Origin of the sequence: Caballeronia sp. GACF4 (assembly GCF_023631025.1) — a bacterium.
In the GTDB taxonomy this organism is placed as follows: domain Bacteria; phylum Pseudomonadota; class Gammaproteobacteria; order Burkholderiales; family Burkholderiaceae; genus Caballeronia.
Genome location: NZ_JALQDW010000037.1, coordinates 57,054 through 113,835, shown reverse-complemented (window position 1 = coordinate 113,835; position 56,782 = coordinate 57,054). Strand labels below are relative to the sequence as shown.

General features: G+C 57.3%; 56 protein-coding genes and 3 pseudogenes (2 of these 59 only partly in view). 34 read left to right on the top strand and 25 right to left on the bottom strand.

Going from position 1 to position 56,782, the window contains the following annotated elements:
- From NCR40_RS29335 to NCR40_RS29280, 13 genes are all read right to left on the bottom strand, one after another.
- On the bottom strand, positions 1–432 hold the 5' portion of the coding sequence (locus tag NCR40_RS29335; protein ID WP_250511566.1) for an ATPase, T2SS/T4P/T4SS family. 588 nt of this gene lie to the left of the window's left edge; 432 of the gene's 1,020 nt are visible here — the first part of the coding sequence; the start codon lies at positions 430–432; its stop codon lies off the left edge, out of view.
- Positions 419–1,579, bottom strand: coding sequence for a type IV secretion system protein VirB10 (virB10, locus tag NCR40_RS29330; protein ID WP_250511565.1), 1,161 nt, complete (start codon positions 1,577–1,579; stop codon positions 419–421). Before virB10 ends, NCR40_RS29335 begins: the two co-directional genes overlap by 14 nt.
- The gene (locus tag NCR40_RS29325; protein ID WP_250511563.1) at positions 1,576–2,463 is read right to left on the bottom strand and encodes a TrbG/VirB9 family P-type conjugative transfer protein; all 888 of its coding nucleotides are present in this window, start codon (positions 2,461–2,463) and stop codon (positions 1,576–1,578) included. Before NCR40_RS29325 ends, virB10 begins: the two co-directional genes overlap by 4 nt.
- Positions 2,463–3,206, bottom strand: coding sequence for a VirB8 family type IV secretion system protein (locus NCR40_RS29320; RefSeq protein WP_250511561.1), 744 nt, complete (start codon positions 3,204–3,206; stop codon positions 2,463–2,465). Before NCR40_RS29320 ends, NCR40_RS29325 begins: the two co-directional genes overlap by 1 nt.
- A complete protein-coding gene (locus NCR40_RS31555) occupies positions 3,206–3,406 on the bottom strand; it encodes a hypothetical protein (RefSeq protein ID WP_350029338.1) in 201 nt (66 codons plus the stop codon). The genes NCR40_RS29320 and NCR40_RS31555 overlap by 1 nt, the downstream gene beginning before the upstream one ends.
- A 90-nt stretch (positions 3,407–3,496) precedes the next feature.
- Positions 3,497–4,537: a TrbL/VirB6 family protein gene (locus NCR40_RS29315; protein WP_250511560.1), complete on the bottom strand. Its 1,041-nt coding sequence runs from the start codon at positions 4,535–4,537 to the stop codon at positions 3,497–3,499.
- Between the two features lie 10 nt (positions 4,538–4,547).
- On the bottom strand, positions 4,548–4,766 hold the full coding sequence (locus NCR40_RS29310; RefSeq protein WP_250511559.1) for an EexN family lipoprotein: 219 nt from the start codon (positions 4,764–4,766) through the stop codon (positions 4,548–4,550).
- Positions 4,767–4,788: 22 nt separating this feature from the next.
- The gene (locus NCR40_RS29305) at positions 4,789–5,484 is read right to left on the bottom strand and encodes a TrbJ/VirB5 family protein (RefSeq protein WP_250511558.1); all 696 of its coding nucleotides are present in this window, start codon (positions 5,482–5,484) and stop codon (positions 4,789–4,791) included.
- 12 nt (positions 5,485–5,496) lie between these two features.
- Entirely contained in the window at positions 5,497–8,103 is a 2,607-nt protein-coding gene (locus NCR40_RS29300; protein WP_250511557.1) for a VirB4 family type IV secretion/conjugal transfer ATPase, read from the bottom strand.
- A complete protein-coding gene (locus NCR40_RS29295; RefSeq protein WP_250511556.1) occupies positions 8,103–8,414 on the bottom strand; it encodes a VirB3 family type IV secretion system protein in 312 nt (103 codons plus the stop codon). The genes NCR40_RS29300 and NCR40_RS29295 overlap by 1 nt, the downstream gene beginning before the upstream one ends.
- An 88-nt stretch (positions 8,415–8,502) precedes the next feature.
- Positions 8,503–8,856 (bottom strand): TrbC/VirB2 family protein, encoded by a 354-nt coding sequence (locus tag NCR40_RS29290; RefSeq protein ID WP_244832062.1) that lies wholly within the window; start codon positions 8,854–8,856, stop codon positions 8,503–8,505.
- Positions 8,856–9,143 (bottom strand): KorA family transcriptional regulator, encoded by a 288-nt coding sequence (gene korA, locus NCR40_RS29285; protein WP_244832063.1) that lies wholly within the window; start codon positions 9,141–9,143, stop codon positions 8,856–8,858. The genes NCR40_RS29290 and korA overlap by 1 nt, the downstream gene beginning before the upstream one ends.
- 3 nt (positions 9,144–9,146) lie before the next feature.
- Complete coding sequence (locus NCR40_RS29280) at positions 9,147–9,893, bottom strand: lytic transglycosylase domain-containing protein (RefSeq protein WP_250511555.1); 747 nt, start codon at positions 9,891–9,893, stop codon at positions 9,147–9,149.
- Between the two features lie 138 nt (positions 9,894–10,031).
- Between NCR40_RS29280 and NCR40_RS31685 the strand changes: the two genes are divergently transcribed.
- From NCR40_RS31685 to NCR40_RS29230, 10 genes are all read left to right on the top strand, one after another.
- A complete protein-coding gene (locus NCR40_RS31685) occupies positions 10,032–10,196 on the top strand; it encodes an H-NS histone family protein (RefSeq protein ID WP_370652302.1) in 165 nt (54 codons plus the stop codon).
- Between the two features lies 1 nt (position 10,197).
- Positions 10,198–10,581: a hypothetical protein gene (locus NCR40_RS29270; protein ID WP_250511554.1), complete on the top strand. Its 384-nt coding sequence runs from the start codon at positions 10,198–10,200 to the stop codon at positions 10,579–10,581.
- Between the two features lie 23 nt (positions 10,582–10,604).
- Positions 10,605–10,919: a TrbM/KikA/MpfK family conjugal transfer protein gene (locus NCR40_RS29265; protein ID WP_250511553.1), complete on the top strand. Its 315-nt coding sequence runs from the start codon at positions 10,605–10,607 to the stop codon at positions 10,917–10,919.
- 175 nt (positions 10,920–11,094) lie between these two features.
- Positions 11,095–12,447 (top strand): helix-turn-helix transcriptional regulator, encoded by a 1,353-nt coding sequence (locus tag NCR40_RS29260; RefSeq protein WP_250511552.1) that lies wholly within the window; start codon positions 11,095–11,097, stop codon positions 12,445–12,447.
- Between the two features lie 356 nt (positions 12,448–12,803).
- Positions 12,804–14,039 carry a ParA family protein gene (locus NCR40_RS29255; RefSeq protein ID WP_250511551.1) on the top strand — a complete coding sequence of 412 codons (1,236 nt, stop codon included), beginning with the start codon at positions 12,804–12,806 and terminating at the stop codon, positions 14,037–14,039.
- Complete coding sequence (locus tag NCR40_RS29250; protein WP_250511550.1) at positions 14,036–15,109, top strand: ParB/RepB/Spo0J family partition protein; 1,074 nt, start codon at positions 14,036–14,038, stop codon at positions 15,107–15,109. The genes NCR40_RS29255 and NCR40_RS29250 overlap by 4 nt, the downstream gene beginning before the upstream one ends.
- A gap of 243 nt (positions 15,110–15,352) precedes the next feature.
- On the top strand, positions 15,353–16,582 hold the full coding sequence (locus NCR40_RS29245) for a Replication protein O (RefSeq protein ID WP_250511549.1): 1,230 nt from the start codon (positions 15,353–15,355) through the stop codon (positions 16,580–16,582).
- Positions 16,583–18,058: 1,476 nt separating this feature from the next.
- Entirely contained in the window at positions 18,059–18,814 is a 756-nt protein-coding gene (locus NCR40_RS29240) for a hypothetical protein (RefSeq protein WP_250511548.1), read from the top strand.
- The gene (locus NCR40_RS29235; RefSeq protein ID WP_250511547.1) at positions 18,807–20,804 is read left to right on the top strand and encodes a site-specific integrase; all 1,998 of its coding nucleotides are present in this window, start codon (positions 18,807–18,809) and stop codon (positions 20,802–20,804) included. The genes NCR40_RS29240 and NCR40_RS29235 overlap by 8 nt, the downstream gene beginning before the upstream one ends.
- 199 nt (positions 20,805–21,003) lie before the next feature.
- Positions 21,004–21,738 (top strand): TIGR02391 family protein, encoded by a 735-nt coding sequence (locus NCR40_RS29230; RefSeq protein WP_250511546.1) that lies wholly within the window; start codon positions 21,004–21,006, stop codon positions 21,736–21,738.
- A 149-nt stretch (positions 21,739–21,887) separates the two neighbouring features.
- On the opposite strand, the gene NCR40_RS29225 is transcribed toward NCR40_RS29230, so the two are convergent.
- Genes NCR40_RS29225 through NCR40_RS29215 form a run of 3 tightly spaced genes read right to left on the bottom strand, consistent with a single transcriptional unit; the run spans position 21,888 to position 24,711 of the window.
- Positions 21,888–22,217 carry a ubiquitination-like system serine protease family protein gene (locus NCR40_RS29225; RefSeq protein WP_250511545.1) on the bottom strand — a complete coding sequence of 110 codons (330 nt, stop codon included), beginning with the start codon at positions 22,215–22,217 and terminating at the stop codon, positions 21,888–21,890.
- On the bottom strand, positions 22,214–23,611 hold the full coding sequence (locus tag NCR40_RS29220; protein WP_250511544.1) for a ThiF family adenylyltransferase: 1,398 nt from the start codon (positions 23,609–23,611) through the stop codon (positions 22,214–22,216). Before NCR40_RS29220 ends, NCR40_RS29225 begins: the two co-directional genes overlap by 4 nt.
- Entirely contained in the window at positions 23,608–24,711 is a 1,104-nt protein-coding gene (locus NCR40_RS29215; RefSeq protein ID WP_250511543.1) for a multiubiquitin domain-containing protein, read from the bottom strand. The genes NCR40_RS29220 and NCR40_RS29215 overlap by 4 nt, the downstream gene beginning before the upstream one ends.
- 219 nt (positions 24,712–24,930) lie before the next feature.
- Between NCR40_RS29215 and NCR40_RS29210 the strand changes: the two genes are divergently transcribed.
- From NCR40_RS29210 to NCR40_RS29190, 5 genes are all read left to right on the top strand, one after another.
- The gene (locus NCR40_RS29210) at positions 24,931–25,167 is read left to right on the top strand and encodes a transcriptional regulator (protein WP_250511542.1); all 237 of its coding nucleotides are present in this window, start codon (positions 24,931–24,933) and stop codon (positions 25,165–25,167) included.
- 6 nt (positions 25,168–25,173) lie between these two features.
- Complete coding sequence (locus tag NCR40_RS29205; protein ID WP_250511541.1) at positions 25,174–25,791, top strand: hypothetical protein; 618 nt, start codon at positions 25,174–25,176, stop codon at positions 25,789–25,791.
- A gap of 25 nt (positions 25,792–25,816) precedes the next feature.
- On the top strand, positions 25,817–26,296 hold the full coding sequence (locus NCR40_RS29200; protein ID WP_250511540.1) for a helix-turn-helix domain-containing protein: 480 nt from the start codon (positions 25,817–25,819) through the stop codon (positions 26,294–26,296).
- Positions 26,297–26,304: 8 nt separating this feature from the next.
- Positions 26,305–27,204, top strand: a complete 900-nt coding sequence (locus tag NCR40_RS29195; RefSeq protein WP_250511539.1) for an ImmA/IrrE family metallo-endopeptidase — start codon at positions 26,305–26,307, stop codon at positions 27,202–27,204.
- Between the two features lie 115 nt (positions 27,205–27,319).
- Positions 27,320–28,477 carry a PIN domain-containing protein gene (locus NCR40_RS29190; RefSeq protein ID WP_250511538.1) on the top strand — a complete coding sequence of 386 codons (1,158 nt, stop codon included), beginning with the start codon at positions 27,320–27,322 and terminating at the stop codon, positions 28,475–28,477.
- Between the two features lie 32 nt (positions 28,478–28,509).
- On the opposite strand, the pseudogene NCR40_RS29185 reads toward NCR40_RS29190, so the two are convergent.
- Positions 28,510–30,491: pseudogene (locus NCR40_RS29185) on the bottom strand (error-prone DNA polymerase); the annotation flags it as partial.
- Positions 30,492–30,913: 422 nt separating this feature from the next.
- Here NCR40_RS29185 and NCR40_RS29180 point away from each other — a divergent pair.
- The 4 genes from NCR40_RS29180 to NCR40_RS29165 all read left to right on the top strand — a co-directional run bounded on the left by NCR40_RS29180 (position 30,914) and on the right by NCR40_RS29165 (position 33,738).
- Positions 30,914–31,186, top strand: coding sequence for a hypothetical protein (locus NCR40_RS29180; protein WP_250511537.1), 273 nt, complete (start codon positions 30,914–30,916; stop codon positions 31,184–31,186).
- Between the two features lie 811 nt (positions 31,187–31,997).
- On the top strand, positions 31,998–32,825 hold the full coding sequence (locus tag NCR40_RS29175) for a DUF932 domain-containing protein (RefSeq protein ID WP_250511536.1): 828 nt from the start codon (positions 31,998–32,000) through the stop codon (positions 32,823–32,825).
- Between the two features lie 65 nt (positions 32,826–32,890).
- A complete protein-coding gene (locus tag NCR40_RS29170) occupies positions 32,891–33,310 on the top strand; it encodes a glycosyltransferase family protein (RefSeq protein WP_250511535.1) in 420 nt (139 codons plus the stop codon).
- A gap of 137 nt (positions 33,311–33,447) precedes the next feature.
- Positions 33,448–33,738 (top strand): TrfB-related DNA-binding protein, encoded by a 291-nt coding sequence (locus NCR40_RS29165; RefSeq protein ID WP_250511534.1) that lies wholly within the window; start codon positions 33,448–33,450, stop codon positions 33,736–33,738.
- Positions 33,739–33,831: 93 nt separating this feature from the next.
- Here NCR40_RS29165 and stbC read toward each other — a convergent pair whose 3' ends face one another.
- The 3 genes from stbC to NCR40_RS29150 are packed head-to-tail and all read right to left on the bottom strand — an operon-like array spanning position 33,832 to position 35,344.
- Positions 33,832–34,221, bottom strand: coding sequence for a plasmid stabilization protein StbC (stbC, locus tag NCR40_RS29160; RefSeq protein ID WP_250511533.1), 390 nt, complete (start codon positions 34,219–34,221; stop codon positions 33,832–33,834).
- Complete coding sequence (gene stbB / locus NCR40_RS29155; RefSeq protein WP_250511532.1) at positions 34,221–34,925, bottom strand: StbB family protein; 705 nt, start codon at positions 34,923–34,925, stop codon at positions 34,221–34,223. The genes stbC and stbB overlap by 1 nt, the downstream gene beginning before the upstream one ends.
- An 8-nt stretch (positions 34,926–34,933) precedes the next feature.
- Positions 34,934–35,344, bottom strand: coding sequence for a hypothetical protein (locus NCR40_RS29150; RefSeq protein WP_250511531.1), 411 nt, complete (start codon positions 35,342–35,344; stop codon positions 34,934–34,936).
- Positions 35,345–35,792: 448 nt separating this feature from the next.
- On the opposite strand from NCR40_RS29150, the gene NCR40_RS29145 reads away from it, so the two are divergent.
- The 6 genes and pseudogenes from NCR40_RS29145 to NCR40_RS29120 all read left to right on the top strand — a co-directional run.
- Complete coding sequence (locus NCR40_RS29145; RefSeq protein ID WP_250511530.1) at positions 35,793–36,155, top strand: hypothetical protein; 363 nt, start codon at positions 35,793–35,795, stop codon at positions 36,153–36,155.
- Entirely contained in the window at positions 36,148–37,704 is a 1,557-nt protein-coding gene (locus NCR40_RS29140; RefSeq protein WP_250511529.1) for a type IV secretion system DNA-binding domain-containing protein, read from the top strand. Before NCR40_RS29145 ends, NCR40_RS29140 begins: the two co-directional genes overlap by 8 nt.
- A complete protein-coding gene (gene mobF / locus NCR40_RS29135; RefSeq protein ID WP_250511528.1) occupies positions 37,704–40,721 on the top strand; it encodes a MobF family relaxase in 3,018 nt (1,005 codons plus the stop codon). The genes NCR40_RS29140 and mobF overlap by 1 nt, the downstream gene beginning before the upstream one ends.
- Before the next feature lie 36 nt (positions 40,722–40,757).
- Positions 40,758–41,018 carry a hypothetical protein gene (locus NCR40_RS29130; RefSeq protein ID WP_250511527.1) on the top strand — a complete coding sequence of 87 codons (261 nt, stop codon included), beginning with the start codon at positions 40,758–40,760 and terminating at the stop codon, positions 41,016–41,018.
- Between the two features lie 581 nt (positions 41,019–41,599).
- Entirely contained in the window at positions 41,600–41,878 is a 279-nt protein-coding gene (locus NCR40_RS29125; protein WP_250511526.1) for an HU family DNA-binding protein, read from the top strand.
- Between the two features lie 169 nt (positions 41,879–42,047).
- Positions 42,048–42,371: pseudogene (locus tag NCR40_RS29120) on the top strand (IS66 family transposase); the annotation flags it as partial.
- A gap of 301 nt (positions 42,372–42,672) precedes the next feature.
- On the opposite strand, the gene NCR40_RS29115 reads toward NCR40_RS29120, so the two are convergent.
- From NCR40_RS29115 to NCR40_RS29105, 3 genes are all read right to left on the bottom strand, one after another.
- Positions 42,673–42,894, bottom strand: a complete 222-nt coding sequence (locus NCR40_RS29115; protein ID WP_250511525.1) for a hypothetical protein — start codon at positions 42,892–42,894, stop codon at positions 42,673–42,675.
- A gap of 447 nt (positions 42,895–43,341) precedes the next feature.
- Complete coding sequence (locus NCR40_RS29110; protein WP_250511524.1) at positions 43,342–44,676, bottom strand: hypothetical protein; 1,335 nt, start codon at positions 44,674–44,676, stop codon at positions 43,342–43,344.
- 96 nt (positions 44,677–44,772) lie between these two features.
- Entirely contained in the window at positions 44,773–44,976 is a 204-nt protein-coding gene (locus NCR40_RS29105) for an SDR family NAD(P)-dependent oxidoreductase (protein ID WP_250511523.1), read from the bottom strand.
- 165 nt (positions 44,977–45,141) lie between these two features.
- Between NCR40_RS29105 and NCR40_RS29100 the strand changes: the two genes are divergently transcribed.
- The 6 genes from NCR40_RS29100 (at position 45,142) to NCR40_RS29075 (ending at position 52,163) form a co-directional block, all read left to right on the top strand.
- A complete protein-coding gene (locus NCR40_RS29100; RefSeq protein ID WP_250511522.1) occupies positions 45,142–45,738 on the top strand; it encodes a ParB-like protein in 597 nt (198 codons plus the stop codon).
- Positions 45,739–45,814: 76 nt separating this feature from the next.
- The gene (locus tag NCR40_RS29095) at positions 45,815–46,312 is read left to right on the top strand and encodes a DUF421 domain-containing protein (protein WP_250511521.1); all 498 of its coding nucleotides are present in this window, start codon (positions 45,815–45,817) and stop codon (positions 46,310–46,312) included.
- A gap of 420 nt (positions 46,313–46,732) precedes the next feature.
- Positions 46,733–47,740: a cytochrome c oxidase subunit II gene (coxB, locus tag NCR40_RS29090; RefSeq protein ID WP_250511520.1), complete on the top strand. Its 1,008-nt coding sequence runs from the start codon at positions 46,733–46,735 to the stop codon at positions 47,738–47,740.
- 10 nt (positions 47,741–47,750) lie between these two features.
- Entirely contained in the window at positions 47,751–50,351 is a 2,601-nt protein-coding gene (gene ctaD, locus NCR40_RS29085) for a cytochrome c oxidase subunit I (protein ID WP_250511519.1), read from the top strand.
- 2 nt (positions 50,352–50,353) lie between these two features.
- Positions 50,354–50,827 carry a hypothetical protein gene (locus tag NCR40_RS29080; RefSeq protein ID WP_250511582.1) on the top strand — a complete coding sequence of 158 codons (474 nt, stop codon included), beginning with the start codon at positions 50,354–50,356 and terminating at the stop codon, positions 50,825–50,827.
- Between the two features lie 142 nt (positions 50,828–50,969).
- The gene (locus NCR40_RS29075; RefSeq protein ID WP_502801045.1) at positions 50,970–52,163 is read left to right on the top strand and encodes a c-type cytochrome; all 1,194 of its coding nucleotides are present in this window, start codon (positions 50,970–50,972) and stop codon (positions 52,161–52,163) included.
- A gap of 37 nt (positions 52,164–52,200) precedes the next feature.
- On the opposite strand, the pseudogene NCR40_RS29070 reads toward NCR40_RS29075, so the two are convergent.
- Positions 52,201–52,521: pseudogene (locus NCR40_RS29070) on the bottom strand (FdhF/YdeP family oxidoreductase); the annotation flags it as partial.
- A 441-nt stretch (positions 52,522–52,962) separates the two neighbouring features.
- On the opposite strand from NCR40_RS29070, the gene NCR40_RS29065 reads away from it, so the two are divergent.
- From NCR40_RS29065 to NCR40_RS29055, 3 genes are all read left to right on the top strand, one after another.
- Entirely contained in the window at positions 52,963–53,988 is a 1,026-nt protein-coding gene (locus NCR40_RS29065; protein WP_250511517.1) for an SDR family oxidoreductase, read from the top strand.
- An 18-nt stretch (positions 53,989–54,006) separates the two neighbouring features.
- Positions 54,007–55,143 (top strand): L-dopachrome tautomerase-related protein, encoded by a 1,137-nt coding sequence (locus NCR40_RS29060; protein WP_250511516.1) that lies wholly within the window; start codon positions 54,007–54,009, stop codon positions 55,141–55,143.
- 334 nt (positions 55,144–55,477) lie between these two features.
- A complete protein-coding gene (locus NCR40_RS29055; protein WP_250511515.1) occupies positions 55,478–55,963 on the top strand; it encodes a DUF2721 domain-containing protein in 486 nt (161 codons plus the stop codon).
- A gap of 247 nt (positions 55,964–56,210) precedes the next feature.
- Here the strand turns inward: NCR40_RS29055 and NCR40_RS29050 are convergent, their stop codons facing one another.
- A protein-coding gene (locus NCR40_RS29050; protein ID WP_250511514.1) for a phosphatidylserine decarboxylase family protein crosses the window boundary here: on the bottom strand, positions 56,211–56,782 show its 3' end. Its footprint extends 691 nt past the window's final position; the window shows 572 of its 1,263 coding nt (coding positions 692–1,263); its start codon lies off the right edge, out of view; the stop codon is at positions 56,211–56,213.

The window sequence follows — 56,782 nt, the reverse complement described above, 5'->3', positions numbered from 1 at the left end:
ATCAAGCTTCAGCATGTCCTCGATGGTGCGTCGCCTTACGTTTGAAAAGCGACCTTCGTCCTGCAGCTCTTCAAGCCCCTTTCGGAGCTGAAGGTGCTTTCGGAAGCAAATCAGCACGGTACCCTCAAGGACAGCCGGCGGCCGCACGATCACACCGCGGGTGCCGTTGGGCAACATCACATCCATGATCGGCGAAGGACCCAGGCCGTTATACGACAGAAGCGTGTTCGTCAGATTGTTGACGTAGGCGGGGGTGATTGCCGGCTCGTGGAGGATTTCACGGCCGTCGGTCCGAGCAGCGACGACCTGCCCGAATCTGTTTATTCGAACCTCGAAAACCGCTGGATCGTCAAGATAAGGGAGCAGCGGGGCCAACGTCATGTTCACCGCATGGTCCGAGGCAATAAACGACTGTGCTTTATGGAGTGGCATCGCTGTTCAACTCGTACACATTGCTGAAATCAAGGTCTTGACGCACGAAGATGGCGACGTGATCGCCCTGCTGGTCGTACAGCGTTGGCGGGATGTTAATCGTCGCGGCAAGCGCTTCTCGCGCGAGAGAGTCTGAAGTCTGCGATGAATTGTCGAAGTTGAGGTTTGTGCCACCGTTGCTGGCTTTGTTCGCTGCGTACTGAACGCCTGCGTTGCCAAAATCCGAGATCACTGAGATCAGGATTGCTGGACCGAATCGCTCCCAAAAATGCGAGTCGACCTGCCCAGGAATGCCAGCGCTACCGAGGGCGTTGGTTCCGGGACTATTCAGATTGATGACCGCCCCGTCTGGATTCACCAGGCGCGTCCATAATGCAAACACACGCGCCTGGCCGCTCTTGATCCCCCCACTCGCCTCTCCAATGACGGTCGCACCTTTGTCGATCAGACGCACTTTGTGGTTGAAGGAGTACACATCCTGACTGACATGGCACTTGATCTGCCCGGGAACAGTTGTATCCAGCTCGGTCGCAGTCCCACACTGGATCATCGTGCCTGCCGGCACGGTCATGCTCGGGTGCTCGAAGGTGCTCGCCATGACTCGTCCGATAGTGACCCCGTTCATTCTTGATGCGAGGGCTGAGCTGTCGGCGCTTACAGGAGTGGAACCCGTTACTGCCGACGTCTTTTGCAGAGGGCTTCCTGAGCTCTGTGCAGCGTCCTGAACTCCGGCAGTGTTCGCATCGAGACGACGCTGATACGCCTTTTCTTCTGGCGTCAACTCGCGCTTGGCACCTGTCTGACGCGCCGGTAGTGAATGCTGCGGCAGTGGGTCGGATGCGGCGGCTGGACTCGCGGCTATGGGCGCCGAGGCAGCGCCGCTCGGATCGGTCGAGAAGCTGTACTGCGGCAGCATGCCCGAAGTTTGCTGCTTCGCCTGACCATCCGGTGCCGGGGACGGATGAAGCTTTCGAAAAATGATCCAGCCGACAAGGACGATCCCGATGATGACCATCAGCGCAACGAACGCACGCATGCCCTGTACGCGATTCCGCGACGATACAACCCGGCTGAAGGACTCCCGACCGCCATCAATCTGTTCGCTCGGATCGACGAGCTCGTCAATGTTTTGCTCTCGTCGGCTCATTCGCTCTCCCCTTTCATGGTCCGCGTGTAGCCTGGCACAGTCGTCCCGCTGGAGGTGCCTCCACGTGCTTGATCAAATCCGCCGTTGACGATGCCAACTACCTTCTGCTGCCCGTAGCGCACGCGCCATTGCTTGGCGGTGGCCTCGGCGACGATGATGTTGTGGTCGACACCCTCAACGTGCGTGTTGACTGTGCTTTCTTTGCCATCCGAACTCATGACAAAGATCTCGGGAAGCTCAGCGTTAACCGGAAATTTGAAGTAGGTGAACCGAAAATTGTCCCATGCGTTCACCGGCGCGATCGACGACGACGCAGGATCGGCAGACATCTGATAGTCGACGTTGTACCTTGCGTTCGGGTCATCCCGGTTCATCGCCTGTGATCGTTCGGCCCGTGCGACTGCTGCTTTCGCTTTCGCAAGCTCCTGATCGGGATACAGGTAATTCAACTCGATGGTCGCCTGCTTCATGGACCACGGGTTGTTGATGAACGCCTGAACGGGTTGCCCGGCCGCGCCCTTCCTCGACGCATGGCCGATGAAATGGAGCAGGATGTTATAGGCGCGCTTGTCAGTGATGATGGTCAGGTTGGTATCACTGAGATCCGCGGTTGGGCGCACAAAGAAGTTATTGCCGCTGTGCGTGAACTGCCATGCCTTCGTGTCGCCAAAAGCATGCGTCACGTATTTCTCATCACGGCCAACCGTGATGTGGATTTGCAGGCCCAGCACGGCGTTCAATTGAACCGTATCCTGAGCGTTGTAGACCACGGACTTGATGCGATAGTCGTCGGGCGAGTTTTTCGTCGGTGCGACCGCAAAGGCCGACGAAGATGCGAGCACAGCAGCGGACGCAAGGGCAGTCAGCGCGTATTGAAACATCATCAGCCCCCTACTCTTCCTACGTTGGCGGGATTCTCCAGATTCGGTCTGAAACTGGTGACCTGAAAACCGGCCGGGTTTATAAATCGTTCTGCAGCGGTCATCGGACGATGCACGTAGTCGTAGGCCAGCGTCGCGATCCAATACTGCGGCGGCTCAGCGAGTGGCCGATCCCGTACACGCTTCGTCGTCGTGTACCGAACCGTAGCGACACGATGTTTAGTGTCGACGATCACGGAGTTGATATGCACCGACGTGCTCTCTGAGTCGCCAAGCACCTTGTCTTTAGGTTTGGAACCGCGATATTGCTGCATATAGTCGTCGGCAACCTGACCCGCGGCTGTGAGTCGCATGAAGTCGAAATCGGTTTGCCCCGCATAGAAGTCGTAGGCTTCGCGATGAATCACAAACTGCGACACCCAATATTGATCCGTTGCTTCATCCATTCCGATGTTCTGCGTGACGATCGACACCTGCGACAGCTCACCGGTCGATTTGTTCAGCGTCAGCAGGTATTGCGGCAACGGTTGTGCGTAGCGAAGCATGGTCCCGCCGGCCACAATCCACGCCATCAGCGCAAATGCCGCGAAGCCGGACGCGACTTGCCAGGCACGCTTACGCGACATCAAGACTTCGTCGAGCAGATCGATCTCTACACTTCCGCGCTCTTTTCGATAAATGTCCATATCAGCGCGGGTGATCGCCTTACGTTCGGCCCGCGTAATTTTTTGATCTGCGGCTTTCATCAGTTCGAGTCCCCGGCCTTCCATTGCTGAACCGCTGTTTTAGGCGGAAGAATCACCTTGCCTTCGAGTTCAGCAGGCGTCGCCTTATTGACCGGAACAAGATGGGTCATATCTGGCTCGGGCGGCGGCTTCGGCTTACTCGCGCAAGCGCATAGCGTTAGGAGTCCAAAAAAAAATATGGAAGATGCGAGTGGCTTCATAGTCGCGCTCTTGGTGGTTATCTTGCAAACCATAGTAAATCATTGAAATTATAATTTCAATGATTTACTACTGGATATGAACGTAGTTGGCTAGGCGGATCGCCGAGAACCGTGGGCTAGACCGTTAGTAGCAGATGGGGTTGCTGAGGACGCCGTCGACCGAGTTGCGGGCGAGTTAGAGGAGCCAGCGCCGCCGTTGCCGGATTGACCTGACGCAACGGCACTGCCTCCGCGACTAGCGCCCCCGCCGGTGCCAAGTCCATCTTTACTTTGGCGTGTATGCCGAAAGATGTCTGCCGATACGCCCTGCCCCCAGGACGAAGCCATATGCGGGATCTCTTTCAGCACAAACCACGTAATGACCAACAGAAGGACGCATGTGACGATGGAAACCATAATAGGTGCATCGGGGTTATCTGCAGACGCAGCACTTATTGCGGCTTTGAAGAAGTAAAGCAACAACCCGAATACTGCGGAGAAAAGCACGGTTACCAAACCATAGTTGACGACTGATCCCATCCATCGCGTGAACAGCGATTTAGTGCTTTCGAAGAGAAGCAAGAAGATAAAGATCGGCCCGAAGCAAATCGTAATACCAAGCATCACTTTGGACATCAGGATAAGGCCAGCTCCAATCCCACACATGATCGCTGTGACAAATAGGACCGTCACACCGAGTATCAAGTTGGCGAGGCTGGGACCGCTCATAACCCCTGCTCCCTCGAACGCCTTCCGGGCCACATTCAATCCCTTGTCCATTGCTTGATCGATCGAGTTGGAGATCGTAGTTTGCGCATGCGCGCCGGATTGACCGTCCAAGACAAACACTGAGGCTAACTCATCAGGAATATGCATCGCCACGTTGGCGAGCTTAGTCTGATACCACCCGCCGGCACTTGCTATCCCGATGACGATCGCATATCTGACGAACCTATTGACGAGCGAACTTAAAGGCTCACCGTTCGGCCGTCCGATGAGAAACAATCCTTCGATCATCAATGCCATCGTTAGGCCCAGCGCTACGATCGGAGCCGCAAAGCTGATCACATTAGAGAGATTCGTTGCCACGAACTGGGATACCACCGTATCCATGTAAGTGAAGATTTGCGACGTTGCATTGTAGGCGGCCATCCAACCTCTCCTATTTTCCAAATGCGGTGATCTGAGCCTGCGCGTCAAGAGCATTCTGACAATCGGGCAATACTTTCTGTGCTGCGTCGTTCTTGCATTCAGCCACTCTTGCATGACGCTCGGCGTCGTGTTGCATGTACCAATCTTTGGTCTGCGATGGATGATCGGCGTCCTTGCCGCAGGCCGAAAGAATCAAAAGCGAGGCAAGTACAACGACTGCTTTGTTCATGGAAGTTAGGTCCGGTTGTCGGTCAAGGTGTGAGGTTCGGCGTGGTGTTTCCATCCGAGGCGGTCCCAATCCCGTACCGCCGGGCCGCCTGAATTTGTTGCTGCTGCAGAATCTTGTCCTGCGATCTTTGCAACGACGACATGAGGTTCAGCTTGGTCTGCTCGGCTTCGATCGCGCCCCGTGCCGTCGAAATGCGCGCCTGGAGATCTGCGATCTCCTTCGGCGTGCTGGTCGCGTCGATCTGATTCGTCAACAATTGGATATTGCTAAGCTCGGCCATCTCATTGTTGTAGGCCTGTTCTCCCACTGCTCTATCGGTTGCACCTTTTGATTCGACTTGGCTGTTCGCATAGTCAAGCGCGTCACCGCGCCCCATACCATCCATCTTGGATCTAGCGGCGTTCAGAATCTGTGTTGTGCGAGTGTTGTAGCCCGAGCTACCTCCACTGAGCGCATCGCCATAAACCTGAGACCAGTTCGAGGGAAGGTTCGTGCGCAAAAGCGAAGCGTCGCCCGGCACAAGGTTCCCTAGACCGGTACTACCGGTAAGCGCCCGATATTGGGCGACCTGTTGGTCGAGCTGGCTTTTCAGTGTTGTCACTTGATTGACGAGCTGCACGATAGCCATTCGATCTTCGACGATGACCTGGGAGCGCGCCATCATCGGCATGCAGATCGCGGCCAATGCGAGCGCGACGCCAGTTAGAGAGCGTTTCATGAATCACCTCCTTTATGCTCTGCGGCGAACCGCGTCGAAATACGCCGGCAACCACGCCTCGGGATCGCGCGAACCGAGTCGATCGATCACTTGATCGAGTCGCTCGGCGTTATCCGGTGTCCCAGAAAGGACCGCGATTTCATCGTCCATGCCGGAGAGATCCATGACAGCGACCGCCGACTGGTTGCCTTGCTTGACGAGAAATTGCCGACTGTCCTCGGGGATCGACAGCATCGCGTCCAGTTCTGCCGGCGTGAGCCTGAGATACTCGAGATAGTCCGATGGAGTGGCTTCGGGGTTGTACAGCATCACTTTGGTCACGCACGCCTGAGTGATCGTCTTGCCGATTGCGCTATCGAGCGCATCGTTCGCCTCTTGCGTGGCGAAAACGTAAATGCAGTCCTTTTTGCGATCTGTCTTGAGTCCACGCTTTACCTCGAGCGTGATGGTCGGATCGTCAAGATATTGCGCAAACTCGTCAAACGTTTGAATGACACGCCGCGTTCCGTCAATCGAGGAGCGCACCCGATACAGGAGGTACATCAGCAGTGGCGTGCGAGCGACGGGCGCCTTTTGCCCCGGTCCGACGATGAAATCAGTGAGGTCGAATCCGAACACGTCGCGCTGGCTCAAATCCAGCTCGTCAGCATCGTTATCAAACAGCCATCCGTGCTCTCCCCCACGGCACCACGGCTCGAGCAGCGACGCGAGGGACGGCCGCTCGCCTGCACCTATCTGATAGGGTCGCGGAAGATGTTGCACGATAGCAGTGAAGGTGCGAGTCTCCGGTGGCAGGAGAGAACTCGACCCCATGACCGCATCGACTGCCTCGTTGACTTGTTTCACCTCATCATGGGTAATTGGGCTTTCCAACGAGGTTTCGGCGCACAACCTGATAAGCCGCTTGACCAGTCTGATGTTTGCTTCGGTCGCTGCAAGCTGCGCCGGTTGCCATCCTGTGGGGTGACCGTCTCGCAGCACGGTGTACAGTCCGCCAAGGGCCGCAACCAAGGGATACATGCCTTGCCCCACGTCATAGACAAATTGGCGAGGCCGAAACTTCGTCGAGAAAGACAAGAGCGCGCTTAGCAAGGTAGTCTTTCCCGAGCCGGTCTTGCCCAGCATGATCGCGTGGCCGGGTGGACGTTTGCCGAGAGAGCTTTCGCTGAGTGGCGACGAGTGCCAATTGAAGAATAGTGGCGTGCCCGTGACGGTCTTGAACAATGCGACGGCGGGACCCCACGGATTACCGTCTGGCTTTCCAACCATGAAATTGTGGAACGGCGAGAACGACAGGAAATTCATGCTGTTGATTGGCACGGGGCGCGGCGCCAGCGCGTGATTGGCCGGCAGCCGGGACCACCATGCTGCGTCCGAAGCGAGGCCAATTGATCCTGCGACGACCGAGCACGAGTTCAGCATCACTCGCGCGGAGCGCGCCCGCCGTTGCGCCTCCTTCGGCGTATCGGCAGTGACATGCAGACAACCGTAGTACCACCCCATCGTCACACGACGCGAGACAACATCGTCCGCGGCATCGGCCATCTGAGCGATTTGAGACCGGCTCTTGTCCTTCGTTTCGAGCATCGCCTTTTCTTGGTTCGACAGGAACACACCCGCCGCAATGCTCGACATGCAGCAATACTGCTGCGACAGCACGAACTCGAAGTCCGCCTCCATCAGAACGTTGAGCTGCCCCGGCTCGGTCGCCTCCGGAAAGTCCACAATCTCTACGCCCGCGACATATTTGTCGGAATCTATTCGGCGGCTTTGCATCACGTCACCGAATACTGAACTCACGATGCGGTTGTAAAGCATCGACTCACGTGCTCGGTCCCGCGTGACCGGAACCGGCTGCCATTCGTCGTTAGCCAAAAAAGAGAAGAACTCCAACGTGCTCGAGAACGCAAGCTGGCGCTCTGCCGAGACGACGAGTTGCAACGTGGGAGCGGGCGCGCTTGAAGGATCTACGCTCTCACTTAGAATGTCGTCCGGATCTGCCGCGTCATCAGTCTCCGTTGCTTCGCGGTCCTCGATGCGATTCCCTCTGGCATCGCGGTAGTAGATGCCGAGCGCTTTAATGCCGTAAGCGCGCATCGCGCCTGTGATCTGCGACGCAATATCTTCGAGGCTCGCGATCGCCTCCGCCTGGATCTCGAGCAGCTCGTCGCGCGACGGGCGTTCGAACCGAGCCAGAAACTTTTGAGTAAGGTCACCGACGGAGTTGTACACGATCGTTAGATACCAATCGTTCGTCATCAACGGCACATCTTCGAAACGTTCTCGATACTTGCGATCCAGCCCGCGAGGGAATGTCGCGTCGAAAACGGTCTCGGGATAACGATCGGTCTGGTGATGATGCAAATGCGTCCAGAACCGGACGTGTTCATTACCTACTGTCTTGAACAGCTGATTCAAGTCGCGACGCCAGTTGATGTGCTCCGCGTCGGACGCGCACTCGTGCGAGCGTCCCCGAATGCGGAACGTCATTAGGTATTCGTTCGAGACGGTGCTCACGATCGAGTCGGTGACATGATAGGAGTACGGCAAGAATTTCACCGCCGACGGTTCCTTCCTGTACCCGGCATCGGCTTGCAATCGACGCATGAAGACGGCCATTACATCTTCTCCTTGTAGCTCACCGGGGCATAGCTCGATCCGCCCCATCGACTTGAAAACGGCGAGTCCACGAGATTCACGATCTTTGTTTTGAACGCCAGGCCGATCACGCGAAACATGCGGTCATCGTGCTTGGTGATGCAGAAGCAAACAAACCAGAGAAATGCGAAGAGGAGGACCGTCCAGAAGTGAATCACCATGAACAGCGCGCCGCACACCATGAAAACGAGCAAGAACGGTGTGCGCGGAATGCCCATGTAGGTGGGTAGGCGCGTTGCGCCTTTGAACAGGGGAAACTCGCCTGTTTTCATTGATGGCACCTCTCAGGTGGGGAATCGATTGCCGTGGCGTCGTCGACACAACTTCGAGAAGTTCGCTCTCGATCTCGACCGATAAGCCTTAGCTGATTCCGAAAAGTGCGACCAGATAAGACGCAGAGCCCACGACGATCAGTCCGACCACGCAGCGCACGGCGAAGTCAGCTCGAACAAGGTGCGCGATCCAGCCAAGAGCGCATGCGATGATCAGCAGTGCGGCGCCGATGGGAATCCAGGTCATCATCCACGCCTGCAACGAACTCATGGCGGATGATCCAGTGTCGGTGCCTGCAGCATAGGCACCTGACGAGAAGAAGGAAGTGATGGCAAGCGTCCATGCAAAAAGCAGGACGCGCCGGGAGCGATAAAGGTGGTCGGTTATAGAACGGAAGGTAGCGGCGGGACGACCGATTTTTCGGGAAGCGACGAGTGTCATCAAGGTTCTCCGGGTTTCGGGTTGAATTCGGACAGCAGCAACACACAACTTTCGACGCCACATCGCTCGCGAAGCCATTCCACTAGCAATCTGAGGTCGGCCCAATAGCGCACCTCTTCTTTCGCTTGAACGCGAATCGAACAGACGACGACGTTCGCTGCGTCATCGCCCACTTCAAACAGTGGAAACCACTGTTTGGTCGCCACTCTCTGAATCTTCACGGCCTGTAGTCGGCCGCGCCTGATTTCTTCCTCGATCTGCTTTTGCGGGATCAAGAACACTTGCATGGGTTAGGGCTCCGGCTTCACCGAGCCGAACGCACCGGGGTCGTCTCGCGAGAACGCACCTTGGTTTTCCAGATCATGGGGATCCCGCATCGCCGCCGCGGTGGCTTTCACGGGAAGCTTTTCGGCGGCTGCCCTGCCCTGCTGCGTGGAACTGGAAATGGATTGCGCTCCACGCGTCACACCGCCAGCGTCATCCGTCAGGGCAGGGATTTGTAGGGCTCGCACCTGCGCAACCACCTTGGAGACGTATCCGTTGGCGATGCCGCGCGACTGCGAACCCGTGTTGTAGCAGGAAAGCGCGTGCAGCAGTGCCGTCTGGCCTTCGCCGTAGGTTTGCACCGCGCGTGAATAACACCCCGTCAAGACTGCCGCCGAAGCGCGTAGGTTGACGCATGGATCTAGTAAGTCGCTTCCGCTAACGCCGAGCTTTAAAAAATTCGCTGAATTGACCTGCCCGTATCCGACGTCGAAGTTCGCGCCGCTTGCCTCCAACGTCGCGATGGTCTGGTTCGCCTCCGCTTCCGAGTCGGGCTGCGAAGACAGGCGATAATTTCCGTTCACGTTGATCGCGATCGGATTGTTCTTCGATTCGTGGGCAACCAGGGAGCCCATGGTGATAGGACTAACATTGGGCGCGCACTGCTTCGCTATCTCCATCACGTCGGCCGACGTTCCGGCGTAGGCATTAGCCTGCCCTGCCACGGCAACCATGGCAGCAGACAACGCAGCGAGCAGAATGATGCGGCTCATTTTTAGTCCTTGAAATTGCATTTTCAATGATTAACGTCTATCTTAGTGAGTAACGAGGCTGTGTCAAGCGACAAGAGCAAACCGAAAAAACGCACTGCAAACAATCCGACCGCACCGGCTGAACAGATTCAGTTCGTAATGGTTGGAGGAGAGAAAGCTCCGAAGGGGCCAGCGCGGTATCGCGACCCGGCCAATCCCTTCAACACGTGGAGTGGTCGCGGCAAGCGGCCGCATTGGTTGAGGGACTACCTGGATCAGGGACGTCTCTTGACCGACTTTGAGGTACGCGATCCGGAGGACTGAAATGGGCAAGGTGATACGACTCGATGCACCCAGAGCGAAACGATCTGCTTCCACGCGCTCGCGCGCTCCGCGAACCTTCGCCGGATTCGCCCAGGAAGCACTGAGAGCAACGTGCCACATCGCACGGCGCTGTGCTGCGTTCATCGGTCGTATCGCTTTGCTCACATCGATTGACATACTGATCACCTTGCTTGCGTTATTCGTCAAACCGCTTCGCATACTGACGAAGCTAATTGCTATCGCCGTGCTTTTCGCGGCCCTGTTCGCATTTCTCGATCATGGGAAGCATTTACAGTTTCTTCTTTCATCCCTCGGTGAGCTTGCATTTATCTCGGCTCTAAATGCATGCTTTAAGCACGCGCTCACGAATTCGAATCGTGCGTAATTCCACTCGAGAGGACTGTGAAAATGAAACTCCATCGCGCTATTGGCCTGTTCGTTTCGATTGCCGCTTCAGTTGCAACACCGCCCGTTCTCGCGAAAGACGCGTGCGCCTCGCTGCTGTGCATGGCAGGCGAGGCCGCTGGTGCGGGCGGCGGATCGAGCTGCGACAAGCCAATCGAAGATTTCCTGTCGATTGTTGAATACCGGCATGGACACGTCGACTTGAATGCCACGCCGAATGCCCGAAGGAATTATTTGAACTCGTGTCCCGGATCCAATCAGGACACGTCGAGCATCGACTCTATTATCTCGGCATTCGGATCGGTGACTCATCTCTAAAGCCTTCAGCGATTTACGTCTTGCCGTCCATCTTATAAAAATTAAGCAGCATGTTCACCGTATTGACTATGCTGCCGGTTTGATGTTAAGGCCGCAGATAATGTGAATATTTGTAACGAAGCGTGATTGAATCGCGTTCGTACAGTTCAATCCAATTTTTTGGTCGGACAAAACCATGGCAGCTCTGCAACCAATCTCGCTAAATCTTGGGCATGAGACTGTGCGGCTGAATGTGACACCGGCTGCAGCTGGCATTCTCATCGAGCGTGAATCGTTTTCGACCGCGCCTGTGGGGAAGGTCGGCCCAAAGATCACACAGGTTTTGCTCGCCAACGATGCGAGCATCTCCGAGTTTATGAAGAGTGAGCCGCACTCTGATCGGGTTGGACCGGTTCTTGAGCATCTACTCCGCGAAGCGATGTACGTGGCTCCGGAATCGAGCGAGCCGGCGTCGATCGAGGAGCAATTGGCGATGCTCAATCGTTTGAGCCGTGCCACCGATGAGATCGAGTTGTTGTACTGCATGAACGCCGTCATCCGTGGCCTCGGTGCGACAAGTTTCATGTATTTTTTGGCGCAAGATGACTCGAGTGGTCAACCGGCCTCTTATCGAATTCTCACGTCGCATGCTGAGGCACTGCAGATCTACGTGTCCTTGCGGATGTACGCGGGCGACCCCGCCCTTGAGCGAGCACGCGGACATCCCGAGCCATTTTTCTCGTCAGACTTCGGAAAGATCCAAAAGATGAGTGGCGGCGGTCGCAAGATCGCCGAGCGAGCACGTGGTTTCGGGATGAAAAGTCTGGCTGTTGTTCCCGCGCATCATCGCGGAAGCAATCACTTCGGCGTTCTCTACGCAGCGACGAATACGCTGCCCGAGGAGAACGGTGAAGAGCGTCTGCGCGCGAATCAGGCACTGTTCCGAGCCCTGTCCGCCCAAGTGTTTGAGTGGTACATGCGGAAGGAAGCCTCGGTCGCTTTCAGAAACACCGGTTTGACGCCCCTCGAACTTCAGATTCTCAACGCGTGGAAACGCGGTTTTCAGCTCGACGCGATCGCCGAAGTGCTCAACATTTCGCCGACGTCCTTGAAGCGCCTCCATCTGCCTTCAATCAATGAAAAGCTAGCCACGAAGACCATCCGGAGCTCGGTACAAGTCGCTAGTGACCTGGGCCTACTGCCGCTGGTCTCCGATCGGAAAGTTGCGTATGTACTGTACAGCCCCAAACACGGGGTTTTTCTGCGAGCGGACGGCGCTTGTCCGGCATTTTCGAATCTGTTTCCAGGACCGACCGAGGAAGCGCAGATTTTCGACGACATCGCCGCGGCAAACGATTTGATTGATGAAGTGATGCCGAATCAGAAAGGCGAGCTCGAATTTAGGCGAGTTGATGTTCACTGCTTTGCAACGAGCGCGTCCCGCGAGGAATGCGCGGCTGCAGGGCTGCCGTGGTGGGAGCCAGATGTGGATCAAGAGGATGAGGATGCTTGGGCCGAGCGGAACGGTCCATCTAGTTCCTACCACTAGGAAGTCTGACCGGAACGAGGGAGCTTTAACCAGAACGCGCCTGTGGACGGAAGCGCTATGCAGGTGAACGCGGCTACCTTTACTAGAGAGCGTTCAAGGGTTCGCTGATACCAGTCAACGAGCGGCTGTTGACACGGTGAACCAGCATGTCCAGCAGACCGTCCGCTTTCGTCGATGCGGACGGGATTCGCTCGCACTTAAAGCGTTTTCGAAAATCTTGCTTCAAACCCCCGACAAGCGCCTCCGCCGAGCAACGTAAACTTGCGACACGGCGTGTTTCCCACTATGCTGTCGAAAATTCAACACGCATCGTTTATTTCTCATCCGAGTGTTGAATTAAACAACGGGAGCAGTTGATGACCACCGCCGTTCGGGCACGCCCTGATAAGTCCTCACCGACGATGCAACTTCAAGTCAAGCACGCTCCGAAGCGTATCTCCTTGAACGGGATAAAGGACATTGCACGGAGCGCCAGCGACATGCTCGTGGATGTGCGTGAGAGCATGCTTGCGCCTCATCCGCGAAAGAACCCTCCGGTGTTCACGACTGCTCAGGTCGGCGATCTCTGTCGGGTTGATCGCCAGCGTATGCATTACTTAGCTCGAAGCGAATCCGATCTTCCTCAGGGTACTCTTCGACACAGCCGCAGTCGGGAATTTACCCTCGCAGAAACGCGAATCTGGATCGACCGAATCGCACCTTTTGCAAAGCGCCCCGCCGGGGTGAAGGGCAAGACGATCGCTATCGGAAACTTTAAGGGTGGGGTCAGTAAGACCACTACTGCAATGACGTTGGCTCAAGGGCTGACACTATTCGGCCGTCGCGTATTGCTAGTTGACCTTGATCCCCAAGCTTCGCTCTCTGCGCTGCACGGAATCCTAGCTGATAGCGAGGTTGCAGACGAGCACACGGTGCTCCCCTTAATTTATGGCGAAACCGATAGCCTCGAGTATGCCGTCCAATCGACTTATTGGGATGGTATTGACCTAATTCCGGCAAGCGCTGCACTGTTCGGCGCGGAGTTCTTCCTGCCGTTTAAACAGTCCAAAGAGAAAAACTTCCAATTCTGGAATGTGCTGAATAGCGGTCTTCAGTCTCTCTTAGACAAGTATGACGTGGTTATCATCGACACGCCTCCCGCCCTTTCCTACTTGACGATCAATGCGTTCATGGCAGCGGACGGTCTTATTGTGCCGACCCCGCCAAGTGCGCTCGATTATGCATCGTCAACGCAGTTTTGGAGCTTGTTCTCCGACTTGTCGCAGAGCATGCAGGAAGTAGCGCCGCAACTGGACAAGAGCTTCGACTTCATCAATGTCCTACTCGCGAAAGTAGACCAGAGCCAAGCAGCAACGCCTATCGTTCGCGATTGGATCAACAAGACTTATGAGAGTCTCGTGCTTCCTGTTGAGATCCCCACGACCGCGGTGACGCAATCGGCGGCGGCTGAGTTCGGAACGGTGTACGACATTTCGAAGTATCAAGGGAGCCTGAAGACCTATCAGCGTGCCAGAGAAGCGTACGACCGGCTCGCGGAGATTGTGGATCAGCAACTCGTGACGCTGTGGCTTGCCGAATCGGAGGCCGAATGAGTATCAAGGATCGACTCGCAGCTAAGGCTGCCGGAATTGGCGCGAGCCCACGTCAGCCGCGGCCTGAGCCAGATATCCCTGCGAGGCCAAAGACAGCACCGGGTCAGCTCATGGCTTCGCTCCCTCTTCTCGCCGAAAAAGAGAGGGAGCTCGATGTGTTGCGCCAGCGCATAGAAGAGTTAGAGGCCGGGGCAACTGGCGGATCCGCCGAGGAAATTGAACTTTTAAAGAAAGAACTTGCTGAGGCGCAACAATCTAGGGGCGCGATCGACATCCCGTTGACGGAACTGCACGAGATGCCTGGTCGGCGTCGACACATGCCGCGAGAGAAGTACGTGGAGCTTCGAGAGAATCTGCGTCATAACAAGCTAATCCATCCCGTCGTGGTACTTCCGCGATCGGAGGGTGGCTATGAAATTCTTTCTGGCCATCATCGTACGGACGCGTTTCGCGAGCTCGGCCGTGAAAGCATTCGATGTGTTGTCGGCGACACCACGAGCGAGGACGCTGATGAAGGAGCGTTCTTCGCTAACCTGATGCAGTCGGATTTAACCGACTATGAAAAATATGTGGGGCTGAAAAGGTATCAACACAAGCACGCAAGGTTGAAGCAAGTTGAGATCGCAGAACAAATTGGCATCAGCCAATCCTACGTGAGCCTGTTGCTTTCATACGATCGTTTGCCGAATGCGGCCCGTGAGATTCTCGCTGCGCACGTAGGGATTGTCGGAGCTTCGGCTGCGGCTGAGCTGGCCAGCATTTCCGAGCTCGGAAAAAGTGATCGGGTGGTTGAGGCGGTGTTCCAGGTCTCCACGCGCAAGCTAGATCAAGCGCAAGCGGTTCGGTTCGCCCGTGATGGGGACAGAACAAAAACGGCGAAACCAGTAGCGTCAAGTTACAAGGTCAAGGCAGGAAAAAGCACTTGGTGCGACGTGCGCCGAGCCAAGAACGTCATGCGGATCGAGTTTCAATCTGAGGAAGTCGCAGAAGCTGTGCAGGACGCTATCAAGCGTACGCTGGAGACGCTCGCAGGCGCCGCAACAAAACAAACGCATGACAACCAATCTTAACCTATTGATTTGAAATGATATGAGGCGCTAATTGATGAAAATGTCACGAACTTAGGTCTTTTACGACCCCATAAACAAAAACCCTCGGCGGGAACCGAGGGTTTTTGAAGGTTGGCTGCGAGAGCCAAACCGCACACTCACCGGCGGGAACCGGAAGTGGTCACTGCTCACAGACCCGAGTGTAGCGAAACGCGATCTGCAGTCAAGCGAATTCCATCCATTTTCGTAAATGGAACGCTCGACATGTCTATCGCGCAACGCACCGTTGCTGGCGAGGGTCAAACTCACCCGCAAGATTCGGCCGCCCTCACCGCTTTTCACTGCGACTCGACCAACCTGCCGTGGATCATCTTCCGGGCCGCGTTTCGAGCCGCCCATATCGAACAGATCTCGCCGCGTGCTCGCGCGGTGCTCTCCGCCCTCGCCCGCACCGTTGACGCAGCCAAACCTTTCGCCGCAATCTTCGCACGTCGTGAGTTGTTGACCGGCCGCGCGCTGCAATCCATGCGGACGTTTTATCGCAGCCTCGACGACCTTGAGACGGCCGGTCTCATCGATCGTCGCCCTCAAACGCGTTACGTCGAAGCAGGTCTGTTCGGTCGGGCCTACCTGCACCTGACCGAGCACGCTGCCGCTCTCCTTGGCCTTATCGAGGAACCCGAGCACGCGCGCGCGCAGGAAAACTCTGCGCCACAGCCGGCCTTGCCTAACGCACAAGGCCAAGCGGCACCCTCATTTTCGGCACCGTCTGCCAAAGTGGCAGACGGTAGAATATATAAGTATCTAAGCCCTTCTGTTTTTCAAAAGAGACAACCGGGGCACCTGCCTGCGGACCTCCAGCGTCTGCGCACCCTGGGTTTTGTTGATTTCTTGATCTTCAAACTCATGCGGGAAGCGCGTGAGCACGGCAAGCGCCTGTCCGACGTGGTTGAGGCCACCTGGGACCACCTGCGACTGGCCAAGGCCCCCATCAACTACCTGCGTGCCCTGCTACGCAACCCGGTCGACTTCGCCGGCGTAGTGACCCGCCGGAATGGTGAGCGGAACGCCGAAGTCTGCCGCCGCCAGCAACATGCGGAAGCGGCTTCCCTCGCTCGTCAAAACGCTGGGCGTACGTTCATCGACGTTAAAGGACAGCGCCAGTTTGTGGTCGGCGCCCAGGGCGATGCGATGACGATTTTTACGCTCACCGAGGCTATCGGTCGGCAGGCCGCCGGTTGGTTGCCATCCTTCGCTGACGCGTTGAAGAATGGCAAGATTCGGCCCGCGACCGCACAGGACCTTGAGCGTTTCGCCGACGCGCAGCGCGCCTCGATCGGCGCACCGCATCCGAGCAAGCCGAGTCACCCCAGTCGTCCGAGCAGGACGAGCACTGCACCAGCCGTCGCGGCGCGCCCCCCGGTCACCACTGCCGTGCGCGATCACATTGCGAGCCTGCGCCAACTGCTGCAACCGCGCGTGCTGCTTTCATGATCGAGCGTATGTGTCGAACGGGTCGCCGAGCGATTCCAACTTGGTTCTCATCTGCGACGTCGCCGATTTGAGCAATGAGTTAAAGACGAAAATCTGAAAATGCAACTACCAGTCTCACTCGCTAAGCCCATGCAAGCTGCCAGCCGTCACGTGATGATTCTAGACTCCGCCGACGCGCCTGCAAGCAACGGGGCGAACGAGGAAGGATTCAGGCTTTGACCAAAGTAGGCGGCTTACCCGGGCGAGGGGCCTTACCGGATGTCTAACGACAATCGACCGAAGACCCAAATCGCTTCAAGCAAGTGAATGGGCGGTATGAACGCAACGCCGGGTAGGTTTCGTCGATGAGCGTAGCGACGGAAACCTACCGCCCATTAACGATCTTTGTCATCGGTCGCCCTGTGCAGTCGTATTGACGAAAAATCCTCCTTTGTCCGATCTCGTCGCTGCTCATGAAGCATCAGATGTTTGAGCCGTCCACAGGTGACTGCACGACGTTCGAACCGGTCGCTTTCTGGCCTACGATAGCTGCTTCCGACGGCCAGCAGGGGAGAGGTGTGAGGCATTGCAAGCGGTGGGTGACGCAGATCAATGCCGCCGCGGCTGCGACGGTAATTGCTGTGGCGAGCGCCAAGCCGCACCTCGCTTCGTGCGAAACGAATCCGCCCAACGCCGCCACAACTTGATCCCTAGCTGGGCATCCGCAATCCCCTGCAGCACTTCGGCACCTTTCCCCAATTTTCGGGCCGGCCGGAACTGCTGTTTCCAAGTCGCTGCGACGCCCGGGAGCGCGAAAGAAAGCGCGGACCCAACTGGCGTTCGGGAGACCCGCGACGGCGGGAGCCCGGCCCGCGCCGCGCATCCGTTCGACTGGGTGCTTGGCGACAGGCGATTGAATGCCGAGAACCTGCTCTCGGCGGATCGGATCGCGCGACAGGAGAGGCCACATTGCGCCCCCGCACCCAGCGGCCCGGTATTCAAACTGGACGTTCACGACGCGGGCGGTGATGTCCTGTAACGAGGTAACGGGAAACACGAATGGGACGTGTCTAGTAGCAATCCCTTGCAAAACGACCCCCTCTAGCGTTGAGCTGGCGCCAACAACGACCAGTAGCCGAGCTGTTTTGGTACTACGTTAGAGTCGGGTCAGCCGGCCAGCGCCGCATACGAGAACCGCCCGTGATCCATCCACACAACGCAATCCGATCCCGAGCAACGTTCGTGGGAAAAGCGGGCGGGGCGCTGTGCAGATTGCTCGAGCGCGCTATGTCGATCGCGAGCCTGCGCTGCGCACAACTGTTGGCCAGGCGACACCGAGTCGTCTTGTAGGGCCTCGCTCACGCTGCTGTTCGCCCAGTTAGGAGAGGGCAGGGCATCATCGACGGATTTTGTCTAAGCCTGATAAGCAATGTTATCGGGATAGCGTTTTGTGGGTAAAATCGTCATTATCCAAAACGCGTGAGAGGGCAGGGCCCCGTGGCACAAGACTTTCAAGGCGATTCGGCTGATCCGGACGGTATCCGCGGAGACGGGGGGCCACGACGATTGGGCGATTCGCGCGAGGCTCGTCACCCAAGCGACCCTCACGATCAAACCGAACGCTGGTCGGACGAAAAACCTAGCGTCGAGGTCGCGCGCCTGGTCCTCAACGTCGATGAGTCGATTGCTCTGAAACGCACCGCGGCCGCAGCGCGGCTCACGGCGCACGGTGACGCCGTCCCGTTGCTGCCCATCAAGCCGACCCGGATGGAACTCGCCATCATCATCGTGCTCGCGGAGACCTACGGGCCAGCGCTATACATCGACGCGCGGTTCGTCCCGGTGATCGACTTCATCGCCGAGCACGGTGCGGTTGTGTTCGTGCAGCGCGTGATGTACGGCGCACCGCCAGTATCGGATCGCCGCGCGGATGTCGATGTCACCGACTTCGCGGCGGAGAATGGGCGGTTGTTCGACGCCGTGCGTGAGGCGCGCATGGCATTCGAGTTCCTGTGTGCGACCTGGCCCGAAGTGTTTCTTGCGCAAACCCAGGGGGTGCTTGCCGGGCTCGGCGTGCGCGTGCGGCTACCGGATGCCGAGCCGATTCCGCCGTTGCGCGACGTCGAAAATCCGAGTCGCGGAGTCGACGGGACCGACCGCGAAGGAGAGAAATACAATCGAGGTGACCACGACGACGTTGACCACGACAACGGAGTTGATGATTCCGATAGCAAGGAGGGCGGTCATGGCTGAACGCCAATCGACGTCCAAATCGCCGCAATCCTCCAAGTCGTCCGCCTCGCCGGTTGCCTCTGTTGCCATTGAACGGGGCTTCACGACCAAGGATTTCACCGCGCTGCGTGCGTTCGTGCAACGCATTGCGCCCGCGATCATTGCGCGCACCTATTACGACCCGGACGAAGACGCGCATGCGGCGACCCCGGCGGCGATGGAACGGCACCTGAACGCGATGCTCGATTCGCTGGTCCAGCTCGCGCTCGCACACGGCTCCGCGGCGCTCGCCACCCATCTGCGCGCGTCGATCAAACAGCACGGCCGTCCGCTGCTGACTGCTGTGACTTTCCGCATGGTGACCGAAGCCGCGCAACTCGCGGCGGCCGCCCCGCACGCGGATCACCCGATCGGTGCGTGGTTGCGTCCGCGCATAGCGCGCCGGCTGAAAGGGGAGGGGATTGCGACACTCGGTGAACTGGTGGCGTTCTGCAATGGGCGGGGACCGAGCTGGTGGCGCTCAATTCCGCGCATCGGGCGCGGGCGGGCACGCGCGATCGTGAGTTGGCTGCGCAAGCATCAGGCGAAGCTGCAGCTGACCGTTGCGATCGATGTTGATTCCGAAGAGCGCGACGGCGTGCCGCTGGTGGCCGATGAACTGGTTGAGGTCGTGCCCGAGTATTACGCGGACCGCGGACCGCTCGGATCGTTGCCGCGCCTGCGGCTCGCGCCGCTGGAGCGGCTCGCGGTGCCGCACGCCTTGTCGGGTGCCGAGGGGGAAAACCGCTCGAAAGCGTTCTGTTATATCCAGGCGAAGCACGATCTCGATGCGGTGCGCGCGTACCTGAATCGCTATCGGGATCAACCGAAAACGCTGCGCGCGTACACCAAGGAACTCGAGCGGTTTTTGTTGTGGGCGGTGGTGTTGCGCGGCAAGGCGCTGAGCGATTTAAAAGTCGATGACTGCGAGGCCTACAAGGATTTCCTGAAAAAGCCCGATCCGCGTTTCGTCGGCGAGCGCTTCGCGCGCCACTCGCCGCGGTGGCGTCCTTTTGCTGCATCCAAATCTATTGCAACGGCGGATGGCTCGGCGGTGCTGTTGCCGGAGTCGCAGCGCTACGCGGTGCGGCTGCTGCGCAGCGCGTTCGCGTGGCTCGTCGACGTGCGCTATCTGGCAGGCAACCCGTGGGTTGCGGTCAACGATCCGCCCATCGTCCGACGCGCGAACTCGATGAAGATCGATCGCGCTTTGCCGGCCGAACTGTGGCGCAAGCTGCGCGACGAGCTCGATGCGCGGTGCGCTGAACCGCTTGCCTCGCAATGGCGCGTGCTGCGCGCGACAACCCTGCTCATGGGCGATTCGGGCCTGCGCCGCGAAGAAGCGGCGTCTGCTCGACGTGAAGACCTGAAGCCGTCGGCGTACGGCACGCTCGATCGTCCGGTGTGGGAACTGACAATAGTGGGGAAGGGGCGTCGCGAACGGACGGTGCCGGTGAGCCTCGCGACGCTCAGCGCGTTGCGTGCACATTGGCAGGACCGGTCGCGCACCTTCGATTTCGCGAGTGATACAGAGCGAGAAGGTCTGGTTCCGACGGGGCCACTCCTTGCCCCTATCATCATCCCGTGGACCGACGCATCGCGGCGACGCCATCGACAAGCGCGCGTCGTCGATGCAGATGAGAGCGACTCGACGACTACGACTGAAACCGGCTACACCGCCGATGGGCTTAACCGGTTGATTGGCCGTATGACCACGACGCTTGTCGAAACGATGAATTCGCTGGACCTCGAGGAGCGCATGCGGCTGGGCCAGGTGAACGCACATGCCTTCCGACACACCTTCGGGACGCAATCCGTCGCGGACGATGTCCCGGTCGATGTCGTGCAAAAGGTGCTCGGTCACGTGTCGCTGCAGACCACGACCATCTACGTGCAGGCCGAGAAGCAGCGCGTCCTCGAGGAAGTGGCGCGCTACTACGCAGGCGTCGCCGCTCGCAAGACCGCGACGTGAGCGTGATTAGTCTCTGGCCTCACCGGCTTCGGCTTGTCTGCTTCGCTCTTTCGAACGCGATAACCTTTGACTCATTCGCGGTGCTAGGTTCTTGGTTGCCGGCGCTTGTCCGTGCGAACACACCGGATAGAGCCATGACTAATTCTTCGCCGTCTTGCAACTACCTGTGTGTGTTGTTGAAACCAAATGAGGATGTAACGTGAAACGCGAGCGGGACCTAGAGGCTGAAATGACAACGAGAAAAGAAGCGTTCGCGGCCGCGCTGGCAGATCTGAGTGAATTCGAGATCAACTGGCAGTCGTATTTCGATGATGCCGAGCCCCAAGGGATCTACGATGCCGCGCTGACGGGCAAAGTGAGAACTTTACTCGGCTACTGTCGCGTGTTTGGATGGCTAGACCTGGTTACAGCCGTAGAGAACTTGATCCCTATTCAATGCAACGCGCCATCCGCGCTCGAGGAGATCCAGGGATTTCTGATCCCAGAGGCACGCCAACGTCTAGCGAAAGTCAGCCTCGATGAAGAAGGAACGTCAGACCAAGAGTTCTGGCAACTCATCCATCCTCGGATAAGACATCTAGCCCGGCCGAGGGTCGAGAGCGGGTTTTACGGGGACGCAATCGAATCAAGTTTCAAAGAGGTCAATCATTCCGTAAAACGGCTCGTGAAAGAAAAAGCTAACAAGGATGCGGACGGCAGTGGGCTGATGAATCTGGCCTTTTCACCGTCGAATCCGATCATCGCTTTGGCCGACCTCCATACAGAGTCCGGAAGGAACATCCAGCAAGGCTTTATGCAAATTTATTCTGGCTCCATGACGGGGATACGAAACCCTCAAGCCCATGGCAATCTTCATCCCGAGAAGGGGGTGACGCTACATCTCGTGAGCCTTGCGAGCTTGTTGATGTGGATGCTTGATCAGCGAGTAGAATGATTTAGAGATGTCACGTATTGCAATTCGATCTTCTCAGCAATGCCGGCATTGACTTTCCCTAAATCTTTCGAAGCGTTGGAAAAGCCCGACACAACACCGATCTCTGTCATACGCTTCCAGCGTCGACGGGAAGTTGATTCTTCGGTGTATTAACACCAATCAATCTTCCCGCCTCTGACCCAGAAGTGGGAACAGCACCCATCCTTAAGCCAAACTGATGGAGTTAAGGTAGGTCGGGCGCGCTTATCTACGGATACGTCCCACCTTGGCTTCGCTTCCTCGATCAACAGTAGTTCGATTCGCCGGCCGCAACCACACGGGCATCTAAATCCGACGCTCCAATCTTCGTCCCCGTCACGGCACAAGACGAGGTTTCGACGCGGAAGGTCTTTCGGGAGGCTATCACCAACGATGATTGAGATCTTTCGTGCCGGGGTGAGTGTCGCCTTCAACCATCGCAGCAGGCTTTTGAAAATCATCTGTTGGAACTCTCAATCCGGTGGCGCAGCGAAGGCATACCCAACAAGGGCTCAGCATCTCCCCTCGCGAGATTCGCGTTGGGTCTAATGTCAAAAGCTGATTCCGGTCGGAAATCTTCGTCCGATGCAGCGATGCTGAATTGTGTTTGTGCGAAAGGAGCGTTTCCGTCATGACGATACGGAAACGCGCGTGACAAAAATTCGAGAACGACCGCCGAGGACGCTCGCATGTTAAGGCTGATCACCGCTGGCGCTTCGTCGGCGATTCCCTTTAAATAGCCTGCTTCGACCTCACCGCGGTGTTCGTCTGGCGCAACGGCGCGAATATACTCGGCGCGAAGTGATTCCGGCGTGTAAACCTTGCGGTCCGCTAAAGTTGGTCCACCAGGGCGGACATAGTCAATTCGTCCACATGCGTCTGAAATCACCCGGCCCTCTGCTGTATGGCGCGTAGGAATAGCGACACCGACATCGAACAGTGGAATCAAGAAACTCGCAGCGATAAGATCGCAAATGTTTCTTGCCTCGAGGCTGTCGACACAGGAGAAAAGAACGTCGCATTGGCTGGCAGCGAGAACCGCGTCTCGAGTCGAGATCTGTTCGGGAATTGCGCATGCAACCCCTGGGCCGCGAAATGCGCCAATCGCGCGCGCAAACATATCCACTTTTAAAGTTGCTGCGGATGCGTCGTCCAGTGTCGAATTCAAAATTCGATTTAGATTCTTCTTTTCTAGATGATCGAAATCTATTAAAGTCACGCCGCCGAACCCTAAGCGTGCGACTTGCTCGGCAACAATAGAGCCTGTCCCCGAGACGCCGACGACACAAGCAGACAGTCTCGCGAGTTCCGCCGTCATATCGCTCGTGAATGCGTTAGGCCGTCGAGCAAGCGGATGGCCACGCCACCAATAGTGGAGATCGTCTGCAGCCATGGACACAAGATCCAAATCCTGCAGTTGCCCTTCCGATGTGTAAATGCGAGCCGCAACCGCACCGTTTGGGATCATCAAGGCGCTTCCATGGTGTCCACAATCAAGCGCCGTGAATAAGCCCGGCATCGTTTGCGAATCACTCAAGTTGTCCAGCTCAGAAAAGCCGAAGAGGCCTCCAGGATGCGAATGAAGGAGAAACAGCGAGAGACGGTCTGACTCGGCAATGTCTATTGCCTCTTCAATCGAAAGGCCAGGCCATGTAATGCGGTCGCTCTCGCGAACACGACACGCGTCATACGGCACTAACACCGCTCGGCGCGTTAGGAACTTTAGGCGTGGGCCAGGCACTTTCGAACAGATCAAAATTGCGGCAGCTTCGAGTCCATCGCCGGGGAAAAGATGACGGCGAACCTCCGAATGAATCTCTGCCGTGAAAGTTAAGGTGCCCCCGGCCTCGCTCATTGCAGCACCTCTTTCGCAAGAGCCGATTCGACTAGCGCCAAGTGCGTGATGACATTGTCTGTGTCCGCGCGCCACGGAGCACCGACGCCGCGATGGCGAGACCACCGCTGAAACTCCCTGTCTTCAATAGTTACGCGGACCTCGGTAGCGCCGATCGATGATCCGGTTGCGAGACAGAGGATCGGATGCACGTAAAACATATCGATCTGAGCGGCGGGATAGTTAGTGGGAATTTCCAGCGCCACGGTAGCTTGGCTTACCGTGTATCCCGCCGGCATGGAAAAGTCATGAATGACGAGCCAGCGACGGCCACCGTCAACAATCGTTTCCCAAAGTTTGAAGGAACGTTCTAAGTAGTCCTCATCGATCTGAAGCAGCGAAAAAGCCATACGGGATACAGTTGGTGCTTCACCGTTGCTGACGTCACGGGGAGTAAGCCGCAATTTCTCAATTCCCGGTCGACGAAGGTCAATCACAGTTTGAAGCGTCACCTCTTCCTTAGGTTGACTGACAAGCTTCAGGAAAATGTGCCACCGCTGATTAATATCAAACCCGGCCTTCAACATTGCTTCGCGGACAGTGATTTCCGGCAAGTGCAATTCGAGTCGGACGCCTTGGACGTTGAGAAGCCAAGTTTGCAGACGAGTTTTGAAGGCTTCGATGCCCAAACCTTCAAGACTAGTGAGGTCCTGGTCCGATAACACGCGGTCTGCCGTGTCGGTCCGCTCGTAGATAACGTCTTTTTCCGGACCGATATTCCCGAGCTTGCGAAGCTGACCGCCCGATATCACCGAACTCGGCCAATCAAAACGAGTGCCGTCAATCGTCAAGCGGTAGAGGCGGTCGCTAACCACGACGAGAAAGCGACGCCCGTCGCACGCCAGGTCCACCGAGTCATCAGGCTGAATGTCCTGCAGCTCGCCGTCTTGACGGAGCAACAGAACTGTTGCTCCGTCAGCCGGCGCGAAGCCGGCGGCTCTGGCGATTTGGTTGCCGGTAGGCGTGCTGTCACGGACCGACGCAGCGTGAAAAATGAGGTCGAGTCCTGCCACTTCGATTACGTGATTGTGGTCGAGGTGGTTCGATTGGGGTGTATCCATGATTTTTGGCTCCTTTTTAAGCCGAAAGACATCATGGAACACATCATAACACCTTATTTTTTGATGTGTAAACACATATTGAATGTTTTTTAAGGTGAAAAAATTGCATTTTGATGGGGAAATCCGTATTCTTTGGAACATGGGCGTTCCTGCGCCCTGTACTGGCAAGTCCCAACAAAGAACAGAAGAAACCAAGTAATTGACCCGACGGAGCTGACCATGAACTCGACCGCTCGCAGCACAACCACAAACAAAAAGACCCTAACACTTGTTCTCAATGACGCTGAGATGGATGTACTCGAATCCCTATCGACCGCCCGGTCCCTGAGCAAAGTCGCAGTCCTTCGACAAGCGCTGCGCCTATATCAGACTGTCGACGTACGTCAGCAGCGAGGCGAGAAGCTCTTCTTCGAAAATGAAGCGAGCAAGGAAAAGGCTGAGCTCATGCTCCTGTGAGGCGATATGGCTATTCTTCAGAACCGTTTGACTGGCCAAGAAGAGCCGGCGGAGGTCGTCAGTCCAATCGAGCGATTTGATGTCGATTGCTATACCGCAAGTTGGCTGCCGGTTCTGGATGCCGCAATCGCAGATTTAAAAAACACAGGGCAGTACACACGGCAAGGCATAGCACAGCGCAACGTTGAAGATGCGCACTGGCTTTGGCCAGAGAAGGTTAAACAGCGCTCAGGTCAACTGCAATGGGAGTCGTATGCACTCCGTTGCGATGGTCAGACTCAAGGGCTGATGTTCCTTGACATGCTTCGCCGTTGCCGAATACCGGCCCAAAAGAATTTGCATCTTGTCTACATCGACTTGGTGTCCACAGCTCCGTGGAATCGCCCCGGCTTGAATCCCCAACCTTTATATCGCGGAGTAGGTGGGGTCCTCGTCGCTGAGGCCATCCTTCATAGTGAAGCAGAGGGGTTTGGTGGGCGTATCGGCTTGCACGCGTTGCCGAGAGCCGAGGCCTACTATCGAGACCAATGGAAGATGGAGTCGCTCGGTCGCGACCCAAACTACTCCAACCTCCTTTACTTCGAACTCACCATGGAGCGCGCCACCGAGTTCTTCAGCCCATAAATGGGTTACTGAACCGGAGAAAGAAATGGCAGAAAGAATTCGTCCCTCTGCGGACTGGTACCGAAGGAAGGTATTGTCCAAGGAGGGTGAGGAATACCTGATAGGGGTGCCTCTCGACCCAGAAATGGAGCGTGAAGCCGAAGGCGCGGAAAGCGGTAGTACTGTGTTTGCTTTTGGTTCACTACTTCGACTCGAACGACGCAACAGTCATCTGACGGTTGCGGAGTTGGCGAAAGCCATTGACGTCGGTGAGGCGGAGATTCGTAGCATTGAGCACGACCCCAGTTACAGAGCACGGCCACGCACTATTCTTGGAATCGCAAAGCATTTCGATTTGCCCCCGAGAGAGGTAATGAAGCTAGCAGGAGCTGCCGCGTTGAACGACGAGCAGTTCGTCGAGAAAGCTACGCTGTTTGCGGCTCACTCTGATGACTTGGGCAATCTCACCAAAGAGGAAAAGCAGTTGCTTAAAGCGTTCGTAGAGTATCTCCGAGAAAGCAAATAGGAGGGCGCGTGAAGGCGTTGGTCGGGGAAAGAGAGCAGAGAGACATCGAGCTGCTGGTTGTAAAAATATTGCGCGATCTCGGAAATCCCGAGCCACCGCTGCGCCTTGAACAGGTAAGGGATCTTCTCTCCCTTGACCTCACATACTATTCCACTACGGATGTTGGTCCTCTGGCGGAAGTTGCGCACAGAATGAAGGTAGCCGGAAAGCAACTTTTGCAGCGCCCAGGTCTGATGCTCGATGTGTTAAAAAAGGCGAAGTTGAGCGGCTTATGGTTACCTGACGACCGGCGGATTTTTATCGACAAGGAAGTCCCGTCGGCCAAACATCGTTGGATCGAAGCACACGAGATCACGCATAGCTTCGTCCCCTGGCACAGTGAATTTTTGCTGGGTGACGATGAGCTAACTCTCGACCCGAGTTGTCATTCGATGATCGAGGCCGAAGCCAATTTTGGCGCAGGCCGTCTATTGTTTTTCGGCGATCAGTTTGCGCGCGATGCTATGGACTGCGTTCCTACCTTTAAAAGCATCAAAAGTCTTCAGAGCCGTTACGGGAACACGTTGACCTCAACGTTCTGGCGTTTCGTCGAAGATCGAGATCCAATGGTAGCATCGTTTGGACTACTGAGCAATCATCCGAATCATCCCGCTATTGGAACAGATTCGGACGGAAATTCAGTTAGAAAACTCGTCGTCTCGGAAGGTTTTAGGTCGAGATTTCCACATATCGGACCAACGCATATCTATGAGATAGTTGCTCGAAACGCATCGTGGAGTCGAAGAGGACCGGTTGTCGACGGAGTTGACATTCTCGTTGATGTGACAGGCGAACCTGCGAGATTTGTCCTGGATGGGTTCTGCAACTCGTATCAAGTTCTTACGTATGGCCGGTGCATCACATCGTAAAAGTAATTTTTCCGAACAGCTGCGGGCCACTGTTTTCGTCTCACCGCCAAGATTCGCGGGATGAGATGGATCTTACAGTTGCACATCAAAACCTAATCGTTTGGGATTGCAAACAGTGTTCCACGTCGTGTTGGATACCAATATTCTTCATCAAGAGGGGCTCGTCTCGGCGAATATGCAGTTGCTGGGGCGGTTGGCGATCGCGGGGCTTGTCCAAGTGTATGTTCCAGAACTTGTCAGGCGTGAATTTCTCAGTAAAAAGTCCGAGCTTGCGCACAGCGCCATTGCAGACTCCATGAAGGGGCTTCTCCTTGCTGACAAGAAGGTCGGAAACAAGACTGGTTTTCACAACTCCGTGCAAGACGTCCAGCTAACCTTAGAAACGCTGGATCTAAAGATTGATGAAGCCATCGAGGCTGACTTCAAGGAGTGGGAGCAATCGACAAAATGCATTCTAATTCCGTTCAATACGCAGAGTATCGAACAGTTATTTGATGGATACTTCTCTGGTACTGGGCCATATCGGAGGCCAAAGGCCCGCGACGACATCCCTGATGCGGTGATCAGCGCCTGCATCGCGAGGCTTGCATCGGAACAACCATATACATATGTCGTAGTCAAAGACGGGGTCCTCAAAAACCATCTGTCGTCAATCGAGAAGATCGAGGTAACCGAGGACCTGTCGGCTTTCTTTGCCGTCGACCAGATAAAAGATTGCATTACCGAGCTCGATCAACAGCTAGCGAATGTCGTGGAGTTGAAAGAACTGTTCGCAAGAGCAGACTTCCGTGGGGCCCTTTCGGATTTTCTTAGAAGAGCTACTGAACAGTTCCGCGACGTGTATGTCGAAGATGGCGAAGTGCACGGAAAGCACCGCTTGAAAATCGACAGTTTTGGTGTCTCCGTCAACTATGCGAGCGCCACAGATATCGAGGAGCTTTCCTTCGGCGAAGTGATTTTTTTAGAGGACGGCCGTTTCTCAATTCCACTACAGTTGCGGACGACTGCTGAAATCCATTTCTGTGCCGACTATTCCGACTATCTAGCTCTTCTGCCCCCGCGCAATGAAAGTGTTCGGGAGACAAGCATGAACGGAGATGGTATATGTGATTTGGAAGAGGTAAGGAAAGTCAACTTGATCGGCGATATTGAGATCAATGTCGATGCATCTATGAGGGCAGCAGAGATCGCTGATCAGCTTGTTGACGTGTCGAATGGTGTCTGTGAAACGATTACAGTAGAACTGAATATATCCACGGCCGAAATCATTTGAAATGGTCTACGAAATCGACTCATAGAAACTACTCAACAAAAATTTCGGCTGATAGTAGTCAGGCCGCCGAGTAGATGAGACATGTCGATAAGGCGTTGCGCTACAAGGTGCCGAACCTCGCCTTCACACTGCCATGTCCCATAGACGGCGAGTAGAGATGCACCGAGGGCTTCCTTTCGATGCCTCTCCAATAGCGATGGCCAGATGATGACGTTCACATTGCCGGTCTCATCTTCGAGCGTCACGAACATGACGCCCTTGGCCGTCCCTGGCCTTTGCCGCACTGTTACAAGACCGCATCCCCGCGCCAGCCGTCCATTTCGATAAGTGCGCAGCGTCGAGGCCGGCATAAGTCGCTGCTGGAGGAGTGTCGGGCGCAAGAGTGACAATGGATGCCGGCCGAGCGTCAGCCCCGTCGAGTTGTAGTCGCTCACAATGTCGTCGGCTTCCGATGGTGAACCGAGCGCCGGCGTTTCGTCGTCGATTCGACTATCGGAGAGAAGATCCCGATCGGGCACGGCGGCAACGGATTGCCAAAGCGCTTCGCGTCGATTGCCCGCGAGCGAATGTAGGGCGTTGGCGGCCGCCAGGACCTGCAGATCGTGGCGATCGAGCTGAGCGCGCCGCGCAAGATCACTGACGCTCTCGAACGCTTTTACAGCGCGCGCGTTTTCGATGCTCTCAGCGGCGCCGTCCCGCATGCCCTTGAGCAACGATAGTCCGAGACGAACGACCGTCGATGCTTCATCGGGCTGGCGTTCAAGGACTGAATCCCAGCCGCTGATGGTGACATCGATCGAGGCGACTTTGACGCCGTGACGCTTCGCGTCTTGTACGAGCTGTGAGGGCGAATAAAAGCCCATCGGCTGGCTGTTCAGCATTGCAGCGAGAAACGCTGCAGGGTCATGGCACTTGAGCCAACTGCTCGCATAGACCAGAAGCGCAAAACTTGCCGCGTGACTCTCCGGGAAACCGTACTCACCGAAGCCCTTAATCTGCTTGAAGATGGCCTCGGCGAAGGACTGATCGTAGCCGCGTTCCTTCATCCCATTGACGATGCGGTCATAGTACTTTTCCAGGCCGCCCTTGCGTTTCCATGCCGCCATCGCCCGGCGAAGCTGGTCGGCTTCGCCTGGCGTGAAGCCGGCGGCGAGAATGGCGACCTGCATCACCTGCTCCTGAAAGATCGACACGCCAAGCGTGCGGCTCAGTGCAATCTCAAGTTCCGGGCTTGGATACGAAACGGGCTCGATTTTTTGCCGTCGGCGCAGATACGGATGGACTGCGCCGCCCTGAATCGGACCGGGACGCACGATGGCGACTTCAATCACGAGGTCGTAGAAGGTCCGCGGTTGCATACGCGGCAGCATGCTCATCTGCGCGCGCGATTCGATCTGGAACACGCCCACCGTATCTGCCTGCGAGATCATCTCGTAGGTCACGGGATCTTCGGGTGAAATGTCCTGCATCTCAAAGCGCTCGCCGCGCTGTTTGGAAACGATATCGAGCGTGCGGCGAATAGCTGACAGCATGCCGAGCGCGAGCACGTCGATCTTCAGCAGACCGAGTGCTTCGAGGTCATCCTTGTCCCACTGAATCGCGCTCCGATCCGCCATCGCTGCGTTCTCCACCGGTACGAGCCGCGTGAGCTTGCCGCGGCTGATCACGAAGCCGCCCGAGTGCTGCGACAGATGACGTGGAAAATCGAGGATCTGCGCAGCCAGCTTCGCCCACATTCGGATGAGCGGGTTCTCCGGATCGAGTCCGCTCTCTTCGAACCGGCGCAACAAGTCTTGTGAGTGATCTAACCACTGGTGGCTCTTTGCGACCTTGTCGACGATCTGCGGATCGATACGAGCGCTTTGCCGGTTTCGCGCAATGCGCCGCGCGGCCGGTATGTGGATACCGCTGCCGCAATCGCCGCGCGATCCCGTCCATACTTGCGATAGATGTACTGGATGACTTCTTCGCGCCGCTGATGCTCGAAGTCCACATCGATATCAGGCGGCTCGCGGTAGTCGCGCTTGACTCGGGTTTCGACCCACTTCCAGCCCTCGCCGCTGATGGTCTGCGCCACCTCGATCAGGCGGTCGGTCGCAAGCTGCTGCAACAATGCGGCGTCGGCAATGTATCCGGCGTTTTCATCGTCGCTGAACAGGTCCCGGCGCACAAAGCCACCGGCGGCATCATAGGCAGCAAGCGTCACAAACCCGACAAGTGGATTGTTGCGAACCTCGACCTCCTCGTTCGTGATCGCGGCGCGTAGCTGGTGCGGTTCACGTAACCACGGCTGCGGAGCGTCGAACCACAGCCGGTCTTGCAATTCATGATCATCGGTCAGCGCGAGTGCGATCACCTGCTCAATGCTCATGCCATCATCACGAAACACGTCCAACGGTTGCGGCGAACGCCCTAAGCGACGTGTTGAATCTCGACATGACGAAGTACTGGAAGGCCACGCAAGCCAGTTACTTGAATCACGTCTCGAAAGGTCGAATCTCGGAAGTCGTGACTGTCGCCGTATCGGCAGATGCTGCGGCACCGCTCGCATCGAATAAGAAGCAGGAGGCCGCATCGATGGCCGAGCGCTTGTTGTCCGAGACCGGCTGGCTTCCGGAAGTATTGGTCAATCGCGAGGTGCCGGGAGATTGCAGCTTTGCGTCTGCCGAGGCTAACGAGGTGAATTCTGACCAAGACGACCCGGACTAACCAAACGAACAAGCGGGGTGTGAACGCGAAGAAATCAGAGGGGAAGAAGATTAACGACTGCCCAGACGTACTGAGGGACGAGCGGTCTCATGGCCGTTCAGTCCTCAGGGTCATCGATAAAAAACAAAAGGCTCGGAGCGCGGCAACGCTTCGAGCCTTTCCGTCCAACACCGCAGGAGTAGAACGGGATCCAACTCGTCTCATTATATCGACGAGCTTGCGAAACACCAAGTGAAACACCGACTTTTGCGCCTGGCGGCGCTGCGCACGCTGTCGCTAGTCAATGGGTGTTGCTGCTTGTGTCGCACAGGTTGTCGGGCGTATCTGCTCGTCGGAGTCGGCCAGTCGCTCACGCCCTTGAATCTGCCACGCGCCCCGGCTTCCCCGGTCAAGGGACTTGCGCGGCATATCCTCGACCGCTGCGCGGCCTGCGGTATTCCACGTTCCCTTGACCGCGCCGGCGCGCGCAGCAGAACGGGCTTACCGCGACCGACCGACTCCGACGAGCAGAACCAACGGGCGTCCTCGCGTGCTTTACGCCGGAGGAAGTGAGACAGGCGCTTACGCGCCCGTCTGAAATGAACGATCCGCTCCCTCACTCGTCCTCGGGGCAGGACCTTGAAAGCAAACTCATCGACATCAGACGGTAAACACAATAAGTATTTGTATTTACATGTATTGACTTTTGGCAGGTTTCGTCCTATCATACATACATCGACACGCTAATCAGCACAGCGTCTCGATACCGGGAATCAAGCGGCGGCAACCGCTCCCGGACGTTTCACAACACCGCAATTTAGGAGTACTGTAAATGCAGCTCGCATCCAAGTTCGGTTATAACGCGCCGCTTCTCCGTTCGGAAATCCCCCTGACGGACGACCAAATCCAAAGCATCGCGCCGTCGATTTTCGCTGCTGAGAAGCACGAAAGCCGCTCGAAGCGCTACACCTATATTCCGACAATCGATGTGCTCAACGGCCTGCGCCGCGAAGGCTTCCAGCCCTTCATGGTCGCGCAGACCCGCGTGCGCAACGACGACAAGCGCGATTTCACCAAGCACATGATTCGCCTTCGCCATGCCGACCAGATCAGCGGAAAGGAAGCGAACGAAATCATCCTGTTGAACAGCCACGATGGAACGAGCAGCTATCAAATGCTCGCCGGTATGTTCCGCTTCGTCTGCTGCAACGGCATGGTGTGCGGCACGAACGTCGGAGAGGTACGCGTCCCGCATAAGGGTGACGTTGTTGGCGAAGTCATCGAAGGCGCATTTCGTGTGCTCGACAACTTCGAGGTCGTGGACGAGCAACGAGAAGGCATGCAAGGCGTAACGCTCGACACCGGCGCACAAAACGCCTTTGCGCGCGCGGCCCTTGATTTGAAGTACGACACGGAAGACGCCGCTGCACCCGTAACGGAAACGCAGATTCTCCGCCCCCGCCGCACGGAGGATGGTGGGTCGGACCTGTGGACGACCTTTAACCGGGTGCAAGAAAACATGGTGAAGGGCGGGCTGCGCGGACGCAGCGCGACGGGCCGCACGACGACCACCCGAGCGGTCAGCGGCATCGACCAGAACGTCAAACTGAATCGGGCTTTGTGGGTTCTCGCCGATGAGATGCGCAAGATGATCGGCTAACGCGGATAGGCTACCGGGCGAATGCAGCCGCCCGGTAGTTCCCTCGGACACATGGAGAGAACACCATGAGCAAGGTCTTTTATATTCCGGGCGAGCCGACTGCGATTGATTATGCGTTGGAACTGACGGACGGCCCAACCGTCACTTACGTGACGAACTGGACACGCGAAACGCTCGACCAGCTCGCGCAGCGCTATCCGGGCGTGGTGATCGGTGAGGAGGGTTCCTTCATCGAGCAGCAGGAGCGCGCATTATCGACTCACCCGGAGGAAATCACCGAGGCCGAATATCACGCAGCCATGTCCGGCCCCTGGCCGCCGCTTGTCTGGCAACTGGGCGATGGCGTCGAATCGTTCAAAGGTAGCGAACCCGTCGAGGGAAACGTCACCTTTATCTATGCCCGAAAAGGGTCGCGCTACTGGCGTTTCCGTGGTGTCGCCACGCTCCCTCATCCACTGATCGCGCAGAAGATCCAGCACCACTGATGCGAGAAGACAGCGCGCCGCACGCAGAAGGCCGTGCGGCGGGCTTTTGGCATCTATTGACCGCTATTGACCCAAGCTGATAATCTAGCTCCGAATTAACGCATTCAGATGGGGGCGCAAACATGGCAGGAGAGAGGATGACCGCGAAGGATTTTAAGTCACTCATGCCCCGTCTAAAACGCATGACGGTCGGCAACGTTGAAGTTGCGCGTCGCGTATTGGTCGATGGCATCTCGCAGACTGAAGCCGCGAATGATAGCGGATTGACGAAACAGCGCGTCGGCGCAGTGATTAAATCGGTGCTGGCCGTGTCGCAAGAATACCCGGCGAATTGGGTGCAGGTCGAGGTGTGGCTGCCACCTGAACTTGCCACACAAGTTCGGCAGATGGCCGAAGAGGCGAAGGCGCGCATCAAGCAACCAGACTAACCGAGAAGTACACTGCGCCGAGACGACCCGACGCGCGTCGCTCCGGCCCACATCAATTTCTTGTCAGCGTCGCTGCCAAACTGCCGTACCGTTCTAGACGAGATGCCGGACAAGCAGGATAGCGACCGCCGCGCCGAGGGTGGCCCCGATTGTCGCGGTCACCCCACAACACACCACCAGCAGGGGAATCGACCGCCGCACGCCCGCCGAGACTGCACCTTGACTCGTTGCGGCGACAGATCGCGCCGCGTCTGCGTTGCTGCACTTTACATCGCGAAGTGTCTGCGCCAATTCGCGGTGGGCCGCCACCAATTCTCGCGTCGCTGCCTGGACCGTTAAATCCAGTTCGCTCTTTGCCGTGACAATCCCATCCCGCACGCTTTGAGCGTTGGCTACCGCCACCTTCAGGTCGGCGACGATCTCCTTCGAATCGCCAAGGAACCAGTCGAGAAGGACCTCCTCCTTGGACGGCGGCCGATCCATCACGACACCAAGGTCGAAAATGCGTCGTTGAGGTTGTTCCGCACCGGTATGGCCAGCTTCTTCCACCGATACATGCGCGCGAAATCCTTGGCCTCGTCCGGGTCGGACTCGGACTTGGCGAGCGTCCGGTAATCCGCGCCGTCATCGATCAACTGGTCAAAGCCGATCCGCTTGGCTGCCAGATAGCCGTAGATGTCGCTCTCGAACAGGTACGCATTCGGATCGATCCACGCCTTCTTGATTTTCTTCACGTAATTGAACACGGCCGGGATTTCGCCGGTCGGCTCCGACGAAATCCTGTTCGGCAACAGTCGAATTTTTGCCGGTTGAACACCGATATTCGAAAGCGCTTCGACGGTCTTTAAACTCTCCTGCCAAGCCTTTTGATCCGGCGTCACCGGAATCACATACAGATCGAACTCCTGTTCGGCATCGGAAAACCGTGACATGGCTTCAAAGAACGGCTCGATATTGGAGGCACCGATATCAATGATCGCGTCGTCTTCCAGAACCAGTGCTTCAAGCAATTCGCCAAACTTCTTTCCCTGCAATTGTGAGACTTGATCCGCGCCAAGATCGCTCGCGGACTGATTGATAGTCTCGACTGAAAAGAACGCTGCATTCGGCATGCGTGGCTTGAGAAGGTAATGGGCGGCGACAGTCTTGCCCACGCTCCCGCTGTAATTTAAGACGGCAATCTTCAATTCGCACCTCACTTGAATTTATCGTCGAACTCACTGAAATCCATGCTGTGAACACGTTCAAAGTCACGGGTTGTCTTAATGCGGTTGCGCTTTGCTTCGGCGTCTTGCGGCTTATCGGATGCCTCTTGATTTTCCTCGTCTGGAAAAAATCGATCAGTCGAGCGACTGATCGGAGCCGATGTGCGAGATTCCAACTCTGCTGGTTGCGATTGACGCAAGGTCGGCTGTTCCTGATATCTTCTAGCCCGCCACAAAGCCTTTACGAAGCCCTCGAACGTGAGTGTCAGTCCCTGCTCTTCGCAAAGCATCTTCCAGATCGATTCACGTGAGGCACCGACACTTAACGCGGTTTCAATCTCTACAAGCATGTTGCGCACGACCGCCGAATCGCTTTTCGGTTTGAGTTGCGATAGCGGCATTGGCAATCCCTCCCGTTGAGTAGCGTCTTCTTGGGTTTGAAGTCACTTTAATGATCACAGCGACTTGACGCAAGCATGTTGTCTCCTGAAACGTGCTATTCAGTCCTCGCTGTTGCTTCGATTGGTAATCGAAGTGTCTCCTTAGTGTCCTCTTTCGGTCTGTTCGCGCAGATGCCTTCACGCGATGCGTGAAGGGTGGGAAAGAACGTTATTTAGACGCGCAAATAGCTGTAAACATTCCCGACTTCCCCTTAAATCATCGGTTCGCCCTGGCCCTTAAAGGCTATACACCATACGCAATGCTTCGCATTGCATAAGTACTTGATTCAGCGCAGTCTTTGCCGACCGACCAAAAGCATGCTGTAAAACCCGGGTCCTACACAACCCCTTGAACGTGCTATCGCATAAGGATTAGGGTGTAGGACAAGCGTATTACCGGAGTAAGCTCATGCCCACCATCAGCCTGCGTGTGTCCGAGTCTCAGAAGATCGAGTTGGAGGAACGATCGTCACGACACGAGGGAAACGTGTCGGATTACATTAAGCACGCGCTATTTGGAGAAGCCCAGGACCAGCGACAGGCGCTGATTGCGCAACTGGACGAGTTGACGCTTTCCGTCTCAAAGATGTCGAGTGATTCTCGAAGTCGATCAGGTTCCGATGACAACGAGTCTTTTTCTCACATGCTGATGGAGATATTGATCTTACTCAGAATGGCGCTACCACCCGACAAGTTGCGCGGCGCGCGTGCTGAGCTCGACCGCCTGGATATTCGCTCATGGCAGCCAGCACCGGAGAGCAATCGTGGATGATATTCAAAAGCGACAGGCCGCCATGGCTGCGTTGGTGTTCGTTCCGCTTTTCGCTTGGTTTGTCACGGCAAAGGCGGTCTTCGGTTTTACGCCGCAGGATGCACGGGTCGTTGTTCCATATCTGATCTCGAACACCTTCCATCTGGTTCCGCTTTGGGCGGCACTGATCGGTGGCGAAGTGGTGGCTGTGATTGGATTGGTGATTGCGGCAAGAGCGGGGAACGGACCATTCAAAGGCGCAGCATTTTCGAAGTTCTTTCGAGGAACGGAAATCGTCACTGCAAATGAACTGGCAAGAAAGACGCAGGAAAAGGGAAAGCATCAAATCACGATTGCGGGCGTACCCATCCCACTCGCGGCAGAGAACACCCATGTCTCCATCGGAGGGTCAACAGGGACAGGAAAATCAACGATCTTCAAAGAGATGATTCTAGGTGCGCTCGCTCGTGGTGATCGAATGGTGGTACTGGATCCCGACGGTGAGTTTCTCTCGACCTTTTACCGCAATGGAGACAAGGTTTTAAACCCCTACGATGCGAGATCGGAAGGCTGGTCGTTTTTCAATGAAATTCGCGCGGAATTTGACTTCAAGCGCTACTCAGCGTCGATCATTCAACGATCGGGTAGCGTGGAATCTGAAGAGTGGAATGATTACGGTCGGCTGCTATTCACAGAGGTTGCCCGAAAAGTGTATGCGACCTCGCGTAATCCGACCATGGAAGAGGTCTTTGAATGGACGAATCGCAAGACGCTTGAGGAACTGGAAGCCTATGTAGAGGGCACCAACGCCCAAGCGCTTTTCACGGGAAATAGCCGTGCGTCCGGCAGCGCGCGCTTCGTGCTGTCGAACAAGCTGCCGCCGCATCTCGACATGCCTCATGGCGACTTTTCATTGCGCGATTGGATCGCCGATCCGGAGGGCGGGAACTTGTTCATCACTTGGGACGAAAATATGCGGGCCGCGCTCGTTCCGCTGATCTCCTGCTTTGCGGACACGATTTTTAGCAGCGTGCTCGGGATGAGCGCCGACTTGAATCGCCGGCTCTGGGTCTATCTGGACGAGCTGGAGTCGCTCGCCCGCCTGCCGACCCTGGGCGACGCGCTAACGAAAGGACGAAAGAAGGGGCTGCGGGTCGTCTCTGGCTACCAGACCTACACGCAGCTGGTGGACGTGTACGGCGAGAACCTGGCTGAGACCATGCTCGGCAATCACCGCACGATGGTGGCGTTGGGCGTGGGCCGCATGGGCGAAAAGACGGCTGAGAAGATGTCGCGCGCCCTTGGGCAACATGAAATCATGCGTCATCGCTCGGGACGCAGCCGCCGCGCGTTCGGCGGGTTAGGCACCAACAGCCAAAATGAGGAGATCAAGCCGGAGTCGGTCGTGCTTGCGTCTGAATTGATGCGGCTTCCGAATCTCGAAGGGTATCTCGCCTTTCCGGGCGATCTGCCCATCGCTCGCTTCAAAACCGAATCAGTGACCTACACGCGCAAGCGCCGCGTTCCCGGGATCGTGTCGCCTGATGGCGAAATTTTAGGGGCGGTCTGATGCTCAACATCACGACGATCAAGCGCCAGAACGTCGGCAAGGTCGTTGGCTACTACGCCGACAGCGCCGACGATTATTACGCAAAGGACGGCGGCGCCATGCAGTGGCATGGGAAGGGGGCGGAGGCGCTTGGGTTGGCCGGAGCGGTTGAGCAGAGTCGCTTTGCTGAACTGCTGGACGGCCGGATCGATGAGCGCACGCAATTGCGCCGAACCAAGCCCTCGGAGGCCCGAAAGGAGCGGCTGGGTTACGACCTAACGTTCTCAGCCCCTAAGGGCGTCTCGCTGCAGGCGCTCGTACACGGTGACGCGCGGATCATTGCGGCGCACGATAGTGCGGTGGCCGCTGCCTTGCGCGAGGCCGAGATGCTGGCCGCGGCCCGCTCCACGTCCAACGGTAAGACGAGCGTGGAGCACACCCATAAACTGGTCGCGGCAACCTTCCGGCATGAGACGTCGCGCGAAGTAGACCCGGATCTGCACACGCATGCTTTCGTGCTCAACATGACCCAACGTGCGAACGGCGAATGGCGTGCGCTGGTGAATGACGGCATCGTCAATTCGCTGAGCCACCTCGGGAACGTCTACAAAGCAGAGCTCGCGAAGGCGCTCGAGTTGCAAGGCTTCAAACTGAAGTTCGAGCGCAAGGGCACCTTCGATCTCGCGCATTTTACAGAGCACCAGATCACCGAGTTCAGCGCAAGGCGCAACCAGATCGACGCGAAGCTGGCTGAATGGGGCTTGACTCGCGAGAGCGCCACCCCGGAGCAGCGCGATCTCGCTGCGATGCAAACCCGCGAGCGAAAGAGCGTCATCAATCGGGATGACGTGCGCGAGTCCTGGCTTGCGCGTGCCAAAGAACTCGGGATCGATTTCGATCGCCGTGAATGGGCCGGCGTGGGGAATGACGGCCCAGCCAGCTCACCGGACAGCGGATTGCGCGATCGATTAGGCAAAGAATCAGGCAATGAATCAGGCAATGAACCCCATTCGGGCCGACCGCCACAGATCGACCAGCCGCTCGTCTTTCACGCCGACCAAACCGTGAAATTCGCGATCCAGAGTTTGACTGAGCGGCAGGCGATCGTCACGCGCGAACAGCTACTTGGGGTCGCGCTCAGGCACGGCTACGGGCGGCTGAGTGCGACCGACATTCGCGCCGCGATCGACCGCGCGCAGCGCAGCGGACATCTCGTCCGAGAGGAGGCCCTCTATCAATCGCTGAATCCGGCCGAGCGTGCGGCCGATAAGACGGCATCGACGGGGCCGACGGGACCTGCGATGCCGCGCGAGAAATGGATCGCTCAGTTGATGGGTGACCAGGGCGAGGGTGAAGGCACCCGGGGTGGACGGACCCGCGAACAGGCGCGGGCGCTGGTCGACGCCGGCATTGCGCAAGGACGACTGGAGAGGATCGGGGCGCGCTACACAACGCACATCGCTCAGCGGCGCGAGCGCGACATCTTGGCACTCGAGTCGGCGGGGCGCGGGGCGGTCGCCTCGCGCATCACGGCGCAGCAGATTGACGCTTATCTGGCGACACGCACCCAGACGGTCGAGCGCGCAGGGCTGAACGTCGAGCAGGCGCGAGCGGTCGCGCGTATCGCAGATTCGACTAAACGATTCATGGCGGTGCCCGGCTTCGCAGGTGTCGGGAAAAGCTACATGACCAGGGCGGCGAAAGAGCTGCTTGAGCAGCAAGGTTACTCGGTGGTCGCGCTCGCGCCGTACGGCAGCCAGAAGAAGGCACTCGAGTCGGAGGGGATCGAGGCACGCACGCTTCAGTCGTTTCTCAAAGCCAAAAACAAGAAGCTCAACAGCGGCACGGTCATCTTCGTGGATGAAGCCGGCGTCATCCCGGCTCGTCAGATGCTCGAAACGATGAAGATTGTTGAGGCGTATCATGCGCGCGTCGTCTTTCTGGGAGACACGGCGCAGACCAAGGCGATCGAAGCTGGCAAGCCGTTCGAACAGCTGCTGAAAGCGGGCATGCAATCGACCGAGATTCGGACGATCCAGCGTCAGAAAGAACCCGAGTTGTTGAAGGCGGTTGAGCTCGCCGCAGTGGGCAAGACTGCCGACTCGCTCGCACACGTGACGCGGATCCACGAAGTAAAGGAAGCGCCCGACCGCTATGCTCAGATCGTAAAGACCTACGCTGACCTGTCGCCGGTAGAACGCTCACAGACGCTCGTGATCACCGGCACGAACCAGAGTCGCAAGGCGATCAACGAGGGGATACAGCAGGCGCTAGGGTTGAAGGGAACCGGTCGCGAGTACACGCTACTCGACCGGCTCGATACGACGCAGGCCGAGCGGCGACACAGCAAATACTATGAGAAGGGCGCCGTCATCATTCCAGAGCGCGACTATGCCATCGGTCTGCGCCGCGGCGAGCAATACGAGGTGCTGGACACGGGACCAGGAAATCGGCTCACCGTCCGCGTACCGGACGGCGCAGTGTTGACGTTCTCGCCAGCCCAGACCACGCAGCTATCCGTCTATCGACCCGAGCGTATCGAGGTGGCGGTGGGCGATCAGATCAAAGTCACGCGCAACGACAAGGATCGGGATCTTGCGAATGGTGATCGACTGACGGTCCGGGAAGTTCGAGAGACGGAGATCGTTGTTGAGTCGCATGGGCGGTCCATCAAGCTCGATGCGACGCGCGCCATGTATGCGGCGCTCGCCTACGCTTCGACCGTCCACAGTGCTCAAGGTCTAACGAGCGACAAGGTGCTGATCAACCTCGATACGCGATCCCTAACCACCGCGAAAGATGTCTACTACGTCGCAGTCTCGCGCGCCAGATACGAGGCAGAGATATTCACCGACAACCGTGCGCGGTTGCCTAGCGCTGTGTTACGAGAAGCGACTAAGACAGCTGCGCTTGAACTCAACCAGCTCAAGCACTGGATTGAGCAAGGGCACGGAAAAAGCGGTCCGCCGATTGAAGGTCAAAAGATCCGAGCTAAAGAGAAAGCTGCGGTTGGTCCGGACATGGGTATCGGTCAGTGAAACGAACCCGGTTTTGACCTTCTGGAGGTTCCTCGAATGACAATTCTCGATCTTCGAATAGACGAACACGGCAGCCCTTTGACGCCCGAACAGATCGTCGATGTGCTTTTAGCGGGTGGGTCCATCGCTGTTCAACAACACTACTTCGTGTTCGATGACGCCGACGAGATCGTGTGGTACACGAACCCCTATGGCATCGATGGAATTCTCTGCAAGCGGCCAAGTGTTGAGCGGTTTCGAAAGCTTCTGTACGAGCTCGAGCGCGGTCGTGAACTTGGCCTCACGCCGCTTGAGTAGGTCGCGAACGGGTTTCTGTTTGAGTTGTAGGGGACGGTCCGCGGCCAGATGTTTTTGCCGACCTTCAGTTTTCGACGGAAACGTAGCTATCGCGTTAATGATAGTTATCTTTGTAGCGTTGTTTCTTAGCTCGAATGGGTGAGCGTCGGCGATAGTCATCAATTCGCTGTTCAACCGGTTCGACGCTAGATTAGGTTGTGCTAGATGGGCGACCGCAGCACATTGGCCGTGGCTTTAAACGCAATGGTGATAATACGAATTATCACCATTGAATTCGCAAGCGGGCACCGTTTGCGGAGTGCGTGTCCGATTGCTGAACTTCCCAACGCAGTTACGCGGGAAGCCAGACGCCTGGAAGGCTGTGCTTACGATGAACGCGGTTCGGCGGTAAGCGATATCAGAGGTCCGTTGCAAAAACTGTCGCCATCAGCTAGGAGGGAGGGGCGGCACCAACTGCTGCTCAAAAGTACGCCATATCTCGCCGCTGTCTCGCCAATGCGTATCAATCGATACGCGAGCTAGGGTTCGCCCGTCCTCAAGGTTCGGTATGATGGCATTCAACCACTTTGGAGAGAATCGCAATGAACAAGCAGGAATTGATCGATGCCGTCGCGACACAGGCAGGGACGAACAAAGGCGTCACGGAGGAAACAGTCAATGCAGTGCTTGCCACGATTTCGAAAGAGGTCGCTGCGGGCAAAGCCGTACAGCTAATCGGCTTCGGCACTTTCGGCAGCGGCGAACGCGCGGCGCGCACCGGTCGCAACCCGTCAACCGGCGCGACAATCGAGATAGCGGCAGCCAAGACCGTCAAGTTCACGGCGGGGAAGAGCTTCAAGGATGCCGTCAATCAAAGCTGAACGAGCGACGCTCACGGGGGCTAGATCAAAACAGCTGACCCTCGAGCGTGATAGCGGGCGAGTGCTCCGCGCGCGGTTTTCGCTTTGTGCGACTGCCGGTCGATGAGAGCATGAAAGAACTAGTGGTGTGCGTCGATCTTATTTATGCCTAGCTCTTGGTCGGCCACGTGAAGTCGTCCTTTATGCGTTAAACCGATGGGAAGCGCTCACGCGCTATTGCGATGACGGGCAGTTGGAAATCGACAACCTACCGGTCGAGCGCGCGCTGCGTGGAGTGGTCATCGGGCGACGCAACTATTTGTTCGCCGGTGCCGATTCGGGAGGCGAACGTGCCGCAGCAATCTATGCACTGATCGGAACGGCAAAGCTCAACAACGTCGATCCAACGGGCTACCTTGCGCTCGTGCTTGCTTGGAATGCTGACCATCTGGTGAATCGGATCGAGGAACTTTTTCCGTGGCGGATTGCAAGGCGTCCAAAAACGGTCAAGTGATCCGTTCGATTTTAAACTGCACTTCTGCATAGGCGGCGTTGCAACGCCAGATCTCCTTGCCACCGCGATCGAAAATCGCGATTCCCTTAGCGACCTTGCAACGGGCCTGCGGCCATATGGCACTGTGCCCGTTCATTGCTGTTGCCAAGGGATTTCGCTCTTTGCAGCTTGCTAGGTACATTCCCTCCCGTAGCGTCATTACAGTCATCAAGAGGGTGGGAACATATGTGGTTTGCCGTTTCCGCGCGGCTGCCTATCAAGCATCGCTGCTTGGCCGCCTGGCGGCTGTATCGCACTTCGACTATTCGGGTCTGCGAAGAATCTCTTTGCGATACTTCGACCGAAGAAGCAGGTCCGGTACCGGCGTGAGAACCTCGGACATGAATTGGAGATCAACACACGACGCCACGCCGTTATGCGGAGCGGCGCGATGAAATGCGCGCCGCGCCGCATCCAGCTGCGATCTGTCGCCTGCGGCCACGGCGCGGATTGCCTGTCGTTCTAGGTCAGTCAGAATTTGCATGTTCGGTCCGTCAATTGCGTGACGTGTCAGCATTTTAATTGATTAGCGGCGTGGGAGATCATCGGCGCCTCGAATTCATTCGTACCGACGAGACTTGCGCCGTGAGTCGCTTTCGATCAGATCCGCATCGCAGACCGAAGATCGCAATTTCCTGTCAAGACGTTGCTGGCGCCACGCTTAAGATGGCCTGCGAATCGTGCGCTTTGCGATGCATGGATGGCGGATACGGCTACTAGCTGGCCCATACCACGTGCTCGACGCTTAGGGTGCGACGATCATAGCTGTAACGGCAATCGAGCGTTTCGATGACGGACGGCAGGCTTGCGGGCGACAACTTCGGGGTTTCTTCTTCGTTTAGCGCGAAGGCGCTCGCAGCGCAATCGGCCTGGCCCGGACGCGACGGACGTGACAAACGGGAGACTGCTTTTGAAATCGACGCGGATCGGGTCAAAGCAATACTGCTTTGTGCAGGAGCTCGAGTGCCGTCAACTCGTCGAGTCGACCCGTGCGTGCTTTATCTGCCAACGTCTTGAGCAGCGCTTCAGCAATCGGCGAGATACCGTCGAGACCTTGCAGACTTGTTGCCGAAGCTGGTAGAGACTCAGCACTTGCAAGCGCAGTTGCCGGTACGCGCTGCCTGTTCTCTTCGATCCTATGTGCATTGATTGCAGCAGGCTGTTCGGTTTCGTTCATTGGAGCAGCCGCCGCCACGACACTATTGAGCTGAGGTTCGGGTACAACAGGGGCCTTTGCGCGCTCCGCAGTAGCGGACGATGTCTCGCTTGCCAACACAGCTGGAGCCGATCCATCCGGTGCGTCGACATTAAGCGTGGCAGCGGGAGACACGTGTTCAGCGTTTGCACGAGCGCGTGATGCGGGCGTGAGTAAAGCCAAGACGGATTTGGGTATCTCCGTTTCAGAGCGCGGCTGGTCCAGCCAGCCTGCTGGCAAGCCAAGCCGCTTGGTGAAGCGATTCGCTTCTGCCTCGTCCATGCGCTTTTTGCCATACAGTCGATGCGCCATGTTCGACCCGCTCATCCCCATTACAACACCAAGTTTGGCTTTCGATCCGTTGCGCTTGGTGAGCACATGAAGGTTAGCGCGTCGGATGTTCTCGGCCGTGGCACCTTCGGGCAGGCTCAGTTGTTGGGGCGCCGTCGCTTCGACTGCTACGCGTCGACCGGAAGCGACTTTTGCACCAGTTTTATCGGCTGGCTGCTTGGCCTGTTGAGCTCGACCGGCCTTCGCATTGCTGTGCGAGCTCTTCGTTTTCTGAGATGGCATTTTTGCATCCTCGGACGAACCGTCCGCAACAAACAGCTGGTCTTGTATGACTGGGACGGCCGCCGCCGGTGGCGTCTGCGTCTTGACGTCGTCGTCCGCGTCGTCGTCCGCTCGGGCAAACTCAAGAGGCGATTTCAAGCGAAGAAGGAGTTCGGGCGAAAGGGCAGGGTAAGGCTGATCGAAAAACCCATGAGGCAGGCCAAGCGTGGTCTCCATATGGAAAGCAGTCTCGGGCGTAAATCTTTCGCCTTTCATCAGTTCCGCAACCCGTGGCAGCGTGGAGTCCAGCGCCAACGCAATATTCTCTGCATCGACCGCATTCACTAATAACTGAAACGATCGCGTCTTGATAATCGGCGCCGTTGGAGCCGGCTCCTTAGAAGGCGACTGAGAGGGCATACGGCTGCGGGACAAAGATGTGGATTTAGACAAGTGGTCAGGCTGCCGCCCGTTTGCCTTATCTCGGTACCCCGCATTCCGGCCGCGGGTTTGGCTCATAGCTTAAGCTCCAGTGCGGCGCATTGACCATCATGCTCAGGATTATAAACGAGCGATCGTCGGCCGCCGCCATGCGAAACCTTGTCGAAGCTTGATTCAATGGCCGTCCGCGTCTTTCTCGTCGCCGAATGCGGCAAGCGTCGGTTCGTCGTGATCGAGCAGCACGACACGCGCGCCCGCGCTCCGGCACAGCCGCGCCGCTGCCAGCCCGATTCCCTGCGTCGGGCCGGTGATTATTACCTCGTCGTCCAGCCGAATTACCCAGGCTTTATAGCAATGCGAGCCGCCTGCGAACACCACCGAGAACCGCGTTGACTGAGTGGTCGCCAAGTAGGCGGTTTAGCTGCCAGCGGCAGCCGCCCGTCAAGTGCGCGACCCTCCTCCAGGTGCTTAACCACGTGATACGGCATGTTACGCTTGAGCCGTGCGCCGTTCACCTTCCGGGATAACAGCAAAGGAGGAGCTTTGGGAATCGTTGCCATCAAGGACCTACGTCCGACTCAATGTACTCACGGGGCACGCGAGATCGGTCGGAAAGCGGAACTGTATGAGTCGCTATCGGGTCATTCGCTTGACATGGCGATTGCGGAAAAGCCTGTTCCCGTCGTACTCGGACCCGGCAAGCTTCCCTATGCAATCGACCATCACCATGTCGCGGCCGCGTTGCATCTGGTGGGCATCAAGTCGATGCCTTTTGTGCTGGCTGCGGACCTCTCGTCGTTGTCTTATCAGGAATTCTGGCTGTCGATGGAAAATCAATGCTGGACCCATCCGTACGATACCAAGGGTCGACGCAAGAGCTTCGCCGAAATGCCGACTCGGATCTGGAAATTGGAGGACGATGCATTCCGAAGCCTCGCGGCCTCGGTGCGGGACGCTGGAGGCTACGAAAAAACCACCACGCCGCTGGCGGAATTCAGATGGGCTGATTTCTTTCGAAGCCTCTTCGCTTATCCGAAGAGCGAGCAGGAGTACGCCAGCGTGGAACGACAAGCCATCAAGCTCGCGAAGAGCAGCGCCGCTGCGGGCTTGCCAGGCTTCATCGAAAGAGCCGCTCGGTAACGGTAGCTGTTCACGGACGACTCGGTCCGGCTACGTTATCTCGGGCAGAATTTAGCTATGTGACGGTGAACTCAAAATGGAAGCGCTAATCATTTTGTTTGGTGAAGGAAAGGATCTCTCGCCGCTGCAAATGGGAATGCGGGCGGCGGCGGCGTTTTTTTTGGCTCTAGTCTTCATTCGCATCTCCGGGCGGCGTTCTTTTGGTCAACGCTCGCCTTTCGATTACGTCGTCACCATTCTCCTTGGCGCAACGATGAGCCGGGCAATCGTGGGCGCATCGCCAGCGCTTGCAACATTCGCGGCTTCCTTCGTCATCGTTCTCTTGCATCGCGCGTTAGCATGGATATGCGTGAGATGGCCTACGATCGAGCGGTTAGTCGGAGGCACTGAGCGTCCGCTTTATTACAACGGCGACTTCGACCGCCAGCAGATGCTTGCCGCCTTGGTGTCACGAACCGACATACTGGAGACAGTGCGAAAAGAACTAGGAACGGATGCACTGGACCAAGTGCAAAGCGCCATTCTCGAACGCAACGGTGAGATAAGCATTATTCGGAGCCCTGGCGCATCTTAAAAAGCGACCACTATAATTCAAATGCGCCACGTCCTTGAGGCACCCGTAACGCGCCGAAGCGAAAGCCGGCGTGTACTCCAAGCGTTCGGCAGCTTAACGTAGATCGAATGTCTTTGGTTGCGTCAATGCGAGAACTGAGGCTGAGCGACCGATTTATCGCAGCGAGGAAGGCCGACACGCTATCGCTGGTCTTCACCAAGACATCATGTATGGCGTCGTAGTCAAATTTGATCAAACTCGCCGCGCCGCTCAGTGCTTATTCTATTGCCTAATGGTTGCGGTGCAAAAGGGTATCAGCGGCGGGCTTTGCCACCGCATATCCCGTGAACCATTGGCTATTCAGCTCGGCTTCAAGGAGAAGATGTGATTGGATTGGGCCGATTGTTAGCGTGGAACTGCCAGTTCGTCGCGGCATGCTCAATGGAGTTCTACGCTTCCCGCGCATGGGCGCAGGCGGCCATTCTGGAGCGCCGTGATGCCCTCGTCAGTGGTCACGCGCCGCTCGCGTACTTTCTGCACAGTGGGGGGCCGGCTGCGCATCCCGTGTTGCGCCTGAACTGGGTGTTGACGGCCGTTTGCTGTCTTGTGTGCCTGATCATTGCTGCGATGTTAATCGTCGCCATATTCCGCCGGCGTAAGCATGCCGAGCCTCGAGCACTCGAGTCGCAGGACGGCCTCCGCTTCGTTTATTTTGGCAGCGCTGTCTCGACGCTTGCGTTGCTTGGCATCGCAGTCTACATGCTTGTTGTGCTAGCCGAGGTGGCCGATCCGCCGCACGAGCCTGCACTGACCGTGACCGTGACCGCTTACGATTGGTGGTGGAAGATTGATTACGGCGATGGAGCTGACCACTTCACTACCGCGAACGAACTACACATTCCTGTTGGTTTGCCCGTGTTGATCCAATTGAAAAGCGCTGACGTAATCCACGCGTTTTGGGTACCCGAGCTGTCTGGAAAGACGCAGGCGATCCCCGGCGTCGAAAACCGACAGTGGATTCAGGCAGACCATCCGGGCATCTTTCGCGGTCAATGCACACAGTATTGCGGCGTGCAGCATGCGCATATGGCGCTCGAAGTCCACGCGCAGCCTCGGGCCGACTTTGAGCGATGGGTGGTTGCACAAAAGACCTCTTTGCCAACGCCCGCCACGGTCCAAACCGTGCGCGGCGCGAAGCTTTTCGAGGAACGCTGCGCGGGCTGCCATATGGTGCGCGGCAGCCGTGCCGCAGGCGTGCAGGCGCCCGATCTCACGCATGTACAGTCACGCCGTCTGATCGCTGCGGGCACGCTCGTCAATACCCCGCAAAACCTGATGGACTGGATTGAAAATGTACAGGAAATTAAACCCGGCGCGCTCATGCCCGATATGAAATTTTCTCCCGCGGACGCTGGCGACATGTCGGCGTATCTAGCCACCCTCAGGTAAGGAACAAAGGATGTCCGCGACCCGTGATCGTAGCATTGAGAAACCCGGTCAGGTTGCCTTTCGGCGCGAGCCTGAGTTCGGCCGCGTACCGGAGGGATCGGAAGCGGAGAAGCGTCTGCGCGAGATTTGGGAAAGCAAGTCGGGCTGGCGCGGCTTTCTCACGACGGTCGATCACAAGAAGGTTGGGCTGCGCTACATCTTTACCGCTTTCATCTTTCTGATGATCGGCGGCGCCGAGGCACTGCTCATGCGTTTGCAGCTTGCACGTCCCAACGAGACGCTGCTAACGCCCGAGCAATACGCTCAGCTCTTCACGATGCACGGCGTGACGATGATCTTCCTTTACGCCTTGCCTGTGCTGAGCGGCTTTGCCAACTTTCTGTGGCCGCTCATGCTCGGCTCGCGAGACATGGCGTTCCCACGACTGAACGCACTGTCCTACTGGCTTTTTCTGTTCGCCGGCATCTTTTTGTATTGCAGTTTTCCATTTGGCGAAGCGCCAAACGCGGGGTGGTTCAACTACGTGCCGTTCTCGTCGCTCGAGTACAACCGCGGCCCCAACATTGATGTCTATTCGCTCGGCATGGTGCTGCTAGGCATCTCCACCTCGGTCGGGGCGGTAAATTTCGTTGTGACGCTGTTTCGCATGCGTGCGGTCGGCATGTCGGTCGATCGTCTACCGATCATCGTATGGGGCACGCTCACTATCTCGTTCGCCAATCTGCTGGCCATACCGGCAGTCAGTCTTGCTTTTTTCTTGCTTTGGATGGATCGCAACGTCGGAACGCACTTCTTTGACGTCGCAGCCGATGGCCGTCCGCTGCTCTGGCAACACTTATTCTGGATGTTCGCGCATCCCTGGGTATATGTTGTCGTGCTGCCCGCGATGGGAATCGTGTCTGATGCCTTGCCCACGTTCAGCAGGCGCCCACTCGTCGGCTATGCGGCTGTCGCCATGTCGACAGTCTGCACAATGATCATCGGGTTTGAAGTGTGGATCCACCACATGTTCGCGACGGGCGTCGCGCCGCTCGCGCTAGCTTTCTTTGGCGCGGCAAGCGTGCTTATTTCGATTCCGAGCGCAGTCGCCGTATTCGCCTGGATCGCGACGATCTGGACGGGACGCCCTGTGTTCACCGTGCCATTTCTCTATTTAGCGAGCTTCGTGCTGATGTTCGTGGTCGGCGGCGTATCCGGTGTCATGACTGCCGCAGTGCCGCTGGACTGGCAACTCAACGAAACCTATTTTGTGGTAGCGCACCTCCACTACGTTCTGTTGGGCATCAATGTTTTTCCGGTGTTGGGCGGCATCACCTACTGGTTTCCCAAGTTCACCGGCCGTCTGATGAACGAACGACTGGGCAAGCTCGCATTCTGGATCGTCTTCATCGGCTTCAATCTCGGCTTCTTTCCGATGCACATCTCCGGTTTGCTCGGCATGCCGCGACGCATCTATACGTATCCTGAGGGAATGGGTTGGGATACCTCCAATCTCATTACGACGATTGGGTCATTTCTTTTGGGATTCGGCGTGCTACTGTTTGCCGTCAATGCGCTGGTGTCGGCCCGTCGCGGCAGGAAGGCGCCACCCAATCCCTGGGATGCGCCCGGGCTTGAGTGGTCCGTTGCTTCGCCGCCACCACCATATAATTTCGCCGTTCTGCCGATCGTCGAATCACGTCATCCCATGTGGGAAGATCGGCTGCAACCGTCCGGACGGCGCTCGAGCCTTGAAGAAGGGTACTTATTGCATCACGGCCGTGAATCCCTCGGCGTTCATCCGTTCACCGGTAAGCCGGACGTCATTCTAAAAATGCCGGACGATGCATGGTCGCCTTTTTTCCTAGGTCTGTTTTCGGCACTTATGTTTCTCAGCGTGTTGCTGCACTCACCTGGGTTCGCCGCGATATCATTCGTCGCCTGCGGGGCAACATTGATTGCATGGATGTGGCCGCGTCGATCGCTTGGACAACGCGAGCCGCCGAACGCTCAACAGGTGATGCCCGCGCAAGAGGCTGCCCATGAAGACGTGCTCCCAGTGGGCAGTGCCGGAGAACATTCGGGCGGCTGGTGGGGCGTTCTTGCGTTGGTCCTGACCGAAGCGAGCCTTTTCGGCTATTTGATCTTCAGTTACTTTTACTCGCAGTCGCAGACACAGATGGCATGGCCACCAGAGGGCATGCCCAAGATCGGTATGGGTGGCCTGAGCACAGCCGTGCTCGTATTGAGCAGCATTTTTGCTTGGGCCTCTGAACGCATGCTCAGGAAAAGCCGTAAATGGATGGCATTTACGTGGATGCTTGTGGCCATTGCGCTCGGATGTCTTTTCGTCGGCATACAACTGAAAGAATGGCACGATCATCCCTACGGCATCACCGCGCATCTCTACGGCTCTCTGTATTACACGATCACCGGCTTTCATCTGGCGCACGTTTTAGTCGGCCTGGTCATCCTCTGCTTACTGGCACTCTGGATAGCGCTGGGCTATTTTGACGCCGAGCGCAACGCGCCAATGCGCATCGGCGGACTTTATTGGCACTTCGTTGATGTGGTGTGGCTGTTTATCTTCACATCACTCTACGTGACGCCGTTCTGGCTAGAGGTTCATTGATCGTGCAGAATGCCGTCACTCGAGACGAACGCCTGACCGTGGCACAGAAACGCCGCCTTGGCGTTTATGCCGGCGCGGGATTCTTTTTATCGCCGGGCGCCTGGCTGCTGCAGGTGATTGTTTCGGAAACGGTATCCGCGCAGACCTGCGACGCCACGACGCCACTGAATTCGCCTGGCGTGGCGCACCTGCATGTTTGGCTTTACACAACGTCGATCGTGGCGCTGGCCGTTGCGGTGCTGTGTGCCGTACTGGCGATTTATGGGTTCGTCTTCCTACAAAAGCGACACGCCCCCAATGAGGATCGAAATCACGGCGGTGAGTCTCGTGAGCCACCGCCTCCCGAGAAAGAGGAAATTAGCCGCAAGCGTTTTATCGCACTGTGCAGCACGCTGGTCGGCTGCGGGTTCGTAGTCGCAGTCCTTTTCACGATACTTGCAGACGTATTCATCGTCTCCTGCAGTCAATGGCACTGATATGAACGCGCCGAGACGCTTGCAAGCCCGCGTTACAGCCCTGCTTTCCGCCGTGCTGCTCGCCATAAGCGGATGCAGTAATAGTGTCGATGACCACCTACCCGCCGACATTGACACCCGCTCGCCCATAACGAGTGACCCGATGCTCGTGGCACGAGGCGAATATCTTGCAAAGGCGGGCGACTGCGCGGCCTGTCACGATGCGGCGGACCATATGTCGCTCGGTGGCGGCATGCCGATCAATTCACCATTCGGGCCAATTTATGGCAGTAACATCACGCCGGAGCCGGTGTTCGGCATCGGCTGTTACACGCTCAAGCAGTTCTCGGACGCGATTCGTTATGGCAAGCGTCGCGACGGCAAGCGCTTGTATCCGGCGATGCCTTACCCGTCGCTCGCCAACATGTCCGACGATGATGTGACCGCGCTTTACGCATACCTCATGCACGGGGTCAAACCTGCGGCGAAGCGCGCACCGGAAACCCGACTGCCGTTTCCGTTCAATCAACGTTGGGGAATGCTAATTTGGTCGCTTGTGTTTGGAAATCGCAAGCAGTACGAGCCTGATCCGCAGCGCAGCGCCGAATGGAACCGCGGCGCTTATCTTGTGCAAGGGCTTGGTCACTGCGGCGCCTGTCATACGCCGCGCGGTCCGGCTTATAACGAGTTGGGCTATAGCGAGAAGTCGCCCCGCTATCTCACGGGTGGCGTCAACGACAATTGGTTCGCACCCAACCTCACGGGCGATCCGGGAAGCGGACTTGGCCGGTGGTCGAAGCAGGACATCTCGAATTTTCTCCGTACTGGTCATGGCGGGGGCGCGATCGCATTCGGCGCGATGTCCCCGGTCGTAGAGGACAGCACCCAATACATGACCGACGCGGACCTTCGTGCCATCGCGACTTACCTCAAATCTCTGCCGGCAGAAAACCTCTACGGCGGCTTCAGCGATGATGCTCACGCGCGAGTTCAGACAGCGCGCAGCCTTGGAACCGGCGAGGTTGAACGTCAAGGCGCCGGTATCTACCTGTCGTTTTGCGCGCGTTGCCACGAGGCAAATGGACGCGGACAGCCAGACAAGATCGCAGCGCTGGCAGCCAATCCGATGGTGATATCGGCCGATCCAACGTCGGTCATGCGTATCGTCATTGAAGGGAGCAGGAGCCCGACGACCGAGATTGGTCCGGCGCCGCAAAAGATGCCGGGCTTCCAAGAACAGCTCACGTCAACGCAGATTGCGCAAGTGATTAGTTTCATTCGGGGCGCATGGGGCAATCATGCAAGCCCCGTGTCCGACAGGCAGGTCGAACGGCTGCGCTCCAAGATTCACAAGTAGGGTGCGCAGCCGTTTTTACAAGCGCCAAATGGAGTGCTCACAGCATGCGTACGGGAATCGATTTGGCGGCGGGTACCTTATTTTCCTTGGCATAGTGCCACAGCGGTAGAAGCACGTTGCATTCAGGGTAATATCCGCCGAAGCATCCCTCTAGAATTTCGTACGTTTTTACTTGTAGATCTTCCAGACGCCTGTCGATCCCATCATTCGTCACCGTTTGGAGAGTGATCAACTGACCTTCTTGCAGATGCCGCTTTTCAATGTCGGCCCGGTTCATAAGAAAGACCATGCGGCTGCCTTTGACGCCGCGAAACCGATCGTCCATGTTGTATATGCTCGTATTAAACTTTTGCTGCGTCAGGATCTTGGCAACCGCTTTGAACGAGCCTCAACCGTCGGATGCGAAGGGGTAGGACGGGCTTTTCGTATCACCGTTCACGGCACGCTCCTTGGGGCATATCACGCCGAACTGTAGCAAAGATTACTCTGCCACGACGCTGCGTCCCTTGCTCTGCGTAGAACGTCTTGCGCCGAGACGTTTTGGGGGAGACGCTGCTATTGGACGACAAAAGGTCTTCTCGTTATCGTGGTCTCGCCTCGTCTGCGAAGGCTTACGACTTAAAACGCGACTCCGGACGACCTTGGAGCGCGTCAAAGGCACAGGTATGGCGCATCCCGGTGGTCACTTCCGCGAAGCCTTCTCGACGCTGCGTGCAACCTAGCGCGCAAACCGTCAGCCGCGATGCCGAGGAACGCGGGATGCTGCAAGAAGCCGGATCTTGCACCTTTCGGAGCCGCCATGGGAATCCAACTGAAGCCTCTTGGTCAACAGACGATTGTTCTCACCGGCGCGACAAGTGGAATCGGCCTAGCCACGGCGCGCCGCGCCGCAAAGGCCGGCGCGCGCCTCATGCTGATCGCCCGCGACGAAACCGCGCTCACTGTACTTGCCGATGAACTGACGCGCGACGGTGCGCCCGCGATTGCGTTTACGTCTGCGGACGTCGCCGACGAAAGCCAGCTTCAGGCCGCCGCTGATGCCGCCATCGACCGGTTCGGCGGCTTCGATACGTGGATAAACAACGCGGGCGTCTCGGTCTACGGGCGCATCACCGAGGTATCGCTCGAAGACCAGCGCAAACTTTTCGAGACGAACTACTGGGGTGTCGTCAACGGCTCGCGCGTGGCCGTAAAGCACTTGCGCGAACGCGGCGGCACGCTCATCAATCTGGGCAGCGAACTATCAGACGTCGCCGTGCCGCTACAAGGTCCTTATGTCGCGTCAAAGCATGCGGTAAAGGGCTTCACGGACTCGTTGCGCATCGAATTAAAGAATGAAAAGGCGCCAATTTCGGTAACGCTCATCAAGCCGGCGGGCATCGACACGCTTTTCGTGGAGCATGCGAAAAATTACCTCCACGAAGAGCCGAAGCTTCCGCCGCCGGTCTACGCGCCCGAGGTCGTCGCGAAGGCGATCCTTCACGCGGCCGTGCATCCAGAGCGCGATATTTATGTCGGCGGCGCGTCGCGCGCAATGGCAGCCTTTGGTCACCGCGCACCGCGTCTCTATGACGCGATCACAAGCGTGCTCGGCGTGAAGGCGCAGTTGAAGGGCGAACCGAAACAAAGCGGCGACGCGTTGTACGAAGGCGGCGGAGACTTGCGGGAACGCTCGGGCAAGAACGGCCGTGTGCGCGAATTCAGCCTGTACACCGATGCGCGGCTGCAGCCGATGGGCGCGCGGGCTGCGCTGACCGGAGCGGCTGCCGTGCTGCTCGTGATGATGGCGCACCGCTACATGCGCCAGACGCGCGACGCCTATTGACCAATCAGGAGCGAGATCATGCACCGACTGAGCCGCAGTGTCGCCGCCGCAAGCTTCGCATTCGCATTCGTCGCGCAGTCCGCGCTCGCGCAGGATCAATCGAGCGATGCCGCCGCCAGAGCGCGCGGTGGTGCGCGGCTGCAACTGGTCGCGCAATTCGAACATCAGGTCACTGGCGTAACGGTGTCGCCAACGGGCCGCATCTTCGTCAACTTCCCGCGCTGGACCGAGGACGCGCCCATTTCGGTCGCGGAACTGGGCGCGAGCGGCGACTTGCGGCCGTTCCCGGATGCCGAATGGAACGCGTGGCGTAACGCGCGCCGTGACGAGATTTCGCCTATGGATCATTGGGTCTGCGTGCAGTCGGTCGTAGCGGACAAGCAGGGCAATCTCTGGGTGCTGGACCCCGGCGCACCGGCGCAGTCGCTTCTCGTGCCGGGTGCGCCGAAGCTCGCGCAGATCGATCTGGCGACCGATCAGATTGCGCATGTGTTCCACTTCGATGAAACCATCGCACCGCAGGGCAGCTATCTAAACGACGTCCGGCTGAGTCCGGATGGCCGTTTCGTCTACATCACCGATTCCGGGGTGCGCGGCGCGATCGTCGTAATCGACCGGACGAACGGCATCGCGCGGCGGGTGCTGGACGGTGATCCGAGCACGCAAGTCGACAAGACCGTGACGGTAAGCGTGGACGGCAAGCCGCTGCGTCAGACCGATGGGCGCGGCGTGAACTTCTCCGCCGACGGCATCGCGCTCACGCCCGACGGACGCTATCTTTACTGGCACGCAGTAAAGGGCAAAACGCTGTATCGCATCGCCACTGACGCCCTGCAGAATCCGCAGTTGAGCGCCGAGCAAGTGTCGTCGCGCGTGGAGATTGTGGGCATCGACGGTCCCGCCGACGGTCTGCTTTTCGATCAGCGTGGGCGGCTGTACGTGTCGGGAGTCGAGCAACACGCCGTGCGCATACGTGAAGGCGAGCGGTTCTTCACGCTGCTGCGCGATCCGCAATTGCGCTGGCCCGATACGTTTTCGGAAGGCCCGGACGGCACCGTGTACGTGACGGATTCACGCATCCCCGATATGAGCTGGTTCAAGCCGAATGATCCGATCGCATTGCCGACATCGCTATATGCAATTCGGCGGTGGTGATCTTTCCTCGCATTGGGCAGTGGCGGCGTCATCGGGATGCGCTCTCGTCAATGGCGATGGCAGCGGTAAGCCGCTTCGCATTTAGGCGGCGATGCTTTTGAAGGGGATTGAAGCGCAGTAAAAGGCGGGCAAGAAGAACGGGGCAGGTGTAGAAGCCGAGTCGAGCGGCTGAGACCTGCCAATTACGACAGTGAAATAAATATGTAAACGAACAATAAACTTGATCTTGACCTCTTCCTCGCTCAACGGCCGCCTTGCACGTATTGGACGCCTGCGTCGTTCGTCGGCATAACAAGTGCTGAGACTACCGCGACAAACTTGGCGGACTGCGTCAATGACATTTCAGCTGAAAGACGTGCTCGAGACGGCCGGACCCACGGCGAGCCTCGTGTTTGCCTCCTGGATTTTCCTACAGCTTTTGGGTCAGGAATTCGTAAGCGCCTTTGACCGGTACCGAACGCTAGTCACCGAATACCGTGCGATTGAAACCAGCAATGACCGGCGGCGGCACATCGCCGAACAGATACCGCTTTACAAGCGCCGCTGCGAGCAGATGCAACGGGCGACCGTCATCGGCGCCATCGCGGCGATGATGCTGATCTTCACATTGCTTTCCGGAACAATCGTGACCATTATCGGCCACGACTGGCCGCCTTTGAAGTATCTAGGCGCGGCGTCTACGGTAGCCGGGCTTTCGCTCTTGCTATGGGCTGCCTCGTACCTGATCCTTGAGAACCGGTGCGTGGTAGACGTGCTGCACAGCGAAGTCAAAGATCTTCCCGATGTTGCACGCAAAGCCACCGTACAGCCAGATGAGTAATTCCCAGTCAGTGACTCCTTGACAGATGGATCCGGAAGAATATTGACTGCGTCGCTCGGGTTCGCTATTGCGGAAATCTATAATCGTCGGCGAATGGCGCGACGGCGGCCGGCTTCTACCCTTGGAGTACGTCCGATAATATTTGCCAGACAGCTGCGAGCATCCGCACGCCCTTCCGGGCGCACTTCGAAACAGTTTCGGGCTGGCATCCCGAGCAAGAACGCAAGCGAGGTTAGGCTGACGTTGTTTAGCGGGCGGTGCACAGGTGTGCATTTACGTTCACTGGCGGCTCGTCGTCCTTGAAAGGTCCACGAGGTACAAACTCGTCGACGACGCCGGGCTGAAATATCAGGCAGAAGGTTGAGCCACCATACTGGAAGTAGCCTAGCTCATCGCCCTTCTTCACACGTCGCCCTTCAAGCGCCACGATGTTGCAAGACGACACTTCGGCCATGCCAACGAAAACACACGCAACCTGACCGATCTCGCGCCTATCTGCTTCAATGACGATCACCGCCCGCGCCGCGACCGCAGTAATGTAGCCTTGCGAGTCATTTAGGCTGCTAGGTTCTTCACCTTCCGATTCGGCATCTGAATAGTAGGTCCCGTCCACCAGATAAGCTTTCACGATTCTTCCGCTAACGGGCGCGTGCCAGCGATGATAGTAAAACGCGCTCAAGAACGCTTGGTAAATTGAACCGCCCTCAAAACGTCGTGCAAGCTCCCGCTCCTTCGCACTGAAAATCTCGGCCAATGAGTATGGCTGTGACTTGATCCAAAACGAGTCGCGAAGCTTTACATCATGTTGAATGTGGTAAG

Excerpts from the sequence above, each read along its gene's own strand:
- virB10 (WP_250511565.1), bottom strand. The coding sequence starts at position 1,579 with ATGAGCCGACGAGAGCAAAACATTGACGAGCTCGTCGATCCGAGCGAA.
- NCR40_RS29325 (WP_250511563.1), bottom strand. The coding sequence starts at position 2,463 with ATGATGTTTCAATACGCGCTGACTGCCCTTGCGTCCGCTGCTGTGCTC.
- NCR40_RS29320 (WP_250511561.1), bottom strand. The coding sequence starts at position 3,206 with ATGAAAGCCGCAGATCAAAAAATTACGCGGGCCGAACGTAAGGCGATC.
- NCR40_RS31555 (WP_350029338.1), bottom strand. The coding sequence starts at position 3,406 with ATGAAGCCACTCGCATCTTCCATATTTTTTTTTGGACTCCTAACGCTA.
- NCR40_RS29315 (WP_250511560.1), bottom strand. The coding sequence starts at position 4,537 with ATGGCCGCCTACAATGCAACGTCGCAAATCTTCACTTACATGGATACG.
- NCR40_RS29310 (WP_250511559.1), bottom strand. The coding sequence starts at position 4,766 with ATGAACAAAGCAGTCGTTGTACTTGCCTCGCTTTTGATTCTTTCGGCC.
- NCR40_RS29305 (WP_250511558.1), bottom strand. The coding sequence starts at position 5,484 with ATGAAACGCTCTCTAACTGGCGTCGCGCTCGCATTGGCCGCGATCTGC.
- NCR40_RS29300 (WP_250511557.1), bottom strand. The coding sequence starts at position 8,103 with ATGGCCGTCTTCATGCGTCGATTGCAAGCCGATGCCGGGTACAGGAAG.
- NCR40_RS29295 (WP_250511556.1), bottom strand. The coding sequence starts at position 8,414 with ATGAAAACAGGCGAGTTTCCCCTGTTCAAAGGCGCAACGCGCCTACCC.
- NCR40_RS29290 (WP_244832062.1), bottom strand. The coding sequence starts at position 8,856 with ATGACACTCGTCGCTTCCCGAAAAATCGGTCGTCCCGCCGCTACCTTC.
- korA (WP_244832063.1), bottom strand. The coding sequence starts at position 9,143 with ATGCAAGTGTTCTTGATCCCGCAAAAGCAGATCGAGGAAGAAATCAGG.
- NCR40_RS29280 (WP_250511555.1), bottom strand. The coding sequence starts at position 9,893 with ATGAGCCGCATCATTCTGCTCGCTGCGTTGTCTGCTGCCATGGTTGCC.
- NCR40_RS31685 (WP_370652302.1), top strand. The coding sequence starts at position 10,032 with ATGGTTGGAGGAGAGAAAGCTCCGAAGGGGCCAGCGCGGTATCGCGAC.
- NCR40_RS29270 (WP_250511554.1), top strand. The coding sequence starts at position 10,198 with ATGGGCAAGGTGATACGACTCGATGCACCCAGAGCGAAACGATCTGCT.
- NCR40_RS29265 (WP_250511553.1), top strand. The coding sequence starts at position 10,605 with ATGAAACTCCATCGCGCTATTGGCCTGTTCGTTTCGATTGCCGCTTCA.
- NCR40_RS29260 (WP_250511552.1), top strand. The coding sequence starts at position 11,095 with ATGGCAGCTCTGCAACCAATCTCGCTAAATCTTGGGCATGAGACTGTG.
- NCR40_RS29255 (WP_250511551.1), top strand. The coding sequence starts at position 12,804 with ATGACCACCGCCGTTCGGGCACGCCCTGATAAGTCCTCACCGACGATG.
- NCR40_RS29250 (WP_250511550.1), top strand. The coding sequence starts at position 14,036 with ATGAGTATCAAGGATCGACTCGCAGCTAAGGCTGCCGGAATTGGCGCG.
- NCR40_RS29245 (WP_250511549.1), top strand. The coding sequence starts at position 15,353 with ATGTCTATCGCGCAACGCACCGTTGCTGGCGAGGGTCAAACTCACCCG.
- NCR40_RS29235 (WP_250511547.1), top strand. The coding sequence starts at position 18,807 with ATGGCTGAACGCCAATCGACGTCCAAATCGCCGCAATCCTCCAAGTCG.
- NCR40_RS29225 (WP_250511545.1), bottom strand. The coding sequence starts at position 22,217 with ATGATTTTCAAAAGCCTGCTGCGATGGTTGAAGGCGACACTCACCCCG.
- NCR40_RS29220 (WP_250511544.1), bottom strand. The coding sequence starts at position 23,611 with ATGAGCGAGGCCGGGGGCACCTTAACTTTCACGGCAGAGATTCATTCG.
- NCR40_RS29215 (WP_250511543.1), bottom strand. The coding sequence starts at position 24,711 with ATGGATACACCCCAATCGAACCACCTCGACCACAATCACGTAATCGAA.
- NCR40_RS29210 (WP_250511542.1), top strand. The coding sequence starts at position 24,931 with ATGAACTCGACCGCTCGCAGCACAACCACAAACAAAAAGACCCTAACA.
- NCR40_RS29205 (WP_250511541.1), top strand. The coding sequence starts at position 25,174 with ATGGCTATTCTTCAGAACCGTTTGACTGGCCAAGAAGAGCCGGCGGAG.
- NCR40_RS29200 (WP_250511540.1), top strand. The coding sequence starts at position 25,817 with ATGGCAGAAAGAATTCGTCCCTCTGCGGACTGGTACCGAAGGAAGGTA.
- NCR40_RS29180 (WP_250511537.1), top strand. The coding sequence starts at position 30,914 with ATGACGAAGTACTGGAAGGCCACGCAAGCCAGTTACTTGAATCACGTC.
- NCR40_RS29175 (WP_250511536.1), top strand. The coding sequence starts at position 31,998 with ATGCAGCTCGCATCCAAGTTCGGTTATAACGCGCCGCTTCTCCGTTCG.
- NCR40_RS29170 (WP_250511535.1), top strand. The coding sequence starts at position 32,891 with ATGAGCAAGGTCTTTTATATTCCGGGCGAGCCGACTGCGATTGATTAT.
- NCR40_RS29165 (WP_250511534.1), top strand. The coding sequence starts at position 33,448 with ATGACCGCGAAGGATTTTAAGTCACTCATGCCCCGTCTAAAACGCATG.
- stbC (WP_250511533.1), bottom strand. The coding sequence starts at position 34,221 with ATGGATCGGCCGCCGTCCAAGGAGGAGGTCCTTCTCGACTGGTTCCTT.
- NCR40_RS29150 (WP_250511531.1), bottom strand. The coding sequence starts at position 35,344 with ATGCCGCTATCGCAACTCAAACCGAAAAGCGATTCGGCGGTCGTGCGC.
- NCR40_RS29145 (WP_250511530.1), top strand. The coding sequence starts at position 35,793 with ATGCCCACCATCAGCCTGCGTGTGTCCGAGTCTCAGAAGATCGAGTTG.
- mobF (WP_250511528.1), top strand. The coding sequence starts at position 37,704 with ATGCTCAACATCACGACGATCAAGCGCCAGAACGTCGGCAAGGTCGTT.
- NCR40_RS29130 (WP_250511527.1), top strand. The coding sequence starts at position 40,758 with ATGACAATTCTCGATCTTCGAATAGACGAACACGGCAGCCCTTTGACG.
- NCR40_RS29125 (WP_250511526.1), top strand. The coding sequence starts at position 41,600 with ATGAACAAGCAGGAATTGATCGATGCCGTCGCGACACAGGCAGGGACG.
- NCR40_RS29115 (WP_250511525.1), bottom strand. The coding sequence starts at position 42,894 with ATGCAAATTCTGACTGACCTAGAACGACAGGCAATCCGCGCCGTGGCC.
- NCR40_RS29110 (WP_250511524.1), bottom strand. The coding sequence starts at position 44,676 with ATGAGCCAAACCCGCGGCCGGAATGCGGGGTACCGAGATAAGGCAAAC.
- NCR40_RS29095 (WP_250511521.1), top strand. The coding sequence starts at position 45,815 with ATGGAAGCGCTAATCATTTTGTTTGGTGAAGGAAAGGATCTCTCGCCG.
- coxB (WP_250511520.1), top strand. The coding sequence starts at position 46,733 with ATGGAGTTCTACGCTTCCCGCGCATGGGCGCAGGCGGCCATTCTGGAG.
- ctaD (WP_250511519.1), top strand. The coding sequence starts at position 47,751 with ATGTCCGCGACCCGTGATCGTAGCATTGAGAAACCCGGTCAGGTTGCC.
- NCR40_RS29075 (WP_502801045.1), top strand. The coding sequence starts at position 50,970 with ATGCTCGTGGCACGAGGCGAATATCTTGCAAAGGCGGGCGACTGCGCG.
- NCR40_RS29065 (WP_250511517.1), top strand. The coding sequence starts at position 52,963 with ATGGGAATCCAACTGAAGCCTCTTGGTCAACAGACGATTGTTCTCACC.
- NCR40_RS29060 (WP_250511516.1), top strand. The coding sequence starts at position 54,007 with ATGCACCGACTGAGCCGCAGTGTCGCCGCCGCAAGCTTCGCATTCGCA.
- NCR40_RS29055 (WP_250511515.1), top strand. The coding sequence starts at position 55,478 with ATGACATTTCAGCTGAAAGACGTGCTCGAGACGGCCGGACCCACGGCG.